General features: G+C 67.2%; 42 protein-coding genes and 4 pseudogenes (1 of these 46 running past the window's edge). 27 read left to right on the top strand and 19 right to left on the bottom strand.

What is annotated here, in order from left to right; genetic code table 11:
- The 9 genes from OG966_RS00230 to OG966_RS00190 all read right to left on the bottom strand — a co-directional run.
- A protein-coding gene (locus OG966_RS00230) for a LamG-like jellyroll fold domain-containing protein (RefSeq protein WP_326647230.1) crosses the window boundary here: on the bottom strand, positions 1–1377 show its 5' portion. It extends 8844 nt beyond the left edge of the window; 1377 of the gene's 10221 nt are visible here — the first part of the coding sequence; its start codon is at positions 1375–1377; the stop codon falls past the left edge of the window.
- 708 nt (positions 1378–2085) lie between these two features.
- Positions 2086–2844, bottom strand: coding sequence for a hypothetical protein (locus OG966_RS00225; RefSeq protein WP_326647229.1), 759 nt, complete (start codon positions 2842–2844; stop codon positions 2086–2088).
- Between the two features lie 10 nt (positions 2845–2854).
- Entirely contained in the window at positions 2855–7561 is a 4707-nt protein-coding gene (locus OG966_RS00220; protein WP_326647228.1) for a putative T7SS-secreted protein, read from the bottom strand.
- Positions 7561–8208, bottom strand: coding sequence for a hypothetical protein (locus tag OG966_RS00215; protein WP_326647227.1), 648 nt, complete (start codon positions 8206–8208; stop codon positions 7561–7563). The genes OG966_RS00220 and OG966_RS00215 overlap by 1 nt, the downstream gene beginning before the upstream one ends.
- Positions 8205–8603 carry an SseB family protein gene (locus OG966_RS00210; RefSeq protein WP_442806642.1) on the bottom strand — a complete coding sequence of 133 codons (399 nt, stop codon included), beginning with the start codon at positions 8601–8603 and terminating at the stop codon, positions 8205–8207. The genes OG966_RS00215 and OG966_RS00210 overlap by 4 nt, the downstream gene beginning before the upstream one ends.
- An 852-nt stretch (positions 8604–9455) precedes the next feature.
- On the bottom strand, positions 9456–10115 hold the full coding sequence (locus OG966_RS00205) for a response regulator transcription factor (RefSeq protein ID WP_326647223.1): 660 nt from the start codon (positions 10113–10115) through the stop codon (positions 9456–9458).
- Positions 10115–11068 (bottom strand): sensor histidine kinase, encoded by a 954-nt coding sequence (locus tag OG966_RS00200; RefSeq protein ID WP_326647222.1) that lies wholly within the window; start codon positions 11066–11068, stop codon positions 10115–10117. The genes OG966_RS00205 and OG966_RS00200 overlap by 1 nt, the downstream gene beginning before the upstream one ends.
- Before the next feature lie 108 nt (positions 11069–11176).
- Positions 11177–12220, bottom strand: coding sequence for a hypothetical protein (locus OG966_RS00195; protein WP_326647220.1), 1044 nt, complete (start codon positions 12218–12220; stop codon positions 11177–11179).
- 107 nt (positions 12221–12327) lie between these two features.
- On the bottom strand, positions 12328–13371 hold the full coding sequence (locus OG966_RS00190) for a hypothetical protein (RefSeq protein ID WP_326647219.1): 1044 nt from the start codon (positions 13369–13371) through the stop codon (positions 12328–12330).
- Between the two features lie 200 nt (positions 13372–13571).
- Between OG966_RS00190 and OG966_RS00185 the strand changes: the two genes are divergently transcribed.
- The 3 genes from OG966_RS00185 to OG966_RS00175 all read left to right on the top strand — a co-directional run bounded on the left by OG966_RS00185 (position 13572) and on the right by OG966_RS00175 (position 16920).
- A complete protein-coding gene (locus OG966_RS00185; RefSeq protein WP_326647218.1) occupies positions 13572–13835 on the top strand; it encodes a helix-turn-helix transcriptional regulator in 264 nt (87 codons plus the stop codon).
- A 159-nt stretch (positions 13836–13994) separates the two neighbouring features.
- Positions 13995–14855 (top strand): DUF6083 domain-containing protein, encoded by an 861-nt coding sequence (locus OG966_RS00180; protein ID WP_326647217.1) that lies wholly within the window; start codon positions 13995–13997, stop codon positions 14853–14855.
- A 595-nt stretch (positions 14856–15450) separates the two neighbouring features.
- Complete coding sequence (locus OG966_RS00175) at positions 15451–16920, top strand: UvrD-helicase domain-containing protein (RefSeq protein ID WP_326655026.1); 1470 nt, start codon at positions 15451–15453, stop codon at positions 16918–16920.
- Positions 16921–17248: 328 nt separating this feature from the next.
- On the opposite strand, the gene OG966_RS00170 is transcribed toward OG966_RS00175, so the two are convergent.
- Positions 17249–18988 (bottom strand): AIPR family protein, encoded by a 1740-nt coding sequence (locus OG966_RS00170; protein WP_326647215.1) that lies wholly within the window; start codon positions 18986–18988, stop codon positions 17249–17251.
- A 282-nt stretch (positions 18989–19270) separates the two neighbouring features.
- Here OG966_RS00170 and OG966_RS00165 point away from each other — a divergent pair, with 282 nt between their 5' ends.
- The 4 genes from OG966_RS00165 to OG966_RS00150 all read left to right on the top strand — a co-directional run bounded on the left by OG966_RS00165 (position 19271) and on the right by OG966_RS00150 (position 23843).
- The gene (locus OG966_RS00165) at positions 19271–19615 is read left to right on the top strand and encodes a hypothetical protein (RefSeq protein WP_326647213.1); all 345 of its coding nucleotides are present in this window, start codon (positions 19271–19273) and stop codon (positions 19613–19615) included.
- A gap of 552 nt (positions 19616–20167) precedes the next feature.
- Positions 20168–21538, top strand: coding sequence for a hypothetical protein (locus OG966_RS00160; RefSeq protein WP_326647211.1), 1371 nt, complete (start codon positions 20168–20170; stop codon positions 21536–21538).
- On the top strand, positions 21532–23097 hold the full coding sequence (locus tag OG966_RS00155) for a CHAT domain-containing protein (protein WP_326647210.1): 1566 nt from the start codon (positions 21532–21534) through the stop codon (positions 23095–23097). Before OG966_RS00160 ends, OG966_RS00155 begins: the two co-directional genes overlap by 7 nt.
- A complete protein-coding gene (locus OG966_RS00150; protein ID WP_326647209.1) occupies positions 23094–23843 on the top strand; it encodes a SecDF P1 head subdomain-containing protein in 750 nt (249 codons plus the stop codon). The genes OG966_RS00155 and OG966_RS00150 overlap by 4 nt, the downstream gene beginning before the upstream one ends.
- 3 nt (positions 23844–23846) lie before the next feature.
- Here the strand turns inward: OG966_RS00150 and OG966_RS00145 are convergent.
- Positions 23847–24035: pseudogene (locus OG966_RS00145) on the bottom strand (hypothetical protein); the annotation flags it as partial.
- 113 nt (positions 24036–24148) lie between these two features.
- Here OG966_RS00145 and OG966_RS00140 point away from each other — a divergent pair.
- Positions 24149–25235: pseudogene (locus OG966_RS00140) on the top strand (IS630 family transposase); the annotation flags it as partial.
- A gap of 125 nt (positions 25236–25360) precedes the next feature.
- On the opposite strand, the gene OG966_RS00135 reads toward OG966_RS00140, so the two are convergent.
- The 4 genes from OG966_RS00135 to OG966_RS00120 form a co-directional block, all read right to left on the bottom strand.
- Positions 25361–26482, bottom strand: a complete 1122-nt coding sequence (locus tag OG966_RS00135; RefSeq protein ID WP_326647208.1) for a serine hydrolase domain-containing protein — start codon at positions 26480–26482, stop codon at positions 25361–25363.
- A gap of 20 nt (positions 26483–26502) precedes the next feature.
- Positions 26503–27684 (bottom strand): MAB_1171c family putative transporter, encoded by a 1182-nt coding sequence (locus tag OG966_RS00130; protein ID WP_326647207.1) that lies wholly within the window; start codon positions 27682–27684, stop codon positions 26503–26505.
- Positions 27681–28211, bottom strand: a complete 531-nt coding sequence (locus OG966_RS00125) for a toxin (protein WP_326647206.1) — start codon at positions 28209–28211, stop codon at positions 27681–27683. The genes OG966_RS00130 and OG966_RS00125 overlap by 4 nt, the downstream gene beginning before the upstream one ends.
- Positions 28212–28476: 265 nt before the next feature.
- Entirely contained in the window at positions 28477–28902 is a 426-nt protein-coding gene (locus OG966_RS00120; RefSeq protein WP_326647205.1) for a helix-turn-helix domain-containing protein, read from the bottom strand.
- A gap of 240 nt (positions 28903–29142) precedes the next feature.
- Between OG966_RS00120 and OG966_RS00115 the strand changes: the two genes are divergently transcribed.
- The 3 genes from OG966_RS00115 (at position 29143) to OG966_RS00105 (ending at position 32139) form a co-directional block, all read left to right on the top strand.
- Positions 29143–30231, top strand: a complete 1089-nt coding sequence (locus tag OG966_RS00115) for a ParB/RepB/Spo0J family partition protein (RefSeq protein WP_326647204.1) — start codon at positions 29143–29145, stop codon at positions 30229–30231.
- Positions 30232–30542: 311 nt separating this feature from the next.
- On the top strand, positions 30543–30824 hold the full coding sequence (locus OG966_RS00110; protein WP_326647203.1) for a thioesterase domain-containing protein: 282 nt from the start codon (positions 30543–30545) through the stop codon (positions 30822–30824).
- Between the two features lie 1072 nt (positions 30825–31896).
- Positions 31897–32139 (top strand): hypothetical protein, encoded by a 243-nt coding sequence (locus tag OG966_RS00105; protein ID WP_326647202.1) that lies wholly within the window; start codon positions 31897–31899, stop codon positions 32137–32139.
- Between the two features lie 778 nt (positions 32140–32917).
- Here OG966_RS00105 and OG966_RS00100 read toward each other — a convergent pair.
- A complete protein-coding gene (locus OG966_RS00100; protein WP_326647201.1) occupies positions 32918–33874 on the bottom strand; it encodes an ArsR/SmtB family transcription factor in 957 nt (318 codons plus the stop codon).
- A 164-nt stretch (positions 33875–34038) separates the two neighbouring features.
- On the opposite strand from OG966_RS00100, the gene OG966_RS00095 reads away from it, so the two are divergent.
- The 11 genes and pseudogenes from OG966_RS00095 to OG966_RS00045 all read left to right on the top strand — a co-directional run bounded on the left by OG966_RS00095 (position 34039) and on the right by OG966_RS00045 (position 49407).
- Positions 34039–35286, top strand: coding sequence for an MFS transporter (locus OG966_RS00095; protein ID WP_326647199.1), 1248 nt, complete (start codon positions 34039–34041; stop codon positions 35284–35286).
- Between the two features lie 406 nt (positions 35287–35692).
- On the top strand, positions 35693–36838 hold the full coding sequence (locus tag OG966_RS00090; RefSeq protein WP_326647197.1) for a cytochrome P450: 1146 nt from the start codon (positions 35693–35695) through the stop codon (positions 36836–36838).
- Positions 36839–36877: 39 nt separating this feature from the next.
- On the top strand, positions 36878–37891 hold the full coding sequence (locus OG966_RS00085) for an aspartyl/asparaginyl beta-hydroxylase domain-containing protein (protein WP_326647196.1): 1014 nt from the start codon (positions 36878–36880) through the stop codon (positions 37889–37891).
- A gap of 38 nt (positions 37892–37929) precedes the next feature.
- Positions 37930–38940: an aspartyl/asparaginyl beta-hydroxylase domain-containing protein gene (locus tag OG966_RS00080; protein WP_326647195.1), complete on the top strand. Its 1011-nt coding sequence runs from the start codon at positions 37930–37932 to the stop codon at positions 38938–38940.
- A 182-nt stretch (positions 38941–39122) separates the two neighbouring features.
- Positions 39123–40517 (top strand): hypothetical protein, encoded by a 1395-nt coding sequence (locus tag OG966_RS00075; RefSeq protein ID WP_326647194.1) that lies wholly within the window; start codon positions 39123–39125, stop codon positions 40515–40517.
- 3 nt (positions 40518–40520) lie between these two features.
- Positions 40521–41273: a class I SAM-dependent methyltransferase gene (locus tag OG966_RS00070; RefSeq protein WP_326647193.1), complete on the top strand. Its 753-nt coding sequence runs from the start codon at positions 40521–40523 to the stop codon at positions 41271–41273.
- A 472-nt stretch (positions 41274–41745) separates the two neighbouring features.
- Positions 41746–41908, top strand: a pseudogene (locus tag OG966_RS00065) (transposase); the annotation flags it as partial.
- 54 nt (positions 41909–41962) lie between these two features.
- Positions 41963–42523 carry a hypothetical protein gene (locus OG966_RS00060; RefSeq protein ID WP_326655025.1) on the top strand — a complete coding sequence of 187 codons (561 nt, stop codon included), beginning with the start codon at positions 41963–41965 and terminating at the stop codon, positions 42521–42523.
- A 373-nt stretch (positions 42524–42896) separates the two neighbouring features.
- The gene (locus tag OG966_RS00055) at positions 42897–44060 is read left to right on the top strand and encodes an exonuclease SbcCD subunit D (RefSeq protein WP_326647192.1); all 1164 of its coding nucleotides are present in this window, start codon (positions 42897–42899) and stop codon (positions 44058–44060) included.
- Positions 44061–47069 carry an SMC family ATPase gene (locus OG966_RS00050; RefSeq protein WP_326647191.1) on the top strand — a complete coding sequence of 1003 codons (3009 nt, stop codon included), beginning with the start codon at positions 44061–44063 and terminating at the stop codon, positions 47067–47069.
- 64 nt (positions 47070–47133) lie between these two features.
- Positions 47134–49407 (top strand): DEAD/DEAH box helicase, encoded by a 2274-nt coding sequence (locus tag OG966_RS00045; RefSeq protein ID WP_326647190.1) that lies wholly within the window; start codon positions 47134–47136, stop codon positions 49405–49407.
- A 228-nt stretch (positions 49408–49635) separates the two neighbouring features.
- Here the strand turns inward: OG966_RS00045 and OG966_RS00040 are convergent, their stop codons facing one another.
- Positions 49636–49806, bottom strand: coding sequence for a DUF6087 family protein (locus OG966_RS00040; RefSeq protein WP_326647189.1), 171 nt, complete (start codon positions 49804–49806; stop codon positions 49636–49638).
- A gap of 248 nt (positions 49807–50054) precedes the next feature.
- On the opposite strand from OG966_RS00040, the gene OG966_RS00035 reads away from it, so the two are divergent.
- The 5 genes and pseudogenes from OG966_RS00035 to tgmC all read left to right on the top strand — a co-directional run bounded on the left by OG966_RS00035 (position 50055) and on the right by tgmC (position 54748).
- Entirely contained in the window at positions 50055–50834 is a 780-nt protein-coding gene (locus tag OG966_RS00035; protein WP_326647188.1) for a helix-turn-helix transcriptional regulator, read from the top strand.
- A 45-nt stretch (positions 50835–50879) separates the two neighbouring features.
- The gene (locus OG966_RS00030) at positions 50880–52031 is read left to right on the top strand and encodes a M20 family metallopeptidase (protein ID WP_326655024.1); all 1152 of its coding nucleotides are present in this window, start codon (positions 50880–50882) and stop codon (positions 52029–52031) included.
- 274 nt (positions 52032–52305) lie between these two features.
- The gene (locus OG966_RS00025; RefSeq protein ID WP_326647187.1) at positions 52306–52572 is read left to right on the top strand and encodes a putative ATP-grasp-modified RiPP; all 267 of its coding nucleotides are present in this window, start codon (positions 52306–52308) and stop codon (positions 52570–52572) included.
- Between the two features lie 3 nt (positions 52573–52575).
- A complete protein-coding gene (tgmB, locus tag OG966_RS00020) occupies positions 52576–53556 on the top strand; it encodes an ATP-grasp ribosomal peptide maturase (protein WP_326647186.1) in 981 nt (326 codons plus the stop codon).
- Positions 53553–54748, top strand: a pseudogene (tgmC, locus tag OG966_RS00015) (ATP-grasp peptide maturase system methyltransferase). The gene tgmB and the pseudogene tgmC overlap by 4 nt, the downstream one beginning before the upstream one ends.
- Before the next feature lie 751 nt (positions 54749–55499).
- Here tgmC and OG966_RS00010 read toward each other — a convergent pair.
- Positions 55500–55964: a DUF6907 domain-containing protein gene (locus tag OG966_RS00010; protein ID WP_326647185.1), complete on the bottom strand. Its 465-nt coding sequence runs from the start codon at positions 55962–55964 to the stop codon at positions 55500–55502.
- A gap of 335 nt (positions 55965–56299) precedes the next feature.
- The gene (locus OG966_RS00005; protein WP_326647184.1) at positions 56300–56692 is read right to left on the bottom strand and encodes a DUF6907 domain-containing protein; all 393 of its coding nucleotides are present in this window, start codon (positions 56690–56692) and stop codon (positions 56300–56302) included.
- Between the last annotated feature and the right edge of the window lie 979 nt (positions 56693–57671).

Here is a 57671-nt window from a genome sequence, read left to right as displayed (position 1 = left end):
CGTCACCGGCGTGACGAAGCCGCCGAGCTTGTAGGCAGCGCCGTAGCGCGTCCAGGTCACATCCAGGCTCGGCTTGCCGTTGGGATAGTCGTCGGAGCCGAACTGCTTCCAGCTGTTGGAATCCGAAGTCGAGGCTTTCAGCGCCAAGCCGTAGTTCTTCTTGCGGCCGTGCGTCCAGTCATCGACCAGTTTCCGGCCGGCCGGCCCCAGCTTCATGCCCTCCCAGTCCGGTCCGCACGACCACGTCGTCGTATTCGCGGGGCGCCAGCCATGCGCGAAGCTCTTCGACGCCAACGACGCGCCCGTCGGCGGCCCGGGGTACGTACTCGTAGTCGACTCCGACCAGTTCGACGTGATCGGATGCACCGTCACCGGCCGTGCCGTGCACGACTGCGACCAGGTGTTGTACACGTTCAGGTTCGCGTTGAGCACGTACCCGTTCTTCAGCGTGGTCTCCAGACCGGAGAACCGCAGGAAACCAGCTGCCTTATGGGAGCCGCCGTCGTACGTGCCGACCTTCAGAACCGTGTCGCTGGCGAAGTTCTGGGTGTACGGGTACTCGACATAGGTACCGGACGTCGCACTGACCCGCGTCACGGACGGGTCGACACGCACCGGGAAGACCCTCTCCGGGTCGTTCAGCCATGCCTCGTCCAGGGTGACGACCAGGACCTGCCGCCCTGCCTCCTCGGTCAGGCTATAGCCCACACCGGAGGAGACGGCACCCTCGTTGGCGTTCTCGGCAAGGTGCGAATCCTCCATCCAGCCCGGCGGCATCCACGCCCGCCGATTGCCCTTCAGGTCCACAAATTCCACGCCACCGAGGCCGTCGAGCCGAGCAGTGAGCCCCTCCAGAGCAAGCGGAAAACTCCACTGCGTGGGCGCGCCCTTGCCCTTGAGGACGAGCGTCTCCTTCACCGATTCGCTGCCCGCGATCAGTTCGAGATCGGACGATTCCCGAACCCCGGGATAGCTGATGACGCTGCCATCGACCTTCCCCGCTACCCGACCGGCACCTTGAACCGCATAGGCAACCGACAGCCCGTCCCCCGCCGACAGCCGCACCACGGGATCCGAATCCGCGTACTCCGCCAGCGAAATCGTTTCAGCAGTCTGCCGCGGCGCCCACCCGGCATCCGAGCCGCTCATCGTGCGAGGACCGCCCGGGCGGACGAGCGTGGTGTCGATCGGCTTCCACTGTCCGTTGGCGGCCTTGAAGTTCACCGGCTCGTCATAGAACCGCGTGGTGAAGGTGCGGTCCCGATTGAGGAAGGTCCGCGAACGCGCGTCCCGTTTCCCTGCCGCTTCCTTGCTCGTCTTGACGTCAAAGCCCTGAGGAGCCGCCACCGGCACATCAACCGCTTCGCCCAGCCCCATACGCGGAGGAGTCGGCACCACGCCTACACCGCCGACTGCCACTTGCGGCTCCAGGGGCAACTCCCCTGGAGCCTTCAGAGCCTTGTCGCGCCCGCCCTTGGCCGCCGCGTCCGTGGCAGCCCCCGAGGCACGGTGGCTGCGGCCATCCGCCGACCCCCACCTCTGGTCAGGTGCATCAGCGCCCGTGGCTCCGGGCGCGTCGGACCACCGGCTCACTGCCAGGGCAGCCTGCTCAGTCCCCGAAAGCACGGCCATCAAGAACGCAACAGACACAACAAGTGGACGTGCGGCACGCACGGAAGCCCCCCGAACTAGTAAAGAAGAAGGCCTTCTTACTGCTTGTCACACACCCCACACAAGAAGTTCACAACTCGTAATGATCAACAGTGGTGCACGTCACGGAACCTTTCCGGCCTAAAGGCACGGAGTGTCCACCGCGCACTTTCGGCTGCATCACCACCGAGGAACGTCAACAAGCCATTGGCCGAGGCGCGCGGCGACGCTGCGGAGGACGAGTCCGCCACTTCGTCGGCCCGCGGGCGCGCCGCACGGCGGGGGCACAGGTCGCTGTTTCGCCGCTGATGATCAGGGCGGAGGCGGCCGCCTTGGTGGAAGTGGAGTTACGGGCAACCATGCGCGGGGTCATCCCGCAGTCGCGAGGGTGTCCTCGCTCTTCATGGAAGAGTGTCGCCGGCTGATCTGTGTCCGTCAGGACTCGTAGTCGTCGATCAGACGGCTGACGATCCGGTGCAGGACGTCCGCGCGACGCCGGTCGTCCTGCTGGTTGCGCAGGGCGTGCTCGGTCGCCCGGAGCCTGCGCCAGGCGTCGGTGTCCTGGTCCATCACCTGGTCGACGAGCGGCGAGGAGACCAGGGTCAGGCACTCGGCCAGCCGGAGTCGAGTGGTGTGAGAGGGCGGGGTGGCCTCGGGGTCGGCGAAACCGTCCGTCAGATACCGCGCGGGGTCGGTGAGGCTCCAGCCGGCCACGGCGCCCTTTTGTACGAGGAGGTCCACGTCAGGGGCGATGCCGATCCGCGCGTCCAGTGGCCCGTCGAGAACGCCGAGGTCCCGGAAGCACCGCAGCTCGGCGGCTTCGGAGGTGCAGCAGAAGACCGTCGCCTGGGGGAGGCCGAACTCCTTCGCCGTGTCGGCGCGCAGGCCGCTCGGCAGCGCCGGGGGCCCGTGGGGCGCGCGGTGGCAGACCTCGGCGGGAACGGATTCCGGGGGAACGAAGAATGTGGCGCTGCACAGCTCCCGGGTGCCCTGGTCGAACCGGAGGTGGTCGTTCTCCGACCACAGCCATTGCATGCTGCCGAAGGTGGTGGCCAGCTGCTGCTCGCGCTCTTCCGGGTCCGCGTATCCCGCGACGATCACCTGGAGGTCGCGAAAATCGAAACGTGGAGTGAACCCCAGTGGGTTACCGGTCGTCTCGACACTCGTGGTCTCGCCGACCGAGAACTTCACCATGGCTGCCACCTCATCGGATCTGCTTGGCGGGCGGCATGGTGCCACCGTTAGTGTCTGGAATTTTCCCGTTCACGATATCGTCGTGGGTCACCGGGGGCCCGGGATCGTTGACCGATCCGCCCACTGCCTTGACTCCGGTTTCCCCTTTGATCCCGGACGGGCCGTAGCCGGTGATCACGTCGCCTGCGCCGGCTCCGTGCCCCTTCGTGATCACGATGTCTTCGCCCTGTCGGAAGATGAGGTTTCCGCGGCCTCCTTGGGAGAGATACACCGCGTCCGGATTCTGCAGAATCTCGATCACACGTTCGTCGCCGCCGAAGTGCGGGTGGTAGTTGCTGGCCTTTCTCATCTTGCCTTCTTGGGCACGCTCGATGATCTTTTCCGTGGCGTTCTTGGCCTTCTCCTCCGGGCACTTGGGCGCGAGGCCGAGCGGGTCGCTCCACGTGTGCGGGTTGTGGACGTACGCGCCGGGGTTGGGTGCCGGGGTGAGACCCAGAGGATCCGGTGTGAGATAGCGGGCGGTCTCGGGGTCGTAGTGGCGGAAGTAGTTGTAGTGCAGCCCTGTCTCGGGGTCGTGGTACTGGCCCGGGAAGCGAAGGGGCGTATAGGCCGGGCTGTCCGCGGGCCACGTGGTGGAGCCCCAGAGCGTGGCGCGGGTGTGCCAGGCGATGGTGCTCTGTTCGTCGACGAGTTCGGTCGGGGTGCCGATCAGGTCGGTGATGATCGAGAAGAAGCGGGAGTCGATCTCCTCCTGCGGGGCGTCGGCAGCGGTGATGCGTTCGGTCTGGGCGATGGGGTGCAGGCCCTGGTGGTCCCAGGTCAGGGTGACAGGATGCGGCAACTCCTGTGACACGGAGGTCTGTTCGCACAGCATCGTGCCGTCCCAGGTGAAGGTCACCCTCTCGACGACCGTGTCGCCGTCGGCCGACAGGCGGAGTTTCGCCGTGCGGCGCCCGAGCGGGTCGTAGGTGTAGCGCCAGCGGGTGCCGTCCGGGGTGACTGTGGCGGTCAGGCGGTCCTCGGCGTCCCACTCGTAGCGCCAGGTGTCGGGGCGGCGGGAGAGACGGGTCTTGCGGCGCAGCACGATGCGACCGAGCGCGTCGTGCTCGTAGCGGACGTTGCCCGCGCGGGTGAGTCGGGTGCCGGTGTAGACGCGTTCGCCGGTGGCCTCGTGGCCCGGGTGGACGGCGGGCCAGGACGCCTGGGTCTGGTTGCCGGCGGCGTCGTAGGCGTAGGCCTCCGTCCAGTTCGCAGCGTGTACGGCGGTCACGCGTCCCCTCGCGTCGAGGTCGAACCGGCGCTGCCCGGAGAGCAGGTCCTCGACGCCGGTGAGGTGGCCGTCCGCCCGATAGGTGTAGGCGCGGTGCTGGATCGTGCGCTCGTCGGCCATGGTGGTCTGAGCGGTGAGGCGACCCATCGGGTCGTACCCCTGGTCCAGGCTGAGGGTGTCGGCGACGGTGCGGGTGACCTCGCGTCCGTTCCCGTCGTACGTGAAGGTGATGGGGCGGCCCGAGGCGGTCATCTCCGCCACGTTGCCCACCGGGTCATAGGACCAGGTCGTGGTGGCACCGCCGGGTGTGGTGCGGCTGGTGCGCCGGCCCAGGGAGTCGTGGACGCACGTTATGGAACGGCCGTCGACGGTCTCCGTGCGAAGGTTGCCGTGCTGGTCGCGCAGCAGCGTGAGCGTGCTGCCACCGGGGCCGACGGCCTGGGCGAGACGGTCGGTCACGTCGTAGGCGTACGTCGTGACCTGTCCGTCGGCGTCCTTGCGGACGATCTGCCCGAGTGCGTCGCGCTCGTACGTGGTCGTCTGACCGAGGGCGTTCGTGCGGGAGGCCAGGCGGCCCGCCGGGTCGTGGGTGTAGGTGAGGGTGCCATCGTCGAAGTCCGTCTCGGCGATAAGACGGCCGGCGCGGTCGTACTCGTAACTCCAGTTCAGGCCCTGCGGGTTGGTGACCTGGGTGAGGCGCAGTTCCTCGTCGTGCAGGAACTCGTGGCGGGCACCGTCCGGGTCGGTGCGAGCGGACATCAGGTCGAAGTGCGTGTACTCGTAGCGGGTCGTGCCGCCCAGCGGGTCGGTGTGGCCGGTGCGGTTGCCCTCTCCGTCGTACGTCCACGACTCGGTCGTGCCGTCGGGGGCGATGCGGCGGGCGAGCAACCCCTCGACCGTCCACTGCAGGCGCGTGGTCGCTCCGGCCGGGTCGGTGATGGTCACCGGCCGGCCGAAGGCATCGCGCTCGTAGCGGGTCACCGCGCCGGACGGGTCGGTCATTTGCAGGGGCAGTCCCGCCGGGTCGCAGCGGACGGTGGTCGTGTGACCGAGGGGATCGACGACCGAGGTGAGGCGGCCCGCGTCGTCGTAAGTGAAGGTGGTGCTCTGGGCTGCGGGGTTGGTGAAGCCGGTGCGGTTGCCGAGCTCGTCGTAGTAATAGCGGTGGACGGAGCCATCGGTGCCGATGACTTTAACCGGCAGATCCAGCTCATTGTAGTGTGCACGGATTTCACGGCCGTCGACGCGGACGGCTCGGGTCAGGTTGCCCCTGTCGTCGTACTCGTAGCGGGCCGTGTGGCCGAGCGGATCAGTGCGGGACAGCAGGCGGTTGTGGCGGTCCCGTTCGAAGCGGGTGACGTTGCCGAGCGGGTCGATCTCGGCGACTACTTGGAATGCGCTGTTGATGAGGTAGCGGCGGGTGTGGCCCTCACCGGTCGTGGTCGTGGTGATGCGGTGGCCGGTTCCGGGATCCGTTTCGTCGTAGGACAGGCGCAGGCTCATGTGGCCCTCGGCGCCGCCCTCCGCGACGCAGCGGTCCTGCTCGTCGTACTCGTAGGTGTAGGAGCGGTCGTTGGTGTCGGTCCAGGAGGTGATACGACCGCGTTCGTCATAGGTGAACTGCAGTGGCAGCCCCGAGGAGTTGATGACCTCGGTCAGGTGGCCGTCGTCTGAGTAGACGTAGCGTTTGATCTCCTGATCACTGCCGTCCACCGCCGCGCCGGCCAGGTGCAGGGCGATCACCCGCTCGTCCCGAGTGGTGATCTTCAGGTGGTGGCCGCCGGAGGAGACGATCGCGAGCGGGGCGCCCTCGGCGTCGTACTCGAAGGTGAGCCACTGGCCATTGCGGTCGTCGACCTGCTCCAGGACCGCCAGATGCTCGGCGCGATCGGCGAAGTGCCGGACGCGGCCGGTGGCCGGGTCGGTGATTGTGTAGCCGCCGTCGGCGCGGTCGAGTGGCCAGCGTGGACCGTGACTTGGCAGGGTGGGGGTGCCGGGGGCGGGATGCGGGTAGGCGAGCAGGAGGCCGTCGGCGCTGACGAAGACGACGCCCTCGGCGTCGATCTCGAGTCGTTCGTCGACGGTGGAGGACCAGGACGGGCCGAACCAGCGGCCGAGGCCGTAGCCGGACTCCACCCGCCGTGTGAAGACCAGGGGCAGGACGCCGGGCAGCGTGATGTCGGTCTGCGGCAGGTACATCGCGCCGGTGGTCAGATCGACTGGGTCGGTGGGGTCGCGCTCGACCTTGTTGCGGGGGTTCTCCGCGTGGCTCTCGGGAGTGTCCCGCACGGCACGACGTGCCCCGCTTTCCGCGGCCGCCTCCGCACCATTCTTCACTCCGAGCCGAAACCCCCCTCGAGCGAGGCCTGTGCCTTTGGAACCAACAATCTCCGGAATCAGCCGTCCGATGAACTCGCTCGGGTCGCCCTTCGCCGCGTCCCAGGCGTTCTTCAGTGCCCGGTCCGGGTTGGCGGCGGTCGAGGCGAGGCCGGCGAGCGTCATGTTGACGCCCTTGTAGTACTCGGCCGGGTGCGTCAGGTTGTACGGGTCCATCGGGTCCACCGACCGGACGAAGTTGAGCAGGCCCGCGGTGCCCTTGACGATGCCGCCGCCGACGTGGGCCAGCTCGAAGCTCTGGCCCAGGCTGTAGTCCATGACCTCGAGATTGAGCCTTTCGCGGCCGGTGGGTTCCTTCGGTGCGTGCGCCATCGCTGCCGTGACAGCCGTCTTCGCCGTCTCGGCCGCCTCGTTGCGGTGGCGGCGGGCTTCCTTGAGGACCTCCTGCGCCCGTTCCCGCTTGGCCTGGCCCGGGTCGGACAATTCACCGGGGTCGGGCAACGGGTGGTCGCCGTTGCGGGCGGCGTTGTAGGCGTCGACCTTCTTGTTGTACTCGTCGGTTGCCGTCTTGGAAGACTCGTCGCCTTCCCTGTACAGGGCGATCGCTTCCCTGGCCTTGTCCTGCGCGCTGGTGATCGACTTGGAGTACGTCTCCAGTGCCTTGGCCGCGTCCTCGAACGCGTCCGCCGCGTACAGCCAGTCGGTGGGCAGAGTCTGGAACTCGTCCCGGAAGGTGTCGGCCGCCTCGCCCTTCCAGTGACTGGAGTCGAGCTTCTTCATCCCGCCGCCGACCAGGTCGAACGCCTTCTGGAAGTCCCGCAGGTTCTTCACCGACTCGGCGATCTTCCCGGGATTGCCGTGGATCAGCTCGTTCGCCTGCTCGCTCTCGCCGAGCTGCTGCTCACCGACTTCCGCGCCCAGGGACGAGGCGGTGCGATCACCCCAGTCCTCGACCACGTCCGCCATCTTGTGCTGGCCCATGTGGTCAAGACCGTCGCCGACCTTGTCCGTCGCCCAGTCGACACCTTCGCCGACCTTCTCCTTGGCCTTGTCGATCCCGTCGCCTACGGCGTCGATGCCCTTGTCGGCCAGCTTCCCCCAGTCCGGCATCAGCGGTGCTCCCCCCACCGCGGCTCTTCAGCCTGCGCGATCGTTTCCTTCGACGGATCGAACGTCTCGCGCATCTTCTCGTCCATGGCATCACGGACCTTCGGATCGATCAGACCCGAGCGCTCCATCGAGTCCATCTCCGCGTCCATCACGTCGTACCCGGTGTTCTTCCAGGTCTGGTTGACCTTTTTCTGGGCCTCGGAGATGGACTCGGGGCTCCAGTCCGCACCGTCGAACGCCGACTGGGTTCTGATCTTGTCCCAGCTCATGCCCTTGACCTCGTCCTCGCTCAAGTGCGGGTTCCCGTTCACCGAGTTCACGCCGACCTTGATCGAGTCCTTGATGTACCGCTCCTGCTCGGCGAACGAGCCGGCCGACAGACCCACCCCATGCGCAAAGGCATTCCCGCGCAGGGTCAGCGTCCGTACACCCCACTCCCAGCGATCACAGAAGGTCTGGAACTCCGCGGTCAGCCCGCTGTGCCCCAACTCCAGTCCCGACAACGCAACATCTGAGAACCCCCGACCGGTCGACGCCTCACCGATCATCCCGAGGTCCTTCAATTCGGCATGCGCCAAGTTGATGCCGTTCGCGATCTCGGCGAGCGCCGCTGCCGGCGCCGCGAGATCGGGATCGCTTCCGCTCATTCCATCCCCCCGAGGTCTACCGCCGCGGCCTCGGGCACGATGCCCTGGACCGGCGGGAACAACATGCCTTCGTCACTGCCCGCGTCGAGCGCCACCCCTGCCGGACCCGGCACCATCGGCACCATCACATCCAGCAGCCGCGCGCCCAGGATCGTCTGGTACGTCCACTCCCGCTCGGCGTCCCCCTGCGCACCTGCAAACCGTGCCAGCGCTTCTTCGTCCGAGAACGCGCAGATCCAGCGAACCCCGCCCTGGTCCGCGGTCCACAGGCTTCCGTACGGGTCGTGGGGCACGAGGACTGCCGTACGCCGGAATTCACCCAGCACCACCGCGAACCGTCGACGAACTGCGTCCAGTTGACCATCAGACGTGGTGCTCGAAGCCGTCGGAGTCAAGTCCGCAGCAGCGGAGCACGCCTCCAGTTGACCTACCTCTTGCAGTGCCAATGCTTTCCCTGGCGCTGGCCCACCGGCCAGTTGGCTCAGTCTCAAGGCGCGCTTTGGCCTCGTTGTGTCGTCCCCGTTATCCCTCACGGCGAAATGTTGTCATGAGTGCCTTTCCACGAGCAACGCGCGCGGTGCGCGTCCATGGAGGCGTGCAGTTCGGGCAACACCGACGCGCCCGTTGAACGCTGACTCGCCACCCACGCCCGGCCAGCGCTCGAAATGCCCACGTGCGGCCGCGAGGACCATCCGATTCCGGACCGGCGTCAGCCGCGGCTTCGGCCGGTCACGCCCGTGGGCTCTATAACCACTGCTGCGCGGCGGAGAGCCTGCCCCAGCCAACCACTGCGCCCGGACCCGCTTCTGAGGACGCTTCCCCGGACCACTCATCTGGTGTGGATGGCCGATACCGCAATGGGTCTCCTGGACGTCCCGATCGTCGGCTCACCGCCGAGTTCGTGCAAGCGCGAAGGCCCCGCTGGGGCTTGTCGATCAGGTCCCAGTGAGGCCTTGCCTTGAGTCTCGAGGTGTGGGCTAGCCGGATGGTTGGCCGTGCCAGGCTTGGTAGATCGCGAGCGCTGTGGTGATGACGTTGCCGATCACGGGCGTCCATAGCCGCGTGGTCCTGCCCCAACGCCGCCTGCGTACTGTGCGGGTCCCATCGCTGGGCTGCGGCTGCTCCTGGTGCATGTCCCTCCCCTTTCCGCCGCGGGACCCGCATGTGCGGGAGCCGTTGACTCAACCGTGCGGCTGGAGGATTCCCGCTGTCACGGGAGCGGCTTACCGACGCGGCGGGGTGGCGGCTCAGGGCTGTGTTCCGAGGCCTGCTGCGCGGGCGAGGGCGATGAGGTGGGCACGGTCGGTGGCGCCGAGTTTGGTTTTGATGTCGGTCAGGGCGTTCTCGACCCGTTTGTGGCTGATGCCGAGGCGGCCTGCTGCGGTGCGGGTGGCCTGCTTGGGGATGGCGAGGACGTTGAGGATTTCCCTTTCCCGGGCGGTGAGTTGGGGGAAGGCGTTGTCGCGGCGGACGGTGCCGAGTTGGTCGAACCAGGGGCGCATGCGGGCGGTGTCGGAGAGGTGGAAGATGAAGGCGCCGGCTGCAACGTCGCGTACGGCGCGGGTGATCTGGGTGACCTCGCCGGCTTTGAGGAGGAAGCCGCAGGCGCCGGCGCGCATGGCGGCCATGACGTTGGGGTCATCTTCGTGCTGGGAGTGGACGAGGACTTTGGTACCGGGCCGGGCGCGCTGGATTTCCCGGGTGGCCCACAGGCCGTCGCTGCCCGGCATCCGGACGTCCATGACGACGACGTCGGGATGGAACTCGAGGACCCGGGCAACTGCTTCGCGGCCGTCGGCTGCTTCGGCGACCACGGTGATGCCGGGATCGGACTCGAGCAGGACACGCAGTCCGTAGCGGGTGAAGGGGTGGTCGTCGGCGATCACGACGCGAATACCCTGTTCCATCACACGGCCCCCTGATCTGCGAGATCGGCATCCTGGACGCCGGGCAAGCTGACCGGCAGGCGCGCGATGAGCTCGGTTCCGCCAGTGCTTCGGGGCCGGATCTCGCAGCTGCCGCCGATCTCGGCGGCGCGCTCGCGCATGCTGCTTACCCCGACACCGGGCCGCATCCGTGGAGGAAGACCGCGCCCGTCGTCCGCCACGCTCACCTCGAGCACGTCTCCCATCTCGAGGCGTACCCAGCAGTTGGTGGCTTCGGCGTGACGCAGCACGTTCGCCACAGCCTCGACCAGGATCCAGTACGCGGCTTCCTCGACAGCCGCGGCCAGGCGGGGAATCTGCTCGGGCAGTTCGGTGTGCACGGCCAGGGATACGCGGTCGGTGTAGGCCAGGACGGCCTCGCGCAGGCCCAGCTGATCTACCGGCGACCGTAGACCCATGGAGATTCGGCGCAGGTCCTCGGCGCCTTGCCCGATGTGGACCAGTGCGGTGTTCAGCAGGTCATGCGTGGCGTCGGGGTTAGTACGCAGTGTGGTGGTGGCCGCTTGAAGGGTCCAGGTGGCGCCGGTGAGGACCGGCCCGACGCCATCGTGGAGGTCGCGGGCCAGGCGTCGGCGCTCTTCCGCCCGCACAGCGACGGCGTGCTCTTGGGAGCGCAGCAGTGCCAGGGACAGCCGAACCCCTGCCGCTGCCTGCGCAATGTGCCGGGCAACATCCCGTAACAGCCGCAGATCCGCAGCAGACAAAGTCTCGTCGGGCGCCCGTGCCGCCACCACCAGAGCGCCGATCTCCTCGCCCTGGTGCACCAGCGTCAGCCGCAGCGCGACCGGGGATTCGGTGCCGTGGGTGGCGACGCGCGCTGTGCCTGCGTCAGGCGCGGTGGCGTCGTCGAGTTCGATGGCCACGTACGGCAGCCGCAGCGCCTGCGCCACCGCGGCTGCCGCCTCCGGCAGCACCTTTTTCGGATCGGTGGTGCTTCCAACCGGCGGCCGAGCTCGGCCAGTGCCGCATACGGGTCGTCCCGCAGCCCGTACACGAGCCGGCTGACCAGACGCTGCAGCACGTCACGCAGCGGCTGCAGCGCAACGGCGACCACGCCGGTCGCCAGCAGCGCGGCAACCCTGGAGGCTGAGTGCTGCAGCACAAGCCCGAACAGGCTCACGGACCCGATGTAGAGCCCGACCACGATGCCCGTCAGCCCCGCGTAGAGCAGCGACCGGCTCAGGATCCGGTCGATGTCGAACAGGTTGTGGCGCACGATCGCGACAGCGATGGCTGCACTTAGCACCACGGAGACCAAGTCCATCGCGATTGACCCGGCAGGGCCGTCCACCAAGGTGATCTGCACGGTCACCAGAAGGACGGTCATCATCACGGCCCAGGCCACCCACTTCATCTGTTGCCGCACCACGCCGGCAGACCCGCGGAAGCGGAACAGCAAGCGAGAGCGCCGACAGCAGGAAGGGGATCAAATTGAGCAAGATCGCCACGATGCCCGCGTTCTCCAGCGCGACCGACAGCGCCGAAAGGCCGACCGGGTTGGGTGTCGAGGGGAAGTATTCTCCGCCGCCCAGCGGCCCTGGCAAGAACACTCCGATCAGGAGCACCAGCACGCCACACCCGCCGACGTACCAGGCCGGAATACGCCAGCGTACAGATGGCAATTGGCCGTTCGGGAACAGCAGAAACAGGAAGAAGACCGGGAAGATGAAAAGAACGAAGGACCAGTTCGACACCCACGCTGCGAGGACTCCGCCCAGGAGTCCTCGGGGAATCGCGTAGAGCCCATAAGCGTGCGCAAGCTGATCGACAGCCGACCCGAGCCCTGCGACCAGTAGCAGCCAGCCCGCCGGATTACGCGGTCGACGTGTCGCCACCACCAGCCCCGGCAGCGCGAACATCACGCCGGTCACGGTCTCGACGACCATCAGCCGCCACAGATTCCATTCCGGACGAGGTTCCGCCCGGGACAGGACCGCGAAGACCACTGTCACCGCCGCCACGACCACGATGGCGATCCACAGGCTCCAGGCGGTTCGTTTCTGCGTCGCCAGGGACGTCGTGTACGGGATCGTATGTCCCTCTTGGTTTCCCGCGAGTTCGTTCATGGCTCACCTCCAGTACGGGCACTTTCGGCGGGCGGTGATCCCGGCAACAAGGGAGCCGTATCCCGGGCATCCGGGACTGGCCACGACAGCATCGCGGTGAGCCAGCCTCACAGGGCAGGGCGCGCCGCGGGGCGCGAGGGGGCCCAGTGGAGCTCTTGGGTGTGCGGGTCGCAGCCCCATGCCGTGATCGTCCCGGCCGTGACGAGTTGGTCCAGCAGTGAGCCGAGTTCTGCGGGTGTGGTGCCGCATGCGCGGCTGAGACGGTCGGCTTCGACGCCGGTGTGTGCGTGGGCGGGGGAGTGGTGTGCTTCGAGGGCCAGTGCGGTCAGCCGTGTACTGGCCGGCAGCGCCTTGAGCGGCGCCGCGGAGGTGGCGAGTAGTGCCCAGTCGGCGGCCCGATGCCGGTCGGGGCGGCCGGGTGCTTGGGTCAGGGGGTCGAGGAGCTGGGCGGTGGGGGTTTCGTCGTGCGGGCAGCTGGTGGTCTTCTGCTGGACAGGGTGGAGCCAGCGGTGGTGTTCCAATTCGCGCCAGGGCGTGGGGTCGTGTGCCAGGCGCATGCTGCGCAGGAGGCCGACGGGGAGGCATACCTGCCCATGAGTGTCGGCCCGCAAGGCGCACTGGAGTGCGAGCAGCCGGGCTTCGGGGCTGGTCCCTTCGGGGAGTGCGGCGGCGAGGTAGCTGAGCATGTCCTGGACGCGGACCTGCTCGGACGGTCCGCGCGGCCTCCTCGCCTGCTTCCGTTGGCCCAAGCCCGCACTGATCCCAGGCAGATGCCGTGCTGGCGGATCCGTCAGTGCGGTGTCGGGGACGGCGGCTGCGTGGGGGGTGGCTGTGGCGCAGGAGGCGCATGTGTCGGCGAGGCGCCAGGTGCGGCCGCCGTGTTCGCGGGTGAGGACGAGCAGGACGGGTCCGGCGCAGCCGCGGTGGCGGGGGTGCCAGCGGCAGCCGCGTTCGTGGCACTGGCAGGTGCGGAGGTGGGCGGGGAGGGCGTCGCTGCGGGCGTGCCGGGCCAGGTGTGCCAGGGCTGCGGGCCGGGCGGAGGTTGCCTGCAGGGCCTGGCCGTGCGGTGAGCAGCGTGGGCAGTAGAGGGCCGGTCCGCCGTGTTGGGGGCGTAGTTCCACGGTCCAGGTGCGGGGCACCGGTGGGTGCATGGTGCACAGCCTCATGGGGCGCGCGTTCCTCCTGCCGTCGGCGCGGGGCCGGTCCGCTTCCAGTCCCCTCACCGATGGGGGAGTGGGGTGTTGGCCGCAACGTAGTGCAGACCTCTGCCCTGCCGCTGGCGCGGCCACCTGCGGAAATAGGGCAGAGGTCTGCACTGACAGGGCAGGGTTCTGCACCGTCGGATGGTAGAGTGACGATCTTCCCGCCCGACCCGAACCTCACCGCGCTGCGTCTGGAGCTGGCGCGGCTGAGGAGCGAGCGCGGCTGGACCTATGACGAACTGGCTAGCCGCAGCGGCCTGGCCAGGCGCACTCTCATCGAGATCGAGCAGGGCCGAACGATCGGATCCCTCAGGACCTGGCACGCCCTCGCCCATGCCCTGAACGTGCCCGTCGACCACCTCTTCGGCACCCTCTGCGACGGGCACGCGCCGCCCGCCGAAGCTGCCGATTAGCCCCGGCCCCACGGCTCTCGACGGATCACCCGATCCGGTCACCGGCATGGCGCACACGTGCGATGGATCGCGCACCAGTTCCCGAAGTCTGAGCCGATCGTGGGACGCTGGCGGCCCGGCCACCGTGTTGGCGGCGCGCCGCCTGTCACCTTCGCGGCCATGTGTTCCCTCACCATCCCGTCCGCCCGCCGCTGGGACGGCACCCCCACGACGCCCTGGCGCCTGCGTTCCCTGCGGGTTGCCGCGGACGGCCCCAGACGCCTGCTGCACACGGCCCAGCCCGGCTTGTGCCGGGACTGCGGCAATCGCATCGACTGGTACACCCAGACCCATGGGCGACCCGTCGGCCTGCACCCGCGCGAGCTCGACGCGGCGGTCGTCCCAGCCTCCTGCCGCTGGCACGTCGACTCCGGCATCGCTCACCCCGCGGGCGACGGCACCCGGTGGTGCCGTATCCCGCACCCCGTCCTGTGCCCCGCACGCGAGCCCACCGAGCCGCTGACGCCGCAACTGGCCGAACTGCGCCGTCGCCTCGCGCTGCACACCCGCCGCCTGCTCGACACCGGCGCCTACGCCCTGGCCCCGCCCACTGACTCGCCCGCATCAGAGCCGGTGTGCCGGCCGGCCCGGCCCGTGGTGCAGATCCTGTATGGCCGCTATCTCGCCGCCCGCCCAGTCGATGACATCCAGTGCGTCGCGCAGACCCGTCTGCGCCACCGCTGCCCCCACCGAATCCTTGCTCCGGACGCACCCGCAGGGGTCTGGAGGCTCATGCCCGCCACCGCCGCCCGCGGACAACTGGCCCTGTCCGCAGCCGACATGGCCGTCTACGACCTCACCCACGTGCCCTATGCGGAACAGCTGCGCTGGCGCACCCAGCGCTGCCCCTCCCACGCTGGCACCTCTGCCGCGCCCGACCTGACGCTCGCAGACTGGGAGGTCTTCGACCCGCTGTTCCACCACCAGCACATCCACGCCCGCCTCCCCGCCACCGCCCAAGGCCGCCGGGAACGGCCGTGAACGCAGCCTCCAGCCAGGGCACCTGGCCGGGTGAGGCGCTCTCCACCGGCAGGACAGCGCCCGTCCGACGCCGCCGTCCGCCACCGGCAGACGGAGTAGTCCTTGCATACGCCACGGAGGCGTGACCATGCCGCACCACGCTCTTGAGATCACCCTGACCCGGCCCGCCACGCAAGCTGAACTCGCCCGTGCCGTACGCATCATGCCGCTCGCCGCCAACTGTGACCGCACCCGTCTGATGACCGTGGCGAAGGCGAAGAACCCCGACCGGGCCCTGAGCCGCGCCCACCACCGCCTCAAGGAACTGCTGCCCCTCGACGTCCTCGCGACCCACTATCCGGCCCCCGATGGACACGTCCTTCTCACCATTGCCTTCAGCCCCGCGGCCGATGTCTTCAGGCCGCGCCGCCGACCAGATAGGCCAATCACCCCGCGTCTTCCTCCAGCAGAGCATCCACCGTGCCCTCACCCGTCACGCCGGCCAGGAAGCCAAGCGCCTCGACGACGCCCTGAAAGCCCTGCTGGCCCACACCACCCCAGCCCAGCTCCTAACGGCAGTTGGCCGTACCCTCACCCTCTCTGGAAAGCGACAGTGCTGAATCCGACCGATGAACAGGCCGCAGCCGTCGACGTCTTCCGCGCCGGCGAGCACCTGGCGCTCCAGGCAGGCGCCGGAACGGGCAAGACCAGCACCCTCGTCCTGCTCGCTTCTGCCACCCGGCGCCGCGGGCGTTACATCGCCTTCAACAAGGCCATCGCCAACGATGCCGCCGCCCGCTTCCCCGCCACCGTGACGTGCAAGACCGCCCACGCTCTCGCGTTCGCGGCGGTCGGTCACCGTTACGCCCGCCGCCTCAACGGCCCACGCCAGGCCGGCTGGAAGACCGGCATGGCCCTTGGCATCACCAAGACCGTCCGCATCGGCGAACGCGAGGTCACGCCCAAGGCCCTGTCCCACGCCGTCCTGCGCACGGTGACCCGCTTCTGCCACTCCGCCGACCGCACGCTCACCCGCCATCACGTCCCGCGCCTGCGCGGACTCGACGACAAAGACCTGCACACCCAACTAGCCCAGGTGGTCCTGCCGTTCGCCCAGAAGGCCTGGGTCGACCTCCAGCACCCCGACGACGGCGTCGTGCGCTTCGGCCACGACCACTACCTGAAGATCTGGGCCCTGGCGGACCCGAAGATCGACGCCGACTTCCTCCTCCTGGATGAAGCACAGGACACCAACCCCGTCCTCGAACACGTCTTCAACGCCCAACGCGCCCACGCCCAGCTCGTGATGGTCGGCGACTCGGCCCAGGCCATCTACGGATGGCGCGGCGCCCGCGACATCATGACCGGCTTCGACGGCCACGCCCTGTCCCTGTCGCAGTCCTTCCGCTTCGGTCCCCGTCTCGCCGACGAGGCCAACCGGTGGCTCACGATCGCCGATGCACCGATCCGTCTGACGGGCACCGACGCGATTTCCACCGAACTCGCCCCGGTTGATTGTCCCGATGCGGTGCTGTGCCGGACCAACATCGGAGCCATGACCGAAGTGATGGCACACCTCGGTGCGGGTTATCGCGTCGGGCTGGCCGGGGGAGGGGAGAGCCTGCGTTCCCTGGCCACCGCTGCCCGCGACCTCAAGGCAGGGCGCCGCACCTGGCACCCCGAGCTCCTCCTCTTCCCTTCCTGGGGTGAACTGCAGGACTACGCCGAACACGACCCCGCCGGACGTGACTTGAAGCCGCTCGTCGACCTCATCGACCAGCACGGCCCGGACGCCATCCTCGCCGCGGTCGACCAACTCACCCCCGAAGCGGACGCCGACATCACCGTCTCCACCGCCCACCGCGCCAAAGGCCGTGAATGGGTAACCGTCAAAATCGCCGACGACTTCACCCCGCCCAAGGACACCGACCAACAGGACGAGAACGGCAATGCCGTCCCTGGTCCGATTGATGAGGGTGAAGCGCGCCTCGCGTATGTCGCCGTCACCCGGACCCGCAGCCGCCTCGACCTCGGCGGCCTGTCCTGGATTCACGACCACCCCGAGGGGAACCCGCTACTGGGCTGAGTAGCCTGCCGGTAGCGGCAGCCTGGACGGTGCCTCCCGGCGGGAAGCCGGTGATGCCGGGCCCCTTGTCCCTCAAGGGGTCAGTCGACCTCCCCTATTGAGGTGTGGCGGCCGGTGCAGCCGTACGGACGACTCGCCGCGGCGGGACGACGGCCGGCAGTTGCGACCGCGTCAGCATGCTGGCCTGCGCCCCGCCGCGGGACCTTGGCGAACGCGATCGGCCGTATCAGCCGTGCTTTGTCGGTGCGTGGAGCCATGCCTGGAGCTTGCCGCCGCGGTATTCACCTCGGCGGCGGGGTCCTGCCGCCGTGGGCGCATCGACCTGGAGTTAGCGTTCGACGTGGTAACGGCTTTGAGCTATGACGGCTTGGCGGAGTTTGGTGGTGAAATCGGGGGTGCGTGCGATGCGGTCGACGCCGCCGGCTTTGCTGTGGCGCAGGGCGGTTTTGAAATTCTGCTCGAGGGTGCCGGTCATGCGGGTCATCAGGTCGCTGCTGAGGTGCTCGAGGTCGATGTTGAGCAGGTCCCGTGGGGTGGGCTGTCGCAGTCGTGTGAGCGTGTAGGCGGACATGGCTGCCAGGGGGTAGAGCCAGTTCTCCAGGGTTTCTCCCAGCAGCGGCCGGTCTTCGGCGTACTGGGTCAGGAAGGTACGCAGCCGGGTGTGGACGTCGAGGCAGAGACGGTAGACGTCCAGGTTGTGGCGGGGGGAGAAGATCTGGCTGTAGTGCTGGTCGTCGAGCAGGAGTGCCTCTGAGTGCCGCAGCGCGGTGTGTGACTCGCGCAGGACGAAGGCGGTGAACTCCCGTGCCAGGCGGGCCATGCTGACGACCCGGTCGAGGGGGAAGCCGAGGTTGCGGTAGTAGCTGGCGCGCCGCTCGTAGTAGTAGCCGCTGGAGTGGGTGAGGCTTTCCTCGATGTCCTTCTGGATGGACTCGGTCGCCCGCAGGGCGCCGGCCGGCAGCTGGGTCTGGCTATTGGTGGCCCGGATGATCCTGTCGCGTGCGGTGCCGGACTCGGGCGCTACGACGATCTTGACCAGGACTGACCGGTCACGGTGCTGGCCGCCTGCCTGGAAGTAGCTGTAGACCTCGTGGCTGGTCTGCAGCCCGTTGACGATCTGCGGGTCCTTGACGACGATCTTTTTGCCCGCGATCTGAGCCGCGTCGGCGACGACGGTTACCCCGTTGTTGAACCACCAGAAGTCCTCGCCCGTGCCCGACTTGAGGGTCTCGCCGATGGCGTTGTTCACCGCGGTGGAGCCTGCGTAGTCCCGCACATTCGACTCGAACAGCTCCAGCCGCAACGCCTCGTTGTCGGAGGTGATGAAGCGGTAGTACTCATCCAGACGCGCCAGGCAGACATACCCCTCGCCCAGCGAGGTGCTCGTCGGGGTCTCGGAGAACACCAGTTGCGCGACCGCCTTGGCGCCCCGGGCGGTCCGCTCGCGCAGGTCCGCAGCGTTGAGGTACTCGAGATCTGCCTTGGTGTCGGAAGTGATCTTCGCTAGTTCGCGTCGCAGCCGGTCGCCTTTGGACTTCACGTTCGGGTGGGGGCTCTCAGCAGCCTTGCTGGCATAGATCACCTTGACGCGGACCTGCGGGAACGAGGATGCCAGCTCCTCAAGGATATGCAGGAAGCGTCGTGTGCGGTCGAGGAGCTTGGCATTGGTGTGGGCCACCAACTCCTCCTCATCACGGCTCATGTCGAGGAGTGTCGGCAGATGGAAATGCAGCTTTTCGATCACCGTTTCCTGGTAGCCCGGGGAGGTCTTCGCCTGCAGGATGACCAATTCGATGGTGTTGGCCCGCGACGGCAGATACTGGTGGGCGTCCGCGGTGACATAACGATCGTCCACGAACGTCCATATACCGTCGATGCCGCAGTCGTGCGCCCCGTCCACGACGCCGTCCATGATCTCGTCGTTGTCGAGATCCCAGTCCTGCAGTGCCTTGTCGGCCGCGAAGAAGGTGAAGAAGTCATCCCGGCCCTTCTCGGGCGCCAGCCGCCGGTGCTGGTCATCGAGGATGCGATCGAGCAGCCGCTGGTCGTTGTTTTGCACGGACGTCATGCAACACCCCCACCTGGACGTCAGGAACCCCGACAAAATGCTGGCAGGCTGACGCGCAGGCGGCTACCCCCGTGCCCCGACGCGAACCGAACGTAGCAGAGCCTCTGGGTAGAGATTGACTGCGCGCATCGAGTGGCATCTCAACGTCACCTTCGCACTGGGACAGCTTCGCCCCAGGGCCAGAGGGGGTCTCGTCAGCAGTTCGCGGGTCAGAAACTGCGCTGAGCAGATTAGACCGGCCAGTTGGGCGTTCCCCACACCCCAAACGTCCAAGTCAGTCGCATGCTGGACCCGCGTGATCTCGCGGTCCACCCGAGCGAAAAGCCTCTCGAGCACCGGGCCGACGACGGCAGGCTGCGCAGCCTCCGTCCGCAGCCAGCTGAGGTTCAGGTCGTGGTCCTGCCGCCCGCGAGGGCCCTCGGCATCGCGGCCCATCAGGCGATCAACCAGGGTCTCGTCCGAATCGACGGCGCCACGTCCCAGCAGCGGGATGAACAGCGCGAAATCCAACTCCTCGACGCCTGCGACCCCAGCAAGGAACAGGTCCACGAGATAGTCAACGCCCGCCTGGAATCCAGATGTCCGCATCACCCACAGAGCGCTGTGCAGGAGGCGCTTCTCCAGTAGGTCCGCGTTAGTCACATACAGAAACCAGTTAGACACCATCGTGTCGGCGACGGTGCTCGGCGCAATCGACTCCGTGCTGGTGTATCCGGCTGGCACTGTGGCTTCGGTCCGCTCCTCAGGGTCGCAGCAAAAGGGGAGACGGGACCGGGCCGAGAAGGAGCCCCACTCGGTGTTCCAGCAGCTCCAGAAAGTTGACGCTGAGACCAACCCGCTGCGTGATGTACGCATGCAGGACGGCGGATTCCCGTGTCCTCGTTTTGCCCGGGGGTGCTGAGCAGAGCAGGGCGCCGAACCTCATCAGGTCTAGGTGTGTTGTACGGTCCATGGCGGGCGCAGCGGGCGGGGTGATCGACGGGGACCGGTCGGCCGCGTGGGCGGTGACCCCGGAGGTCATGGCTGCGCCGGAGAACCGCCGCTGGGTTCGGTCCTTCTTCCCGGGCTCTGCTGGGGCTACACCCCTACATCGCGCTGCGGAACGTCATCACCGCCTACCCGGAGCTCAAGCTCTTCTCGACCAACCTCGCTGAGACCCAGGCGCAGGAATCCGCGGCGGTGTTCAGGGACCGAGGCGACGCCGCCTCGGAGGCGTTCTGCTGGGCCCTCGGCATCGACTACATGATCGTGCGGAACAAACTGCCGTACGCCGAGCGGCTGGTGCGCGCGATGCGCGGTTCTCCGGAGGCCGCCCGACAGCCCGCCGCGCTCGCGGCGGAAGCCGCGCTGCTGCGTGCGGTGGGCGAGTCCGAGCGGGCACTGGCCAAGTTGCGGCGGGCGGCCACCGCCGCGGAGCGCGTGCCTGCGGCGCTGCGCGGGCTGATCGCCGAAGTGGCCCTGGAAGCGGCGGCGGACCCGGTCGCTCCGGACGGAGCGGGGCAGCGTACGGCCCTGGTGTGGCGGCAGGAGTACGGGGCGGTCTTCCTCGGTCTCGTCGTCGAGGCCCGCGCTCTGGCCGCGACCGACCCGGATCGGGCGCTGGCGCTGGTCTACCGGGTGTGCCGACTGCCGGACCGCGTCGCGCCGTTCGCCCGTGACGGCGACTCGGACGCCCACGCCCGTTCATACCAACAGGGTCGGACGGCCACGGGACTGGCGCTGATGCTGGCCGCCGAGATCCACGAGTCGCGCGGGCACCACGGCGCGGCGACCGGCGCGTACCTCGACGCACTGAGCGCGTTCAAGGCGGCCGTGGAGCGGACCTGGGCGGCCCGGTGCGTCGTGCTCGGCTTCCTCAACGCCGTCGAGGCCGGCTACGACGATCCGGATCAGGAGGAGATGGCCCTCGACATGATCCGGGTGAGCCTGCAGATGCTGGAGTCCGACCGCGGCGCTCTGCGCGGCGAGGAGCACCGCGCCGCCTGGCTGGCCGCACAACAGGAGCTCTACGCAAGGGTGTTTGCCTATGTGTCGACGGGGCCGCATACCCACCGCGGCAAGGCCGCCGAACTGGGCCTGTGGCTGCTGGAGTCCCTGCACCGCACGTTGACCGAGGCGCTGATCGGTGCGGAAGGCGGTCCGTGGCATCCGGTGGGGGACGCACAACTCCAGCGTCTGGCCCATCTGGAGGCGACCGCACGAGCACGTACGGCCGAGGACTTCGCCGCTGTCCAGGAGCGCATCGGCGCGTTCGGTGCCCGCACGCATCTCCTCGACCGTCTCGCTGCCGCCCGCCGGGGCGACGACACACCGCCGTCGCCGTCGACCGAGGCACCAGCCGCCACGGTCGAGGGCGCTGCCTGTACGGCCCGGGGGCCCGCCGCCACGGTCACGGACGGCCCGCACATCGGCTCGGACCATGCCGCCGCGGCCCAGGACGAGTCCGCGATCTCCGCCACCACCGACGTACAGGATCTGCTCGACCGGCTCGGCGACCGCGTCGCCCTGCTCTACCACTGCGACGTGACACGCGCGGTTGGTCCGTGCTGAGCGCGATCGTCTCCGCAGCACACGGAACCCGGCTCCACCGGACCCGGCTGGACGCCGTGGCGGGCGAGGAGATCTCGGACACGCTCACCTCGGCGGGCGCCCTCGATGCGCTGGCGGCGGCGGACGAGGCGCAGACGACGATGCTGTACTACACGCCGCTGGACGACCCGGTCTGGGCGGAGTTGAGCCAGGCACTGGTCCCCGCCGCGTGGTGGGACCTGCTGTGCCCCGAGGGCGAGGGGACCGCGCGCGAGGTGGTCGTCGTACCCGACGGACCGCTCTCCGCGCTGCCCTTCGCCGCACTGCCCGTCCGCGATCGGCGGCCCCTGTTGGAGTACGCGCTGATCACGCTCACCCCGGCACTCTCGATGCTCCGGCCGCCCTCCGCCCGCCCGACGGGCCAGCGCACAGCAGCCGGTCCGACGGTGGTCAGCCACATCGGCGTCGGCCTCCGGCCCGAAAGCACGGAGGCCGAGGCCGTGGCACTGGAGCGGATCGCCGCCTCGGCGACCGTACGGCGCACGGCGGATCGCGCGCAGTTGGACGCCGCCCTGTGCGCGGAGCCCGCACCGGATCTGGCGATCATCTCGGCACACGGCTCCTCCGGCGCGGCGGTGGACCGGTCGCTGTGGCTCGCCGACGGATCGACCCTCTCGGCTGCGAGCGCGGCGACGCTGCCCTGGCCGTCGACGGTCGTCCTGGGCTCCTGCTGGGTCAGCGGCATGATCGTCGACACGGGCAAGGAGCCATTCGGGTTCCCGCTCGCCTGCTTCCTCGGCGGAGCGGACACAGTGGTCGGCGGCGCGGCACCCGTACAGGACGAGATCGCCGGCTCAGACGTCCGCCGGCTCATTGCGTCGGTTCCGTACGGCCCCGCACCCCTGTCCGTACTCCGTGAGGTGGCCCTCGAACGCATTCGGGACGTGCCCCTCTCCGACCTCGACGCCGCCACGGCCACCGGGCTCATCACCTGGTCCACGGCCGGCCCTTCCTTGCGGACGAGATCCCGCCCGGCGTACGTGGAGTTCTGGGACGGAGACGGGCTCTCCATCGAACACGTCACCTCTCAGGGGCAGTTGTCGCTGGCGCTGCCCTCATCGGTACGGGCCCTGCTGGAATCGGCGACGGACACGTCCGCGGGACGACCGGTCGGCACGATGGACTTCGCCGTCTCGGCGTTCACCTCGGACCCCGCGAACTGGCAACCACTGCCCGGCCACCCGACAGCGGACGTACGCGACGAACCCCCCGAGGGGAGAAGCGACCGCCTGCTGCTCCTTGCCTCACCGGGACATCGGTCCCACGTGATCACTGCCGCGCTGGCCCGGGCTCTGCGCCGCGCCGCGCGACTCGCCGAGGGAACCCACCGGACGACCCCGCTTCACGTGATCACCGCAGCCCTGCTCGACGACGAGAGTACGACAGCGTGGTGGACACGTACAACTGGCCCGTCGCCCTCTTGGTCGGACTGCTCATCGTCGGCGTGCCCGCACTTCTCGGGGCACCTTACGCACCCGTGTCACCGGCCACGCGCGTGGATCCAACCACGGTCACCGTGACCTTCGCGCCAACCGACGACACACGCTCGGTCGATCTCGACCAGGCGACAGCCCAACTTCGCCACCGCGCTGCCCAGTCCGGCATCACGGGAGCCGAGTTCACCGGCAGGGCCGGCACGATCACGGCCACCGCGCCTGTCACATACCGCGAACGTCTCGTGGCGCTCGCCGAGGGCGAGTCCGGCGTGGAGATCCGACCGGTCCTTGAGCTGCGAGCCGCTATGCCAGACACCCGGCCCCAATTCGGAAACGAGAGCATGGCCTCGCCGCAGGTGGTACCCGACCCCGTTGCCGCAGAGCTGGAACGACGGTTCGAGGCAACCGAGTGCCCCTCGGACACCGCCCAGACCGAGGAAGCCGTCCCCTCCGACCCTGTGGTCCTGTGCGATGCCCGCGACCCGATCACGTATCTGCTGGGCACCGTGGCCCTCACAGGCGACGACGTGACAGAAGCCGCACCTTCCTACGCCACCGACCAAGGCTGGCGCGTCCTCGTGTCTTTCAACACCGGTGGCCGCAAGAAGTTCGCCCAGCTGACGGCCCAACTCGCCACGTCCGCGCCACCGCAGAACCAGCTGGCGATCACGGCGGGAGGCCGAGTGGTGTGGGCGCCTTCGGTGAACCAGACCCTGACCGATGGAACGATAGAGATCCACGGCGCCTTCGACGAGCGGCAAGCCCCCGATCTCGCCAAGGAGTTGGCTGGCCGGCCGCTGTACCGGGTGGTGGAGGTGACCAGCCGCTGACCGTTATCCTTTTCCATCCTCAGTCTGAGCTGTTCGATGGAGGGTGAGGACAGCTTGGACGAGGGTCGTGATCCGGGTCGTCGAGCAGCGGAGCTTGCGCAGGTGCCGCCAGGACTTGAGGGTGGCGATGGCTTGTTCGACCAGTGCCCGGACGTGTGCGTGCCCGTTGACGGCCTGCTGACCGGCGGCGAGGCAGTGCGCCGGCTCGCGCTGAGTGAGAACGTCCGCAGCAAGGGACTGCGTGAGCTCGTGGCCGCCGGTCGCGTGACCATCCGAAATGGCGTCGGGCTTTCGGCGCGGAGCGGATGGCTGGGCTTGAGGACGCCGGCTGGATTGGCCGGCCGAAGGCCGACCTGGTCGTGGACGAGGCCGAGCGGCGGCAGCTGATGCAGTGGGCACGGCGGGCCAAGACCGCTCAGTTCCTCGCGTTGCGAGCCAAGATCGTGCTGCGCTGCGCGGAGGGCGGGACGAACCAGTAGGCTGCCGCCGACCTCGGCATCGACAGGTCGACCGTGGACCGCTGGCGCGCCCGGTTCATCGCGAAACGCCTCGACGGTCTGCATGACGCCCCGCTCGGGCCGGCCGCCCTCGATCCTCCTCGACCAGGTCGAGGAGGTCATCGTGGCCACCCTGGAGTCGTCCGCGGGCAGGGACACGCACTGGTCACGGGCCTCGATGGCTCAGCGCACCGGCCTGTCGAAGTCGACTATCGGCCGGATCTGGAAGAAATTCGACCTCAAGCCCCATCTGCAGGACTCCTTCAAGCTGTCCACCGATCCGCAGTTCGTCGCGAAGGTCGTCGATGTGGTGGGTCTGTACCACCACCCGCCCGAGAAGGCGGTCGTGCTCTGCGTGGACGAGAAGTCCCAGATCCAGGCGCGGGACCGCTCACAGCCGGTCTTGCCGATGATGCCGGGCATGCCCGAACGCCGGACCCACGACTACTACCGGCACGGCATCACCAGCCTGTTCGCCGCCTTCAACATCGCTGACGGCACCGTCATATCTCAACTCCACCGCCGCCACCGTGCGATTGAGTTCAAGTAGTTCCTGGTCCGAATCGACAAGGCGGTGCCCGCCGGGCTCGACGTCCACCTCGTCTGCGACAACTACGCCACCCACAACACCGCCGAGGTCAAGACGTGGCTAAGCAAGCACCCGCGCTTCCACGTCCACTTCGCCCCGACCGGCTCCTCCTGGATGAACCAGGTCGAGCGGTGGTTCGGCCTGCTGACCGACAAGCTCATCCGCCGCGGCGTCCACAGGTCCGTGAAGGCCCTGGAACACGACATCACCGCGTGGATCGACACATGGAGCGAGAACCCGCGGCCCTTCAGCTGGACCAAGACCTCAGACGAGATCCTCAACTCCCTCGCCGACTACCTCACCAAGGTCGGAACCGCCAGCCAGAAAACCGAGCCGGGCGCCTCGAGCCCCGCGGGCGGCGGCCCTGTGACAGCGGGCCCCGCGCCGTGCTTTCTATCAGCGGTGCGCGAATGGACCGACAGGGCTTTCGCTCAGCGTGTCAGTGCCTCGTAGGCGGTTTGGAGGAGCTTGTGGCTGCGCGGGTCGGTGAGGCCGAGATGGGTCATCTGGTTCATCACGTAGGCGATGGTCATGCGCGTGTCGAGGTCATTGACGACCAATGATCCGCCCCTTCCGCCCCAGTAGCAGGTGTGGAGGTTGGGTGTGCCGACCGGTGCGTCGTCGGCGTTCAGGGCGTAGCCCATGCCGAAGCGCAGAGGGATGCCGAGTACGAGATCGATGCCGTGGGACTGCTCGTCGAACACCATGCGGCAGGTAGCTTCGGACAGAAGGCGCGCTGAGGGCGTTTGGCCTCCGGATGCCAGTACCGATTGGATGGCGGCCACAGATCGCGCGTTTCCGTAGCCCGCCGCGGCAGGGATCTCGGCGCGGCGCCACTGGGCGCTCCAGGTATCCTGAGCGGTCACGTAGGCGCCGACCGGAATGGTCACCCGTGGGTTGGCTGCGGGTGCGGGGCCGGGTGCGGGGATGACATCGGAGACACGGAGGTCGTGTTCGGCTGGGAGGCCGATGTGGAAGTCGGCGTCGAGTGGGGCAGCAATGTGGTCGGCGAAGAACCTGCCGATTGACTGCTGGCATATGCGGCGGATGACCTCGCCGATCAGAAAGCCGTGGGTGAACCTGTGGTAGCCAGAAGCCGCGCCAGGTTCCCAGCGGGGCGACTGGCGGGCCAGTAGGGTGGTGGCCTTCTCCCAATCGCACAGGTCGTCGAGGTTCATTGGCTGGTCCCAGTCGGGGAGACCAGCGGTGTGGCCGAGCAGGTGCCGGATCTCGATGCGGTCTTTTCCTGCGGTACCGAACTCCGGCCAGTATTTTGCGACCGGTGCGGTCAGGTCGAGTTCGTCGCGGTCGGCGAGGACGAGAGCACACAGCGCGGTCATCGTCTTCGTAGTGGACCACACGTTGGTGATGGTGTCGCGCTGCCATGGTTGGGTACATTCCTGGTCGGTGTGGCCTCCCCACAGGTCGACGACGGGTTCGCCGTCTAGGTAGATCGCCACCGAGGCACCGACATCCGCTCCGCTGCGCAGGGAGTCGGCGAACGCCTCCCGTACTGCGCTGAACTGGTGGCTACAGTTGCCTTGAATTTCCATGTCGAACGATGTCTCCGATCTCAGTGCGTCGCTATCAGGCGGTTAAGGCGGGCGGCGAGTTCGCGGATCTGAGGTGAAGTGTCTGCCTTGGCGACTTTGCGTAGGAATTCGATCTCGCCAGGCAGGTCTGCACCTCCGAGGACCGGGACGGTCAGATCACCGCGCAGCAGGGGCGCTCCGCCTGCCTTTGCGTGTCGCGCTATGCGCAACCAGCAGGCGGTCACGCGGGGATCGACCTCGGCGGGTGGGGGTGAGTCTTCGTGTTCAAGCTGTGCCCGAACGTCATCCAGTACTGCCTGGGGGACATAGGCACGCAGATCGAGGACGGCGTCACGGATCTCGATCACTGTCCGGTAGAGGAGCAAGTCCAGCGGGTCAGAGCACCGCAGGAAACCAAGGCTGCGTTGTTGAGTCTGCGCCAGGCGGACGTCGGGCACCGCGTCGACCAGGTCACGCCACAGCGGCCAGAGCTGCCACAAGATCCGCATGCGTCTGAGCGCCAGCGCCGCCGCAGTCCCGAGAGGGACGCAGATCGCGCTCGCTCTTGAGAAGGCATAACAACCCAGCAGAAGTGGAGTGATAGATGGGAACCACGAGTATCGCATCCCGATATATGTGGCGCTGAGTAGCCAGTACGCCCCGGCGAAGACAGCACCGAGGCCGAAGAGCCGCAGTCCGACACGTAGGGCGAGGTCTAAACTCGCACGGCTGTACCACCAGCAGGCGGTTGCGCACACCAAGTTCGTGCTGAGGTTGACCGTGATAAGGACCACCCAGTATGTCGTGGAAGGGGTGGGATCACCAACGGAGGGAACCGTGTGTGACAGGTGCGGTTCTGCGGCTAGATCTAGCCAGGCGAGCGCGGTCATCACGAGCCCGGCTAAACCGTACAGCAGGTATGTGTGACGGCCGCGAACCGCCAGGAACACGAAGTCCAGTACGGCGGCAGAGGTGAGAACGCCGAACAGGTTTCGTGCCAACGCGGTCAGATGGGTGGGCCCGGTGGCTTGGTACACGAGGTCGTTGACCCATTGCAGATGGAGAGTCAACGCAGCTGCGGCGCCCAGGACCGCTAGCCACAGGGGCCGTTGCTCGCTTGAACGCATGACGGTCGGAGCACGTAGCACCACTGCCAACCACAGAGAGGCGACGCCAGCCGTCTCCAAGCCAATCCCGAAACTCAGTAATTCGCTGATCGTCACAGTCGACGTCCCCTTTGGGTGATTCCCAGTGCCTCGCTGAGTGCCCCCAGCGCGGGAGTTGGGGGCACAGCGATGCCGTCATTCTGTGTGGCGAGGATCAGACTTGCCATCATCTCCGCTTCTTGTTCCTGGGCATCAGAATAGTTTGAACGCTGCAGCATATTTCGGACTAGCTCTGGATTCAGATCCGGAAACACCAATCGGGCGGTCGCGTCGTCCAGGGATGAGCTGCTGCGATGTTCGCAGACTATGTGAGCCAGCTCGTGCACGATGATGTGGTCCTGGTGAGGTCGCGTAGTCTTGGCTTCGAATATGACGAGGTCGGCCGCGTCCGAGGCGATCCAAAGACCGCACGGCTGGGCGGCCCGCATGGCAATGGGAATCAGATGGAGAGGTCGGCCGCGCCGCTCGCTTAGACGAGCGCACAACCCGGCGATGTCGCACGACATGGGGAGCATCAACGCAGCCAGACGGGCCTCACAACTGCGGCGTAGGTGTGCAAGGCTGCGGCGCTGGCTGTATCTCATTTCCGGCGGCACTGGACGCGACCTCTCAGCGAAGAAGACCACCGACCGTACGAGTGTGGAGACGTTAAGTCTTCTACCTCAGCCTTGGTGTCTACACTCGGACGATTTCGACTCCGGCAACACCAGCCGTGGTGGTTCCTGCCGCCGGGCACAGCAGGCCCGGCAGGGTTAAGTCGGCGAGGAACTCTTCTGCTGTGCACCGTAAGAGCCTGAGAACCACTTGCGGCGGTGCGGGCCGGATGCGGCTCGGAAAAGGCACGCATCGTCACTCCTCGACAGGGGGGAGTCCATGCAGCTTCCTCACCTGATCAAGCATGGCTGTAATGGCCTCAAGGCTGTCCTGCTGCAAGCCCACAGCTCGTAGGGCGACCCCGCGGACGCCTGCCTGGCTCAGCACCTCCAGCCCCGCGAGCTGAGCGTTGACTCGCTCTGCATGGTCGGGGTCCACGAAATAGGCCGGCGAGACGCCGAAGAACTCTGCAAGTGCTGCCAGTAGTTCTTGAGAGGGGTGTGCACGAGAGCCGTTCCGCAGTGCTGACAGGTAGGCGCCACTAACGCGTATGTGAGGAAACTTCTCCTTGATCTTGTCAGCAACCTCGTTGTTAGTCCACCGCCGTCCCTCAGGGCGGCTCCTGGAGAACAGGCCGTCCAGTCGCTCGGCAAGCGTCGACTCCTCTGGCGCGCCAGTCATGCGTCCTCCTGTGGCTGAATATGCACCATCTACCCCTGTGCGACGGACAGTTGAAGTCTACTGCGGCGCCTCGTCTACTGGTTGACGAGGCGCCGTGGGCATGGAAGCATCTGCGGATCAACCGGTAGATTATTTGAATCTCAACTTTCATCTAACGGTTGACCGCCGGTTTGTGGCGTGGGTTGAGCAGTTGTTCTTCGGTTGTTGCTGATCTGAGTCAAGTGCTTCGTGGGCCACTCCATGTACGTGTTCGTGTCGATGGCCCGGCAGGAAGGATGCGTGATGATGGAAGGCATACCCCTGGAGCCTTCGCCTAAGAGTGATTTAGCAGAGTCGAGTGTCGAGCGCGTCTCTATCGCTTCACTGGTAACGGCAGATTCTCCCCGTTTGGCGGGTGAGGATATGGAGCATGGTCGCATGCTTGCCCAGTCCGAAGAAGTATTGCCTCCAATTATTGTCCACCGCCCGTCGATGAGAGTCATCGACGGAATGCATCGGCTGCACGCCGCGACTTTGCGGGGCCGGGATGTAATTGAGGTCAAGTTCTTTGATGGAAGCGTACGGGACGCATTTGTTCTTGCTGTGAAGTCCAACATGCAGCATGGTTTGCCGCTGACGCTATCGGATCGCACAGCGGCGGCACTACGCATCGTCAAGACACATCCGGAATGGTCTGATCGTGCGGTGGCCGCAGCGACCGGGTTGGCGGCGAAGACCGTCGCTGCCATTCGTCGGCGGTCGGCAACCGGGGAAGTTCCCCAGTTGCACTCCCGGATCGGGAGGGACAGCAAGGCCCGCCCGGTCAACAGTACGGAGGGCCGCAGGTTGGCGAGCGCTCTGATCGCGAAGAACCCTGATGCCTCACTGCGGGAGATCGCCACCGCGGCCGGCGTGTCACCGGGCACCGTGCGGGATGTGCGTCAGCGCCTGCAGCGCAACGAGGACCCGGTCCCTCCCCGTCAGCGCAGGGCCGAGCTGAATGCCGCGCAGGGAAGCCACATCGCGATGGACAGCGGTGCCGGAGCTGCCGTCGGGATGCTGAACCGGGAGACGGCCAGGCAAGCGCTCATGCGGGATCCGCAGCTTCGTATGTCTGCCGAGGGCCGGCTCTTGCTGCGCCTGTTCGGCATGCACATCGCCGACACCGGGCAGCGGCAGCGGCTCATCAACTGGCTTCCCAGCCGTTGGCGGTGCGCTGTCGCGGAGCTGGCCTATTCCTGTTCGCGGGACTGGTACCAACTCGCAAAACAGTTGGAGGCGTGCGACGAGCAGGCGACGGCGAGCATGTCTTGGGCCAGCCGGCTGGCTCGACCACATCCACCAGAGTGACCGGCAGCGCTGCGGCTGACGGCCTGTTCTAGCCCTACACAAGGAGGTGTACGCGTGAGTGAACGCTGGGTGCTGGAGCACACCGCGTCGGAGGGACCGGTTCAGGCTGTCGTTTACACCATCCCCAGCTCGGGTTCAGGGGCAGCTTCCCACCGTGACCTGGCACGTGGCTCGCCGCCGAGTCTCAGTCTGCTCACTGTGCGACTGCCAGGCCGGGAGAGCAGGTTCTCGGAGCCGCTGCGGCGCGACATGTCGTCTGTGGTCGCCGAGTGCACGGAGAATATCCGCGCCACGCGCGAGGGCATGGCGAGTTGTTCATTCTGCTGGGGGACTGTTCCGGAGCATTCGTCGCCTACGAGGTGGCGCGGAGACTGGAGCAGGAGGGACTCGCATTATGCGGGCTCGCCGTTCTCAGGCAGGTGGCCCCCAGTGCATGGGGCACGTCGTCGCCCATGGCCCATTTGCCGAGCGATCATTTCCTGAAGGCGCTGCTCAAGGCCGGGATCGTCTCCTCCGAAGTCGCAGCCGACAACAACAAGTTCTCGTTCTTCGAGCCCGTGCTACGGGCCGACCTGAGGTTTGGCGGGGTCTGAGGAGAGGAACCTCCAGGCGATGGCGATCAGGAAACATTTGCGCCCCAACGGATTTTGCGGCCATGAGTCGCCATACCCTCCGACTCGTCGCATCGCCTGTGAGGGCATACGACATGTTGTCGCCCGGCAGAGATGCTCGAGTCAGCCCGCTCGGCAGATTAGACAGGCGTGCAAGAAGCCCTCCTGGGTCGACTGCCACGGCCTGCTGACGCCGGCACCAACAAGTCGGCAGGCCCGTCGTCTCAGTCCCGGGCAGTGTCAGCCCCCACCTGGCTGCTGGGTACGCCAGTTCATCAAACCGGGGGCTGCGTCTGCCTTTTGCCAGCCTCCTGGCCCTAGCGCCTGATCTCACAAGGGGGAAGTTGAAATGCTTTACTCTGACGTCCATTGGTTACAGATCGCTTCGCATGAGCAAGTCGATGGGGAAACTGTTCCCCTCACCTCGCTCGTCGCGGGTGACACGCTTCGGATAAAGGGCACGAACGAGGGCCATGTCCGTGTTCTGGTGGAGATTGAGGGCCCGTTACCGCCTATCCTCGTGCACCGTCACACGCTCCGCGTAATCGACGGTAGGCACCGGCTGTTGGCAGCCAAGTTGCAGGGGCGAGAGACGATCGCCGTTCGGTTCTTCGAGGGGGACGAGGAGGAAGCGTTCGTCGCAGCAGTACAAGCCAACGCCACGCACGGTCTGCCACTGACCTTGGCAGACCGCAGAACCGCAGCCGCCCGCATCGTGCGGACGCACGCAGATTGGTCAGACCGCATGATCGCCGGGCTGGTCGGTCTCTCGCCCAAGACAGTCGGGGTCGTACGGCGGCGCCTAGCTGCTGAGGAATTTCCTCAGTCGACGGCTCGAGTCGGGAGGGACGGCAGAATCCGCCAGCTCCCCACACGGAAAGCGAAGGACGAGACCGTTCCCACGTCCGACCGCGGCGGAACTAAGGACGTTCCGTCCGGTGCGATGGCCAGGTCAGGTCGGGTCTCCCATGCCATGTACTGTCCACGCGAATCGTCGCGTGAGGCGCCTCCGGACCGTGCGAGCCACCAGCGCTCCAGCGCCGAACGGTGGAGGATGGCGTACCAGATTCTGCGCCAGGACCCGTCCGTGCGGATGACGGAGACGGGTCGCTTCCTGCTGCGGCTGCTGGATATGAATCTGATCCAGGCTGATGAATGGGAACGGCTTACGGACAACGTGCCGCCACACCGAGCAGAGTCCGTGGCCGCTCTGGCCGTGGAGTGCGCCAAGACATGGCACGACTTCGCAGCGAGGGTCATGTCGCAGAGTGTAGGCAGTTGCCACGACGAGAAATGACCGGCACCACCGACACGGGTGCATGCATCCGACCCGCTGACCGGTCTCTTCTCAGTCCGTCATCCCACGGCTGTCGGCGACGCATTAGTGGTCCCGGATCACTTTCCGTGCCAGAGCCTCGGAGGTCACCGAAGCCGCGACCATCAACGGCCGTGGGTGATGTCTTCCCTACTCGAGGTACTGCCGGTGCTTGACGCCCTCGGGCGGGAGCGAGCGTGATGCTGCGCCGGCGGCAGACCTTGGGCGGGCCCGTGGGTTCGGCTCGAGGGCGACGAGCGGGAGGTGGATGCCCCGGCTCATCGATCTCGGTTTGATGGGGCACCGGGCCTTGTCGGCTTCGGCCGGGCGCATCGCGCGCTGATGCCCGACCTTGCGGGTCCTTGTTCTCCTTGGGCATCAGGCGTTACGGCGTTCGAGCGGCGATGCGCCGGGTCGGAGGTGGGTCCGCACTGGCCGGTCCAGTACGACTTCACGGCCGGGATGGAGGAGAAGGTCTCCGTTACACAGACCGGCGGCCGCAATAGGTAGACCGGGACCGATGAGGCTGCCTGTCGCTCGTCGCGGTCACGGCCCGGCAGAACCGTCAAAGTCCGGTCAAAACCCCACCGCGTGGCTGCCGCTCAGCTGCGACTTGTACTGCCAGTACGCGGCCGAGTGGACCGACACGAAGCTGCGCTCGTACGTCGACACCGGCCCGGCGGAGCGGGATGCGCTGTTCCGACGGGAAGATGGCGATCCTGCCGGCGCCGGCATCCATGGCTGCTGAACCACGACCGATTCACGCGTGTGATGCGGCGCTGGTATCCCGTGAGGCTCTGGCGGTGCGTGCAGTGGGCGTCTTGCTGACCGCGACGGCGGCCAGCGCGTCGCCCAGCGGTGTGCGGCGGTAGAGCACCGATCGCCCCATGCGGGCGCGGTTGACCATCCCGGCCTCGCGAAGTACGGCTAGGTGTCTGCCCGCCGCGCCGAGCGTCATCCCCAGCATCGCGACGAGTTGGGTTGTGGTGGCCGGTTGCTCAAGAGCCGTCAACAGCCGTGCTCGCGCTGCGCCGATCAGCGCGTGCAGGGCTTCAGGGTCGGCATCGAACGACGTTTCCCATATGGCGGCCACACCGCGGGCTGGGTATATCAATGCCTTCGGCCACGGTTGGTCGACGTGCACGACGAGGCCGGGCCAGACGAACACGGACGGCACCAGGAGCAAGCCGTCCCCGTCGAGCGACACTGGATCCCGGGTCGGGTCGCCCTTCAGTTCAATGGCGCCGTCGTGCCAACGCACTCCATCGTGCAGGCCGTCCAGCGCGGCCGCCCATCCGAATTGCGACAGTCGCCCGGCGCGGTGCACGACGTCGTAGTCACAAATGGCCCGGAGCTGGTGCCAGAGCGGGGCGAGCAGCGCGTGCCAGGCCTGGTCGAGAGCGTGGGCGATGCGGTCCACAGGGTCGGTGCCGCGCAGGACGCGCAGCGAGCGCTGATCACGTACGGGATGCCCAGCCAGCCACTGGTCGATTTCCTGTCGTGCCTGGCGCGGGGGCGTGGCCTGGATCGCGGCGAGGTCGTCGGGCCAGGTCTGGGCCATGCCGGCCGGAGGCTGGTTGATGAAACCGACACCGCTGTGGGCTGACTCCAGGGCAAGTACGGCATGCAGGTCCGTTTCGCGCAGCAGGCAGCGGTATGCCGGCTCCAGCCGGTTGACCCATCTCGCCGACAGAGCTGAACGCGAGCCTCCGCTCAAGAGTCGGAGCAGACGCGTCAACTCCGTCAGCGGTGACAGCGCGAACCGGGTTCGAAGCAGGTCTTCGGCGCACACTTCCAGTCGGAACACCTGTCTCCCCCTCTGCTTTTCGCGTCCGTGCGAAACATTAGCCATGCAATCGGCTCGGCGGCACGCTTCTCGCCATGGCATCGAGCGACACCGCAACGGCATCAGCGACGTACCGGGAAGTCTTCGACAATCCCGTATTCCGCCTTCTCTTCGGTGCCAACCTGGCTGCGGTCCTCGGCACGACGCTTCGCATGGTTGCGCTGTCGCTGCTGGTGTACGACGTGACGGGTTCCGCTTTTCTCACCGCACTCACCTACGGAATCGCCTTCGCACCGCAGGCGATCGGCGGTGTTCTGCTGGGAGCGTTGCCCGACCGGATATGCCCACGAGCCCTGATCGCGGCCGGTCACGGGCTCGAATGCGCGGTCGGCGCAGTGGTGGCGCTGGCCCCCCTGCCGATCGGCGCCGGCTTGCTTCTCGTGGCGGTGCTCGGCGCGCTCACCCCCGCGTTCCGGGGGGCCACGAGCAAGGTCATCGCCCAGTCGCTCCACGGTGACGCGTACGTCCTGGGCCGCTCGCTGGTCGGCCTGACCATGTCCGGCGGCCAACTGGTCGCACTCGCGGCCGGAGGGCTGCTCGTCGCGTGGCTCGGCGTACCGGGCGCGCTGCTGACCGGGGCGCTCTGCCATCTAGCTGCGGCGATCGTTGTCCGCATCGGTCTGCCGAATCTTCCCGTCGAGGGCAGGGCGGCCGGCACGGTCGTCCGGCAAAGCTGGTCCGGTACAAGACAATTGATGAAGGAGCGCGCCATGCGCTCTTTGTTCTTGGCGCAGTGGCTACCGCCGGCGTTCATCGCGGGGGTGGAGAGCCTGATCCTTCCGTACGCCCGCGTCCGCGGTTTCTCCGTCACCGCGGCGAGTCTGCTCCTGGCCTGCCTGCCGGTGGGCATGATCGTTGGAGACCTCCTGATGGGCCGTCTGGTCCGGCCTGCGACCCGCGTCCGACTGGTCATGCCGCTCATGACTCTCGTCGGAATCGCCTTTGTGCCCTTGCTGTTCGAGCCGCCGACGCTGGTCTGCGCTGCGCTCCTGGCAGTGTCCGGCGTGGGCAACGCTTACATGCTGGGCGTGCAAGGACGGTTCCGCGACGTCGCGCCGACCGCACTGCTGGGACAGGCTTTCGCGCTGTTGGGCACGGGTCTGATGGCCTTGCAGGGGGTTGGCCCGATGGTCCTCGGAGCGCTTGCGGAGTGGACGGGTTATGGCGCTGCCGTCGGTGCAGCCGGCGTGGCCACCGTCGCCACAGCCGCTGCGCTCTGGCCGGGATGGAGCCGGTCGACCGCCCCTCTAATGAACGGCGCCGCACAGACGCCAGACAAGTAACGGGCCGGAGGTCGGCTGCGAGCCCGTCTCGGGTCTTGCACGCCCGGTGATGACGACGTGCCCGTTCACCGGGCACACGCGGAACCGGCCATCCTCAGGACGGCAACGGCGGCTTCTCACGCAGAGTGAAGCTTTGATTCCCCCGTCCGACCCCCGCTCGGCGAGGGTCACTCACGGGCGAGACTCCCAGGTCACAGGGGCATCTTCCCGTCCCTTCGTACTTTCGACGCCCCAGCCTGAGATATGGCACGGGAACGGGTGAAAGATTTTGGCCAGGGAGGGCAAATAGATTGCCTTTTGCTGTGGCGACCCTGAAATATGCATCGGGAAGCGAACACGGCAGCTCAGAACAATGTCTGGGCCGGATGACCATTCCGCCACGATGCCTAGTGAACCTGGATTCGGCATGCAAACCTTAGATCCATTGTCCACCGAGGTACTTGAGAATCCCTACCCGGCGTATGAGATGCTGCGACGTGAGGATCCCATCCATTGGCACGAGAAGCTCAATGCCTGGATGGTCACCCGGTATGCTGACTGCTCGCAGATCCTGCAGGACCATGAGACATTCGTGTCAGACTTCCGGGTGACAGGGGAGGAGACTCCCGACGAATTTCTCAGTCTGCAGACTCTTGACCTTCCCGATCATGCCGCCGTTCGCAAGGCCATCCTTCCTGCGCTTCGCAAAGTCGACCTGAAAGGCTGGCTTCGCGAGACGAAGGCGCACGCCGAGAAGTTGTTGAGTGTCGTAGACGTCAGTGACTTCGACTTCATAACGGAGTTCGCGGAGCCTCTGGCGGCCCATAGTATGTGTGTCCTGTTCGGGATTCCGCTGCTGGAAGACGAGACGGCCTTTCGTTCGGCGCAGCGCGATCTCGTGCTCAGCATGGACTCGGGGCTGGAACCTTCCCGCCGTGAGGCTGGGATGCAGGCCAGACGTCACCTCAGTGGCCTGGTCGAGCCGTGGATCGAGCACGCACCTCCGGCCGGCCTCCTGAGCGACGTGGATTACTCTGCGGTTTCCGGTGAGCAGCTCAACTTTCTCGTGAACTCTCTGCGGGCAATTTTTGTAGCTGGATACTCTTCCACGAGTAGCGCATTCGGGAACGCTATTCGCGCTCTGGCAGAGCAAGGAATTTTCGATGCTGGTACGGTGCCTGAGATCGATCAAACGGCCTTCCATGAGCTGGTGAGATTCGATGGAGCTGTTCAAGCTGAGAGCAGGGCTGTGAGCCGGGAATCACAGGTCGGCGGAAAGCGCCTGCGGGCCGGTGAAGTGGTCGTGGTAATGGTTGGGTCTGCCAATCGGGACGGAACGATATTCTCCGACCCCGATAAGTTGGCATTTGACCGCTCGCAGAACCCCCATCTCGGCTTCGGTAAGGGTATTCATTCCTGCTTGGGAACCAGGCTTGCCTTGCTGCTGGGCGTCGAAATACTCGGCGACTTCGTACGCCGCTACAGCATTCAACTCAGGGAAGTACCGGTCCAGCGTCCCACCGCAACTCTGCGTGGTCTCGACCGACTGCAACTTTCCATCGTTAACCGGTAGCTGAGCGACCGTCATCGCACTTGCAAGGGGGACCATCACATGAGCCAGATCGACAACTGGCCCCAGGCGCCGATTCTCACGAAACTCCCTGCCGTCGCCCGACTCCGGCAGGAGTACGACGCCGACCGCCTGCGTAAGGACCTCGCGCAGCTCAACGGACTGACGTGGAACCAGCCTCGCATCGTCTCGGGCGAGGGGGTCGGCAAGTACGTCACCGATTTGGACTGGCGTTCCATAGCGCTGCGCAGCCTGCGTGGTGAGGCCACCAGGAGCGACGCCGGCGGGCCCGGGCTGGCGGAATTCGCCGACACCCGGTGGCTAGCCGACACGCCCTACTTCAAGGAGGTCTTGGCCGGCATCCCAGCACCGTTGCGCGCCGTACGCCTCATGTTGTTGGGCCCAGGAGCCGAGAGTCCGCTCCATCACGATACGAAGTATGGCTTGCCGTGGGGCGCCCTGCGCCTTCACGTGCCGGTTCTGACAACGCCGGGTGCGGTGCTGGAGATCGATGACACGACACAGCGCTGGCAGCCGGGCCAACTGTGGTACGCCGACTTCACTCGGATGCACGTCGTGCGGAACACCGACCGCGAGCCGCGCGTGCACATGGTGATCGACTGCCAGCCGACGGAAGAGCTGCTGGAACTGTTTCCAAGAGAGTTCCACACCGCCGATGTGCGAAGGAACATCCTTTTTGCCTCGGAACAGCCGACTTTGTCGATAGAGGAACTCGCTGCGCTGCGCTGCACATTTCGGCTTCCTCGGTCCTTCAAGTCGTTTGAAGAGGAGGACGGGGTGTTCACCGTGGCTCAGGAATGTGAGATCGCGACGATCGACCTCTTCGAGGACTCTCTGGGCCTCCACATTGACGGCCAAGCCGCCTTCAAGCTCGTTCATGTGGGAGACCGGGAGTTCCGTCTCGCCGGCTGGAGTCGCGAGCGGACGATCCAGCTGATCCCCAGTGAAAAGAACGGCGGTGACAAGGTGATCCTCCGCAGCCGCTGCGGCAATGTGGTGCGGTCTCTGGAGATTCCTTCCTCTCGTCCGCTGTAGGGAAGTCGCAGATCGCCTCGATTCAATGGGAGAACATCGTGGACACAAGGCCCTGGCCGCCCTCTCCGATTCTCGCCAAGCTCCCTGGTAGCGCACGCCTTGCCCGCACCTACGATGCCGCATCGCTCCGCGCTGAGCTTGAGGACTTGGCAGAAGCTCCCTGGGCGGCAATCGAAGTGCATGCGCCAGACGGAACAACACGTGAGAGTGACTCCATCGGCTGGCAGAGCCTCAGGTTGCGACACATGGCCGCCGCCCCTCGCCCCAGCGCTGGCGACTTCCCGTATCTGAGAGATTACGCGGGATCGACATTGCTTGAGAATATGCCTTATCTCGCCCGGCTCCTGGGAGACTTCCCCGCTCCTCTCCGCGGAGCGAGGCTGATGGCCACTCGGCCCGACACGCATGGTCCTACCCACAGTGACGAAAAGTGTGGTCTCCCGTGGGGCACCGTCCGCCTGCACGTACCCATCTCGACCACCCCGCAAGCGACGCTGACCGTTGACGGCGAGGCACATTGCTGGAACGCAGGAGACCTCTGGTACGGGGACTTCTCTCGCCCGCACGCCGTGGCGAACACCGATGAGGCTGTGACGCGGGTTCACCTCGTCGTCGACGCGGATGTCACCAAGGAGCTGATGGCACTCTTTCCGGAGGAGTTCAGGACGCCAAGCGTGCTCGACAACACGCTCTACGTCCGTCCGGAGGTGCCGCTGGGCCCGGTTGACGTCCGGTCGTTCAGATGCGAGTTCGACATGCCCGCATTGTTCACGTCCTTCCTGGAGACGGATGCCGGCATTTTCCGGCGGCAAGGGCTGGTGCCAGCTGCAGTGGACTGCCCGGATGGGACCCCTGTGCTGTTCATCGAGGGGATCCCCCGCGCCGATCTAATACATCTAGGCGAAGGCGAATTCCGGCTCGGCGGGTGGACCATGGAGCGGACCATCCTGATTCGTCCAAACGGGACGGGCGGGGCCGAAATCACATTCCGCATACGGAACGGCGATGAGTGTCACACGCTATCTCTTCATGGAGATCGGCTGTCGTAATCCCGCCGTCCAATGACTGATGCGAGCACTGCCGATAATGACGGCTCGTGTCTGAAATGACCGCAACAACAAGGAGGTGGGCCATGCGTTACGTGCACTGATAATTCCCAGGGGTGCGGTCCGGCCTTCTTAGAGGCTGGACCGCACCGGCACACCAGCCTCTCCACCCCATACCGCTATTCATGAAGGAGCTTGTCATTCTTGAGTATGAGATAGCTAAACTTAACATGGCTTTTCATGAATACGTGGCTCCGCACGCTGAACTACTGGGATCGTATTTCGACGCGGATGGGGAAGCACTTAGAGAGGTTCGAGATGCTTGCATGTATTCCATCGGCGAGCGTCTCCCGGTCCCCCCACCGCTGGTGCCCACTGCGCTGACAAAGCGACTGAAGGGTCTACACCAGGCCTTCCGGAGCGGTTTGAATCACGTCTACGAAAACCGCATGGATGCATCCTGGGAGCGACTCGCCGACGAGCTTCGCCTGGACGGCCCTTCCAATCGGTATATCCGGGCCTCGCGCCGTCCCCGGTGGGCGCATGTCGGTCGCCCTGATGTAGTGATCCACGGAGACGTCGTCACCATGGTCGAGCCCAACGTGGGCACTTCTTGCGGCGGCATGCCGGACGCGGACCTGCTGGCGCGTATCTTCATGGAGGCTCCGGTCATCGGGGACTTCCTGCGTGGAATTGGCGCGACCCCAGGCGACGCCATCGGACCAATCGCCAGCCTGATCCGGGCAGAGATGAAGGGCCAAGCAACCGAGCCTGACGGCCTGGTTGTCGTGATTGAACGACAAGAAGAATTGGCCAATCCCGGCTTCTATCACTGCACCATGCTCGCCAGAGAACTCCGTAGACACGGGATCAAGGCCGAGGCGGCTGCTGTCGAAGACCTGGAGGTGGCAGAAGATGCGGTGACCTTCCAGCGGCAGAAGGTCGCCGTCGTCTATCGCATGTGCGGCGAACAGCCGGATCCCGTGGGACTTTATCCCAAACTGGCGCCCTTGATTGACTCCGCAGCTGACGGAAACGTCTCGCTGCTCGATGATCTGGGAGACCAGATCGCCGGAAACAAGACGATACTCGCCGTCCTGTCCGAAGAAGTTGATGCGGGTCGGGTGCCCGAGCCCACCGCCACACTGTTGCGCAGCTTTATTCCTTGGAGTCGGATTCTAAGCGATACCAAATCCCTGATTGATGGAAGCAGTGTTGATCTGCTCGCGTGGTGCGAGGCGCAGCAACAAGATTTAGTACTGAAACCCGGTACCGGGTTTCAAGGTCGCGGAGTGACGATCGGCTGCGAAGTGGATCCGGCGCAGTGGCGAGAGGTGATCGAGTCTGCTATTTCCTCCTCGGAGGCCTGGCTAGTCCAGCGTCTCGTCCGGACCAAGCCGACGCGCATAGCGATTAGCCGGAGCGGAACGCTCACCCATGAGGAGAACTTTGTTGATTACGGCTATTACGTGGCCGGCGATGCGATCGGTATCGCTGGGATCAGGAAGAGTGCCCCATTCGGAAAAATGACGAGAAAGGTTAAGCCGCCAGTTTTCGCGCCACTATTCTTCGTTCAGTGACGGATGGAAGGCACCCACACCGTGGCTCATCAGGGCAATTTCGGCACGCACCCGGGCGGTCAGGAGCGAAGGCGTCAATCCGGTCGGGGGGACGGGCCCATCGCGCGGGACGGAAGTCCTGTCGCGTTGTACACCCGTCTTGCCCCCCAGGGGGAAGCAGAGATCGTCAGCTCCGCAGTGCTCGTACCTTCCCGCATCCTGGAGCTCGGCTGCGGAGCCGGACGCGTCACTCGCGCCCTGGCCAGCCTTGGCCACGAGGTCGTCGCGGTCGACGAGTCCCGTGACATGCTCGACGGGTTCCCGGCGCTCAACGTTCTTTCCCCCGTCGAGAAGATCCATTCTTCGATCGAGGGCCTGCGATTGGCGGCTTCCTCGTTTGATGGAGTCGTGCTTGCCTCGCAGCTCATCAATACCATCAACGTCGTGGCGCGTAAAAGTATGCTGGATACCTGCCGCCATCATGTACGCCCGGGTGGTTCGATCGTTATACAGAGGCACGACCCGTCCTTCCTGAGAGACCCGATCGACCGCAGAGCCGGTAAGAACCGTTTTATCGTGCGGGACATTGAGCAGTGCCCTGACAACGTGGTGGGAGGCGTTCTCGAATACCACGTCGACGGCCATATATGGACCCAGCAGATATGGGTGCAGAAGCTCAGCGATGACGACCTGGCTGAATGTCTGCGCGATTCCTCGCTTCGCCTTGAGGAGTTCCTAACGAGCGACAGGACCTGGCTGCGGGCGACGCCCATCTAGAAGAGACCGGTGTACGTGGCGCTACGAGACCAGCCACGGCGACCTGGGGTAGGTGCCCCTTCGAGGATGGCGACGTTACCTGGCATGCTCCTCCGGCGGGAGGGACAGTCGCCAGTGATCGGCGTGAATGACACCACTCAGAACTCCGGCAGCGCTTCACGATCGCTCGCGAGCTCGGGCCCAGCGGTAGGTGGCGTCGCCGCGGATCGGTACTTTCGGTGCCGCCTTCACGTAGAAAGCGCCCTGGACGTACCGAACTCGGGCCGCCGCGCCTGGGCCTTGCCCTTGTCCCGATCTCTGCTGGTCAGTGGGCCGCACGCTTCGCAGACGGCCGTAGCCCGAGTCGAAATGAACTGCCGTGTAGGGGAGCCAGGGCTCCTCGCTGGGTCTACTGCATGACCTGCAGATGAGGGTGGTCGAAGGATTCAGCGCACAGGTAGACCTGCATCGTGTAGCCGCAGCCGATGGAGATCAGGGCACCGATGCCGGCAAAGGAATCGTCGGCCGCAAACGCCACCTCGGTATCGACACCCTCGGCCTGCTCCTGCGCGGTCACCGCAGCCAGCGTCTCCGACAACGCCGGCGGAATCCACCTGCTTTCCCAGATCAGCGCCACCCACCCGCGCATCATCAAGCCTGGGCTGGGACTGCGCAACTCAGTCCTCCTCCATGAACGCTGCTTCCTCGCCGTGGAGGGAGAAACTGAGCAACAGAGCATTCCCCTGCTGTTCCGGCTCTCACAAGGCCTGTCACTGCAGGCCGCCGGTATTGCCCTCTGGGCCTGCGAGAACAACGAAGGCGCCCTGCACCTCGCCCGTTACCTCGTCAAGCACCAGCGCACCGTCATGCTCATGATCGACGCCGACAGCCGCAACAACAAACTCCTCAAAGACGAGAGGCTGCGCCGCGCCGGCCTCGACCTTGCAACCCAGGTGTCCTACGTCGGTGAAGCCCAGGGGCGCAACGAACTCGAAGAGCTCTCCACCGACGAACAGTGGACCGTGGCGGCGAACCAGCACTGGCCCCGCCCTGCTCCGCAAACCTGGAGCCCCGACGACTTCGCCGCACACCGCGACGGCAAGAGGTTCAGTGAAGGCGTCTTCCGCATGATCAGGGACCAGGCACAGGAGCGGAGCCCCAGCGGCAAACCCGACATGCTCTACAGCCTCACCACCACTCTCCAAGGCGCAGAGGACGTGCCGCAGCAACTACGTGAGGTCTTCGCCCAGTTGCAGCAGTTGGCTCACTGACCCGTCTGCCGGTGGCTCCGCCGCCCGCGCATTCGTTCTTTACGCTGCTCGGCCGTGGGCGCCGTCCAGGCATGCCAGCCTGCCTCCGCAACCCATTGCCGGGCATGTCCGCGCGCCTCGATGCCGCACCACCGGCAGCCGCCAGGCGCCAGCACACGCTGAGCAGAATGCGGTGAGGACATGTCCTTCTCCCTTCCCCCACTGCTCATCTTCCCTCCTGCCACTGACAATCGCCTGGCACCCGCCCGCGTTGCGGAGGGCTGCCGCCCAAGAGGAGAAACCTTCCCTCAACTGCTGGCATACCCGCATATGGGAATCCGTTTATCCGGAAAACCATCCGTAACGTCTGCGCAGATGGTTACGGTCTGTGCTCATGAGGTTCCTGCACACTTCGGACTGGCACCTGGGCCGCCGGTTCCACGAAGCAGACTTGACCGACGCCCAGCGCACCTTCCTCACTCACGTGCACGACACCGCACGCGAGCAGCAGGTCGACGCGATCCTGGTAGCAGGAGACATCTACGACCGCGCGATCCCCAGCCTGGACGCCGTACGGCTGTTCAACGACGCCCTGAACCAGCTGGCCGATCTCCGCCTGCCGATCATCATGATCAGCGGCAACCACGACTCCGCCCACCGGCTCGGAGTCGGCTCACGGCTCCTCGCCCGCGCCGGTGTCCACCTGCGCACCGACCCGGCCACCGCCTGCACCACTCCCGTTCTGCTGGACGACGAGCACGGCACCGTCGCCATCTACGGCATTCCCTACCTGGAGCCCTCGCTGACCCGCGACGAACTCGAGGCCGACAAGACCCACCAGGCAGTGCTCACAGCGGCACTGGACCGCATCCGAGCCGACCTCGCCACCTACCCGACCGGGACGCGCTCAGTCGCCTTGGCACACGCCTTCGTAGCCGACGCCAAGCCCTGCACCAGCGAGCGCGACATCACCGTCGGCGGCCTCGACTACGTCTCCACGAGCGCCTTCGACGGACTCGACTACGTCGCACTCGGCCACCTCCACGGAGCCCAGACCATCAGCGACCGCATCCACTACAGCGGATCACCCCTCGCGTACTCCTTCTCCGAGTCCGACCACACCAAGACCCTCACCGTGGTCGACCTGCACGGCGACTCCACCGTCACCCTCACCCCCGTGCCCACCCCCGTGCCACGCCCCCTCGCCTGCCTGAAGGGCACCTTCCAAGACCTGCTCACCAACCCCGCCCACGAGCACCTGACCGAATCCTGGCTGCAGGTCACCCTCACGGACCCCGCCCTTCCCTACGAGCCCATGGCCAAGCTGCGGCGCCGTTTCCCGCACACCATGCAGCTCCTGCACAAACGCCCGGACACAGCCCAACCGGGGGACAGGCCCACCTACACCCAACGCCTCGAGGGACGCACCGACTTCGAGGTTGCCTGCGACTTCGTCAAAAAGGTCCGTGGCACCGACCCCACCCCCGCCGAGCACGACCTGCTGCGCCAGGCCGTCGAGGCATCCCGCATCCACGCCGCGCAAGAGGTGACTGTCTAAATGCGCCTGCACAGCCTCACCCTGCAGGCCTTCGGCCCCTTCGCAGGAACCCACACCATCGACTTCGACTCCCTGTGCACCGACGGCCTCTTCCTCCTCCACGGCGACACCGGCGCTGGCAAGAGCACAGTCTTCGCCGCCATCTGCTACGCCCTGTACGGCAAACCCCCAGGCGACCTGGACCTGCTGCTGCGCAGTCACCACGCCCCGGAGCACCTGCTCACCGAAGTGACGCTCGAGGTCACACTCTCCGGCCGCCGCCTGGAGATCACCCGAACCCCGCAGCAGACCAGGCCCAAGACCCGGGGAACGGGAACCACCACCCAGAGCGCGCAAACCACGCTGCGCGAGTGGAAGCACGACGACGTCTCGGGACAAGGCAAGTGGGAGGCGTCCAGCAAATCCCACCAAGAGGCCGGCGACGCGATCCTCACGCTGCTGGGCATGAGCCGCGACCAGTTCTGCCAAGTCGTTCTCCTGCCGCAGAACCAGTTCACTCAATTCCTGCGCGCCAAGGCCCCCGAGCGCAGAGAACTCCTCGGAAAGCTCTTCCGCACCGGCCGCTTCGCCTACATCGACCGCTGGCTCCTCGAGCGCAGCCGGGAGGCGGGGAAGACCCTCACAGCAGCCCGCAGCGAAGTGACCAGCCTGATCGAGCGCATCCACCAAGCCGCAGGCGACCTCGACCACGAACACCCAGACCCCACCAGCGACGATGCGCACACCCTGACCGGGCCTGTCCGCAGCTGGGCCACCGCCCTGGCACAGGCTGCAGCAGCGGACCTGGAGGGAAAGACCGAGCAAACAGCGAAGACAGCCACCGACCTGAGCATCCAGCAGGATCTCGAACTCACCGTCCGCACACTCCACCAGCAGCAGAGCGAGCACCGCAGTGCCCAAGAGCAGCTCGAGCTGCTCCAGCAGAAGGCACCCCGACAGCAGGAACTGAACGACCAGCTCGCCCAGGGCCGCCGGGCGGGCAAACTTGCTGCTGTCGTCCACGCGGCGAACACAGCGATTGCCGAGCACGACCGCGCCGCCCGCGACGAAGCCGGCGCCCGCAGCCCTCTGACCTCCGGCCACGCCGCGGCCACGGCCGATCAACTCACTGCTGCCGAACGGCAACTGCGCGCCCAGGCCGCCGTCGCCGAGGAACTCCTTCCCGAGGAAGCAACTGTTCAGCAGCTCGCTGCCGACCTCGAACATCTCGACGCCGAGCGTGTGGAATCCGCCACCGAGCAGCGCGAGGCCCGCACATGGCTCGAGCAGGCGCCCGCCCGCCGCACAGCCCTCACCGGCCGCATGGACGCCGCCCGCAGCGCCGAGGGCGACAGCCGCCACCACGCAACCACCCTCGAAGACGTACGCCGGCGCGTGAAAGCAGCCGAACAGCGCGACACCCATCTCGCCGCCGTGACCGAGGCCGAGCAGCACCTGGCCACCGCCCGCACCGTCACCGCTGAGGCCGCCACGGCTCACATCGACATCCGGCGCCAGCGTACCGAAGGCATGGCGGCCGAGCTCGCCGCGAGCCTCGAAGACGAGGCCCCCTGCCCGGTCTGCGGATCCTGCACGCACCCCGCACCGGCTGCCCCGCACCCGGGCCAGCCGACCCGCGCCGATGAACAGGCTGCCGAAGCCCGACACCTCAAGGCCCAGCAGGACGAGCAGGCCGTCACCACCACGCTGCAGCAGGCCCGGGAACAAGCAGCATCAGCAGCCGGAGAGGCCGGCGACGCCCCCCTGGCAGACATCCAAGCCCAGTGCCGCGCCCTTGAGGAGGAACTGACACAGGCCCTCAAGCAAGCGGCCGACTTCGGCCCAGCGTCCGAAGAACTCGCAGCCCTGGAACGCGAACAGGCCGAGATGACCCGCAAGGACACCACAGCCGGCGAACAGCTCTCAGCGCGCAACGCTGACTACGACCACGCCGCTGCACGGCTGAAGGACCTCACCACCAAGCTCGACGCCGTACGCGAAGGCGCTCCCACGGTAGCCGCGCGCGTCACCGAGCTCACCCACAGCGCTGACCAGCTCAAGACCGCAAGCGAAGCCGCCGCCACCACCACCCGCACCGTCCTGGAACGGGACGAACGCATCACTCACGCCACCACCGCTGCTCAAGCCCAGGGCTTCGACACCCTCCAGGCTGTCGAGCAGGCACTGCTCGACGACGATGCGATGCACACCGTCGAAGGAGAGATCAAGCAGTGGAGCCACCAGTGCGCTGCTCACACCGCCGTCCTGGAAAGGCCCGAGCTCGTACAGGCCGCAGCCCAGCCCCCCGCTGACCTTCAGGCCGCTGTCAGCCTGCGCGAAAGGGCCGCCGAGCAGCACACCCAGGCCGTCGCCGCCGCGGCAGGCTCCCGCACCCGCAGTGACAGCCTCACCCACCTCACCACGGAACTCGACACCCGCATCCAGCGCCTGGAACCCCTCCAGGACGACTACGACACCGTGCACCACCTCCAAGAACTCATCCACGGCACCTCACTCAGCAACAACGACCGCATGGAACTCGAGGCATACGTTCTGGCCGCACGACTCGAACAAGTCGTCGCCGCTGCCAACACCCGCCTGACCCGTATGTCCGACCACCGCTACACCCTCTCCCACAGTGACCACCGGGCATCCCGCGGCGGACGCTCCGGCCTCGGCCTCAAGATCACCGACGCCTGGACCGGCCGCGACCGCGACACAGACACCCTCTCCGGCGGCGAGTCCTTCTTCGCCTCCCTCTCCCTCGCACTCGGCCTCGCCGACGTCGTCACCCACGAGGCAGGGGGACGCGCCCTGGACACCCTCTTCATCGACGAAGGCTTCGGCACCCTCGACGAAGACACCCTCCATCACGTCCTCGACGTCCTGGACTCCCTGCGCGACCACGACCGCACCGTCGGACTGATCAGCCACGTCCCCGAACTGCGCCGCCGCATCACCCACCGCCTCCACGTCCGCAAGGCCGCCAGCGGCTCTACCCTGGCCCTCATTACCGAAGCAGCCGAATAGCCCTCAGGGTGCGGTGCAACAATGCCACCGCACCCACCAGCCCAGCCCCGGAGCGGCGCATCCCATGGCTACCGCCGACCTCGAACTGCGGCCCCACCAGGCCGAAGCCGTCACCGCGGCCGTCAAGACGCTGCGCATGCATGCCCGGGCAAGCGTGGTGGCCGCCTGCGGTACGGGTAAGACGCTCATTGCTGCGCGGACCGCCGCACGCCTCGCCGCCCGCAGCCGGGTTCTGGTTCTGGTGCCGACGCTGGATCTGTTGTCCCAGACGGTCCGGTCCTGGCACGCAGCCGGCCGCAAGGGCCGTGCGGTGGCGGTCTGTTCGGCACGCCAGGCTGTCGAGCATCCCTCGGCTGGCGACATCCCCATGACCACGGATCCGGGCGAACTCGCCGCCCTGACCCCGGCCGACGCCACCGGGCCGGTGACCGTCTATGCCACCTACGCCTCGCTGCCCACCCTGCTGGCCGCCCATCACAGCCACCGGCTGCCAGCGTGGGACCTTGCGGTCGTTGACGAGGCGCATCGCACCGCGGGCCGGCTCGGGAAAGCCTGGGCCGCCATCCACCACGACGACCAGGTCCCCGCCGCCCGCCGCCTCTACCTCACCGCCACGCCCCGCATCTGGGACCCCGACAGCGACCGAGGCGACGACCCCGTCGCCTCCATGGACGACGAGACCCTGTTCGGCCCTGTCGCCTACCGCCTCACCCTCTCCGACGCCATCGACCTGGGCCTGCTCGCCGACTACCAGATCCTCGTCCCCGTCGTCGACAACACCGACCTGCGGGACTGGCTCGCCACCGGACCCGGCGCAGGAGTCGACGGCCTGCGCCTGGCCGGCCGTCAGGTCGCCGTCCTGCGGGCCATCCGCGACCACCGCCTGCGCCGCGTCCTCACGTTCCACCACCGGGTCGCCGACGCCCGCGCCTTCGCCACCACCCTCCCCGACACCGCCGCAGCCCTCCCCGCCGACCTGCAACCCGAAGGCTTGTGGTCGAACTGGGTCAGCGGCTCCCACCCGCCCCGCGTCCGCCGCCGCATCCTCCTCGACTTCGCCGCCCACACCCACCCCGAACAGCCGGCCGTCCTCGCCAACGCCCGCGTCCTGGGCGAAGGCATCGACGTCCCCTCCATCGACGCCGTCGTCTTCGCCGACCCCAAGAACAGCCCCGTCGACACCGTCCAGGCCGTCGGCCGCGCCCTGCGACAGCCCCCCGGCGCCGGCAAGAAGGCCACCCTGATCGTCCCCGTCTACCTCACCCCCGACGAAGACCCCGACGACCTCCTCGGCGCCGACGCCTACACCCCCCTGTGGCGCACCGTCCAAGCCCTCCGAGCCCACGACGAGCGCCTCACCGCCCGCCTCGCCGACCCCCGCACCAACCGCCCCACCCTCACCTCTGACGAACCCGGCGACTGGCTCCGCTTCGACCGCCCCACCCAAGAGGAAGAAGTCGCCCTCGCCCTCACCCTGCGCGTCCTCGCCCCCAAAAGCGCCGAATGGCGCCGCGGCCTGAAAGCCGCCCGCCGCTACCACCGCACCCACCACCACCTCGACGCCCCCCAGGCCCATGAAGACGACACCGGCTACCCGCTCGGCCGATGGCTGACCTGGCAACGCCACCTGCACACCACCGGCGCCCTCGACACCGCCCGGGCCACCGCCCTGGAACGCCTCGGCATCATCTGGAGCCCACGCCAGCAGGCATGGGAACGAGGCCTCGCCCACGCGGCTGCCTACGCAACGCTCCACGGCCATCTGGCCGCCCCCGTCGACCACCAGCATGACGGATTCGCTCTCGGCCGCTGGCTCGCCACCCAGCGCAAACGAGCCGACCAGCTCACCCCCGCCCGCACCCAAGCCCTGCATGACCTGGACCCTCAGTGGAACCCGCTCTGGTCCCTGACCTGGCAACGCGCGTTCCACACCGCCCGCTGGCACCGCGAAGCCGGCCATGTTCTGACCGACGTGCCCCGCGACTTCGTCACCGACGACGGACACCGCCTGGGGGAGTGGCTGCACACCCAACGCCTCCACCCCGGGCGCCTCCACCCCGGGCAATGGCGACTCCTCGCCGACCTCGGCCTGAACCAGACCGCTGAACAGCCCCCCGGCACAGGCAAATTGGCCGCCCGGAACTGGGACAGGGGCCTGGCCGCTGCGCGCGCTTTTCACCATCGGGAAGGGCACCTCGATGTGCCTCAGCGGCACATCGAAGTCCTCGACGGCGAACCCGTACGCCTCGGGCAGTGGATCAGCAACGCCCGCCGCCGCAAGGAGCGTCTCCCCGCTGACCGCATCCACGCACTCGATGCCCTGAACATGCGCTGGTAGGCGGCACCGATCGGCGGTCGACCTCGAGCGTTGGAGAAGTCAGCGAGCCGGGAGCCAGCCCTCTCTACCGGAGCGATTGCGCTCGCCTGACACCATGGCCCTGCATCGTCGCCGGCTGTACCTGTCGGCGCGGCTGTGACGGCACCCGTACCAGGAATCCACCCTCTCGGAACGCCGACAACGCCACTGAAGAGGGCTGGCAGATCAACAGACGCGTCACCATCGGCCTCACGTGCCAGGGATGAGCTCGTTGACCCACGCCTGCGCCGCTGTGAGGTCGGGTGCCGTTCCGGCGGGGGTGTAGGCGAAGCCGTCCCATTCCTCAAGGACTCGCGGCTCGGTGGGGCGGAAATGGCCACCGCCGCCATGGAGCGGGCGGTGGCGTCGGTAGACGTCCATCGGCGGACACCGACGTCTTTCGTACGGCCCGAGCGGGTCGCCTTCGTCGAGGCACGGGGCCGCGCGGGACGGCTGATTCGGCGGTCCGGGACGGCGGTGCTTACCCATGTGGTCGATGGTCCCAGGCCGCGATCGGGGTCGCACGGGTGTCGGCGAGACCGCGCGCACATGCCGTGGGCGGTCTGCTGAGCGAACTGCCGCCGCGCAGGGAAGGCTTGGGTGCGCATGCCGGTGAGGGATGGGAGGGGGTGTCCGTGGCCGTGGGCAGCGGTGGGGATTCGGCGCTCAAGCGGGCCAGGCTGGTGCGGAACATGACGCTGGAGGAGGCTGCCGATGCGTTGAACGTGATCACCGGGGGTGCGGCGGACGCGAGCCTGATGAGCGCGTGGGAGTCCGGGCGACGGCGTACGGGCAAGCGGAACCGGGCTGGGCTGTGCCAGCTGTACCGGGAGCGGCCGGAGGTGTTGTTCGCGCACCAGGACGGGGCGGCCACCAGTGTGCTGGAGACCTCTGGCACCGCGGTGGTGGTCAAGGTGCTCACTCGCTGGACGGACCTTGTCGAGCCGATGGCCGACGTAGTGGCGCAGGCGCGCGAGCAGCTGGTTGTCACCGGCAGCCGGAGCCGGGAGAAGGCGTATTTGGCGGCGATTGAGACGGCCGTGGCCCAGCGGCCGGACCTGGTCCACTACCGGGTGCTGTACGGCCCGCCGCGGCACCAGGCGCTCGTCGACCACCTGGAGCGGCTGCTGGAGCTGCGCGACCCGTCCGCTCGCTTCAACGGCGTCAAGACCCTCCACATCGGGCTCGTGGAGGCCGATGTGGCGCTGGAACGCTTCTTCGTCGCCTCCGAGACCGCCGCGGTGGTGCCGCTGCCGTCGTTCCACGGGGCGAACGGGTTCGACTGCGGGGTCTTACTCAGCCGTGAGGCGGCGGTGGGCCTGGTCCACCATGGTCGTGAGGCGTGTGCCTCGGCGCGGCCGGTGGAGACGATCGCGGCCGTCCGCATGCTGCCGGTACGGCACAACTAGGGGAGAAGCGTGAGCGAGAACCTTCACCTGGCTACCGAGGCCCGCATGGCGTCTGTGGCGGAGCTCGCGAGTGGGCTGATCCGTCGGCCGAGCCGGGCCGGGATCGACGACTACGGGCCCGTCCTTACCGTCCTGGAGGACTGGCTTGCCGCCCGCTCCCTGCCCCACAGGCGTCTGCACGGCAGCTCCGGTGAGCTGGTGGGCCTGCTGGTGGAGATCCCCGGAGGCCGGACGGGCACATGGTGGGCGCTGGACGCCTGCGTTGACACCGCCCCCTACGGAGACGAGACCGCCTGGTCCTTCTCCCCGACCTCCGGCGACATCCGTGGGGACTGGTTGCTGGGCCGCGGAGCTGCCGACTCCAAGCTCGCCGCGGCGATGTTCTGCCACATCGCCGCCGACCTGAAGCCCCGGGCCGAGGCCCTGCACGGCGGGCTCGCCGTGCTGCTGGACGTCGACGAGCACACGGGAGGCTTCGGCGGCGCCCGCGCCTACCTCGCCGACCCGCGGGCGGCGCGGCCGGCCGGAGTGATGATCGGATACCCGGGACTGGACGAAGTCGTCGTCGGCGGCCGGGGCCTGTGGCGTTCCACCATCGCCGTGCACGCCCCTTCCGGACACTCCGGGTCCAGCCGGACCGTGGTCGGCGCCATCTCCCGCGCGGCCCACCTTGTACGCCTCCTCGATGCGGCCGAACTGCCCGGCGCAGATGCAGGCTTTCCGCTGCCGCCGAAGCTGTCGGTGACCTCCCTCCACGGTGGCCAAGGCTTCTCGACCACCCCCGATCGGTGCGACCTGAATGTCGACGTCCGTATCACCCCGGCTTTCGATGCCCACGACGCCGAGACCCTCATCCGCAAGGCCGTTGCCGAGCTGGATGCGGAACTACCCGCTCCGAAGCCGACCGAGATCACCCCGGTTGCCACCTGGCCGCCTTTCCGTCTGGCCGACGACGAACAGCCTGCCGCTGCACTCCTTACCGCCGCCGCCGAGGCGGGACTGGCGGTGCGGGCGAAGACGGCGGGGCCGTCGAACATCGGCAACCTGCTGGCTGCGGAAGGTATCCCGGCCACGGCCGGCTTCGGCCTGCCCTACGAGGGGCTGCACGGCATCGACGAGCGCGCCCACCTCGCCGAGCTGCCCCAGGTCTACTCCGTCTACCAGCGGGCCGTCCTCCGCCTCCTCCGAGCGGGCTGACGCGTCCCAAGCACGTCCCAACTCCCTCCCAGATCCACTCCCAGCAAGTCCCCAACTCCGTCTCTAGGAACAGATCTTCGATCGCGGTGACATGGAGGCAGCACCACCTCCACATCCACCGCCGACACGGAAGACCGGTCATGGCCGAGCACGCGAAGCGTGGCGTCATGTGCCACGGCGCGCGGCCACTACGGTCCTGGTCGGGGCATCGCCGATTCCGCTCAGGCGGCAGCCGACCGGGCTGACTGCCTGACTGCACGGGAAGGGACAACGCATGACGACGCTCGCACCCGAGGTTCCTTGGGCGATGCAGCTGGTCACCGACCGGCTGCCGGACAGCCCGCCGTCCTACGCGAGGGTGACGCTCGATGGGGCCACGCAGACCGCCCGCTACACCGACGCCGCCGGCCAGGTGGTGGAGATGGGCAACCACGGCACCAACAGGACCACCGGCACCGCCTCCACTTCCGGGGGCGGCGACGGGCAGAACCCGCAGCCGCAGACCCAGGACGACAACACCACCGACTACGAGTCGGACTGACCGATGGCCTCCACCGTCCTGGTCGTCACCGCGCTGGAAGACGTCACCGCGGACCGGGTCATCGCCGCGCTGAACGAGCGTGAGGTGCCCGTCGCCCGCGTCGACCCCGCCGACATCGGACCCGCCCTGACCTTCGCGGCCCACATCGAGGCGGGGACGCCCACGTGGGGCGGGCGGCTGCGTACGGCAAGCCGGGAGGTGGAGCTGGGGGAGGTGGCGGCGGTCTACTACCGCCGCCCCACCCCCTACGCCGCCCGGTACGGGCATCTGCCCCCACAGCAGCGGGACTTCGCCGCCGCCGAGGCGAGGCACGGGCTCGGCGGCATACTGAACAATCTGCACGGTGCGACGTACGTCAACCACCCCGCCGCCATCACACGCGCCGACTTCAAGCCCGCCCAGCTCCAACGCTTCACCGAGCTCGGACTCACGATCCCGCCGACCCTGGTCACCAACGATGCCGAGGCCGCGCGGAAGTTCGCCGCCGAGCACAGCCGCGTCATTTACAAGACGTTCCGCGGCCTGCCCCGAGACGAGGACGGTCACACCGGCGCGATCTGGGCCCAGCGCGTCGACCTCGACACCTTCGACGACACGCTCGCCGTGACCGCACACCTGTTCCAGGCCGAGATCCCCAAGACCAGCGACGTACGGGTCACCGTGGTCGGCCGCCGCGTCTTCGCCCAGCACGTAGCCGCCCCGGACGGCGCCCTGGACTGGCGCCGCGGCAACTGGGACGACCTGACCCACGCCCCCACCACCGTGCCTGCCCCGGTCGAGGCCGCGCTGCACCGCTACCTGGACTCCTTCGGCCTGGTCTTCGGCTGCTTCGACTTCGCTCTGACCGGCGACGGGGATGCCCCGGAACACTGGACGGCGATCGAGTGCAACAGCAACGGACAGTGGGGCTGGCTGCCCGACGCGCCCGCCATCACCGAGGCGTTCGCCGACATCCTCGAAGGGAAAGGAGGCGGTAGGCCATGACGATGCCCGCCGACCTTGAGACCGACGCCGCGCGGCTGCGCGAGGCGATGGCGAAGGCCCTCGCCGAGAAGGACGTCCTCACCGATCCAGCCTGGCGCCAGGCGGTGGAAACGGTGCCCAGGCACCGGTTCGTGCCCGGCTTCTACCTGCCCGCCGACGAGCGCGACAGGCAGGGCCTGACTGGGAACCGGTCACCGCCGAGCCCGACTATGGCCGGTGGCTGGCCGCCGCGTACTCCGACACCACGCTCATCACACAGTTCGACGGCGACGAACCCGACTGGAAGAACCCGATCGAGCGCCACGGCGGGGCCCCGACCTCATCCTCCACGCTCCCCTCCCTCGTGCTGCGGATGTGGGCCGACGCCGACCTCCAAGAGGGCCACACGGTGCTGGAGATCGGCACGGGGACCGGCTACTCCACCGCGCTGGCCTGCGAGCGTCTCGGCTCCGCCGACGTCACATCGATCGAGGTCGACGGCCGCCGGCTGGAGACAGCGGCGAGGGCGCTGTACGGCTGCGGCTACACCCCGACCCTGGCAGTGGCGGACGGGCTGTACGGGTACTGGCCCGAGGCACGGTTCGACCGGATCGTGGCCGCCTGCTCGTTCCGCGCCGTACCGCCCGCGCTGCTGGCCCAGGCCCGGCCAGGCGGGAAGATCCTGCTCACCCTCTCGGGCTGGCTCTACGGGTACGCCCGCGTCCTGCTCACCGTCGCCGAGGACGGCACCGCCGAGGGCCAACTGCTGCCCGGCACGGTGTCGTTCATGTCGGCGCGTACGCACGCCGCGCCGGCATTCGGCAACCCCGCCCACTGGGCCGCGGGCCTCCCGGACAAACCCAGGGCGGCCCGGCACAGCCCCAAGCGGATCACCGCCGCCACCGAGGAAGCGTTCCACCTGCGGTTCCTCGCCCAGAGCGCGGTGCCGGACGCGCAGATGACGACGGCCGGAGAGGTGGTGCACCTGGTCGACGTGGCGACCAGCTCGGCCGCCACCCTCACCCCCCACAACGGCGGTTGGCAGGTGCGCGAGGGCGGCCCGGTACGGCTGTGGGAGCGCATCGAGCGCGTCCTGGACGCCTACGACGAGGCCGACCGGCCGGGGCCGGAGACCTTCACCCTGCACGTCTACGACGGCGGGCAGCATCTGCGACACCCGCACATGTCCGGCCTGCCGCTGCCCAGGCCCTGACGGACCGCAGGCTCCAGGCGCCGCCCGGGCGAGGAGAGTGACGGCCTTGCACGGGCGCCTGGCACGTTCATCGGACCCCTTCCTGGCCAACGACCTCGGAGATGTCCAAGGCGTTGTGAAAGATGACGCGTTGGTGCGATGTCGAAAGGCGAATTCACGGCGACGAGCCGCCCCCAACCACGGTCGCTAGCCCGTTCGGAAGCCAAGGCGAACACCAGACCCCGGACACTCACTAAGCGCCCGGATGATCACTGCCTAGAATCCGCCCCCCTTCCCTGATCGACGACGCTTGGGAGGGGCCAGCTCGCGAGCGGCCGAGCGCGCATCGTCCAAGAGATGCCGCTCGGGAGAGCTTCCCGACCTATCGACGCCCGACATCTCAAGAGCGTTGGCCAGGTCGGACAAGAGGCGCGCGAGGCGCTCCGGATTGTCGGCCCAGCTCATCACAGTCTCCTTCCTGGAGTGATGACCGAAAGGGTCGCAGCGGTACGAGCACCATGCCTAGGCACGTGTAGATCAGCAGATGACGTGTCTCCAGTGAGCCTTACCTCCCCATTGCACGGCAGCCTGCGCCGACACAACGAAACGCCGCTCCTCGTCCTGAACGTGGGCACAGTGCGGCATTGGCAGCACGCTCACCACAACAGCCGGTACCGGTCGACGAAGCCGTACAGGTCGTCCTCCTCCGGGACGCTGCCACCCTGGAGCTGATGCCTCCCATCCTGACCAAAGACCGTGCGACGCCAGCTGTTCACGTGGCCTTGGTTGCGGCCTCCATACTCCCAGCGACGCTCTCGTCTCTCCAGCCTGTGGTGATCCGGTCGAGCTGCGCGGCGAGATGCTCGATGTGGTCAGCCATACAGCGCAGCTGCAGGGCACAGGCCCGGGCGCCCCGAGCACCGACTTCCGCGTCCACGGAGCCGGCCCACAGAGCGATGACCGGGGGACTGTCCTGCGCCTGAGACTGAAACAACTGCGCTTGCAGGAACTCTCCCGCGCGATCGCCCGGCGCCCCGAGCGCGGTTACGGGACCAACATGGTCGAGACCTTCAGGCGGACCGGGGTGATCCAGGGAGCAGTGACCACCCAGCCCCTCACATCCCCTGCGCGCGCCCGGATTCTGCTGACCGGCGAGCCGTACGGCGAGCGTGCTGAGACCTTGCCCGAACGCGTATGCCGCCGTACGCAGGCGCTCCACGTCCGCAGGAGTCGACACTCGAGAATGGTCCCGTCGACGTCTGGGCACACCTCGACCACCCTGGGAAAGCCCGGCTCGGCGTCCCACTGGACGAGCTCTGCCGAGAGGCCGACCGTATCGCCGCGCCCACTCGCACGCTCACAGCAGCCGACCGTGAGGCCATACGCAGAGTGGGGACCACTCTGGTCCGTCGCATGATCAACCGCGCAGGCACCTGCCAACTCCGGACAGCCAGCCCCCGCTGGCATCGCCGTGGTCATGAGCTCGGTGCCCGGTACGCGAAACGAGCCTGAACCAGCCAGCCCCGCAGCTCCTCGAGCACATCGAGGTGAGCCCGCACCCGGGCAATGACGTCAGCGAGTTCGTTCGGGCCGAGGATCCTCCATGTACTCGTCCTGAAAGACCTCCAGATTGACGTGCGGAACGGTGCGTTCGGGGTTCTGCGAGTAGGGGTAGACGGCGATCTGCCCACCGAGCACCACGGTGTCGACCGTGCCCTGCTCGGCGTCCCAGATGGAGAGCGTCATCTCCGCCGGCTCGCCGATGTAGTGCGCGAGATCCTCAAGCGCGGCGCCCTCCGTTACGTCCCTGGTGTGGTCCACGACGCAGCCCCTCGGGCACCAGGTGGCAAAGCTGCCCTTCTCCTGACGCTGAATCACCAGGGGCCGCTCGCTGTCGATGTCCAGCGCCTGGGCGAAGAGCCAGGCAAGGACACGCTCACGGGTCTCCGGACTGAGCGAGCCCAACTACCCACTCGCGCTGTACGTCCGTTACGTTCCGGAGGAGAACGCCGGGGATGGTTCCGTAGCCGGGCGTGCTGTCACCGATCCGGACACCCAGGGCGGAGAGCCGGGGGAGTAGAGGCTGGCCATCTTCGTACGCGGCACGGCGCGCGTCAGCAATGTCCGGGGGAGGGACGGCTGCAGGCGCCTTGCTTGCCTCTGGGAGTGCAATGGACATGGAGGTGCTCCTTTTCTGTTTCTGTGCAATGACGAGACCGAACTGCCAATGGACCGCAGTCGTCCGAGCCCCCAAGTGCCCAGGCAGACAAGCCCCTTACACGGGGAATGCCGCCGGCGACCTATTGGCAGAAGGTGAGCGGCAGGCCATCAGGCCGACGACGCGTATGAAAGACGACTGATAGAAGAACCGCGGCAAGGCGCACGTAGGTGCCAACTCAGCGATGACTCAACCCGCACCCCAGGACGCGCGCCGCAGGAGCTACCAGGGACCAACAAGGCTGAACGAACTGCCGTATCCCCAGACTGACTTCAAAACCCGTCAGCGAGGGATCCCCGCAAGACAGGAGCACTCGATAGACGGAACCCCCAACAGATCACGTTTACCCAGCGCAGAACCGTTCCTGGAGCCGAAGGGCGCCAGCCCGAACGCCTCCGGCCCCCCAACCAGGCGTCAGCCTGGCAAGCCCCGCTCTCAACGCTCTCTCCGCTTGGCATCGCCAAGCGGCACAACACATTGAGCAACCCTCCCCGCCAGGGGAGGGGCCAACTCAAATAACCATGTAGAAAACCACTTTGACATCAACCCGGCGCCGCCAGGCGCCGGTCCCAACTCACACACCCAACGATTCCCCCGTCAGGGGGAATCCATCAGCCTCATCGGCCGACATCGTCGGCCGCACCAACCCACGCTCACGCCGCCAGGCGTGATGCACCGTCACCTTACGGGCCGTCAGGCCCGAGTTAGCCCGTCAGGGCCAACTTA

It is taken from the genome of Streptomyces sp. NBC_01750, from assembly GCF_035918095.1.
Lineage (GTDB): Bacteria > Actinomycetota > Actinomycetes > Streptomycetales > Streptomycetaceae > Streptomyces.
The sequence above is the reverse complement of the archived record's forward strand: the minus strand, read 5'-3'. Positions and strand labels throughout refer to the sequence as shown.

Excerpts from the sequence above, each read along its gene's own strand:
- OG966_RS00225 (WP_326647229.1), bottom strand. The coding sequence starts at position 2,844 with ATGGTGAAGTTCTCGGTCGGCGAGACCACGAGTGTCGAGACGACCGGT.
- OG966_RS00220 (WP_326647228.1), bottom strand. The coding sequence starts at position 7,561 with ATGCCGGACTGGGGGAAGCTGGCCGACAAGGGCATCGACGCCGTAGGC.
- OG966_RS00215 (WP_326647227.1), bottom strand. The coding sequence starts at position 8,208 with ATGAGCGGAAGCGATCCCGATCTCGCGGCGCCGGCAGCGGCGCTCGCC.
- OG966_RS00205 (WP_326647223.1), bottom strand. The coding sequence starts at position 10,115 with ATGGAACAGGGTATTCGCGTCGTGATCGCCGACGACCACCCCTTCACC.
- OG966_RS00195 (WP_326647220.1), bottom strand. The coding sequence starts at position 12,220 with ATGAACGAACTCGCGGGAAACCAAGAGGGACATACGATCCCGTACACG.
- OG966_RS00190 (WP_326647219.1), bottom strand. The coding sequence starts at position 13,371 with ATGCACCCACCGGTGCCCCGCACCTGGACCGTGGAACTACGCCCCCAA.
- OG966_RS00180 (WP_326647217.1), top strand. The coding sequence starts at position 13,995 with ATGTGTTCCCTCACCATCCCGTCCGCCCGCCGCTGGGACGGCACCCCC.
- OG966_RS00170 (WP_326647215.1), bottom strand. The coding sequence starts at position 18,988 with ATGACGTCCGTGCAAAACAACGACCAGCGGCTGCTCGATCGCATCCTC.
- OG966_RS00165 (WP_326647213.1), top strand. The coding sequence starts at position 19,271 with ATGCTGGACCCGCGTGATCTCGCGGTCCACCCGAGCGAAAAGCCTCTC.
- OG966_RS00135 (WP_326647208.1), bottom strand. The coding sequence starts at position 26,482 with ATGGAAATTCAAGGCAACTGTAGCCACCAGTTCAGCGCAGTACGGGAG.
- OG966_RS00125 (WP_326647206.1), bottom strand. The coding sequence starts at position 28,211 with ATGAGATACAGCCAGCGCCGCAGCCTTGCACACCTACGCCGCAGTTGT.
- OG966_RS00120 (WP_326647205.1), bottom strand. The coding sequence starts at position 28,902 with ATGACTGGCGCGCCAGAGGAGTCGACGCTTGCCGAGCGACTGGACGGC.
- OG966_RS00115 (WP_326647204.1), top strand. The coding sequence starts at position 29,143 with ATGTACGTGTTCGTGTCGATGGCCCGGCAGGAAGGATGCGTGATGATG.
- OG966_RS00105 (WP_326647202.1), top strand. The coding sequence starts at position 31,897 with ATGGCGTACCAGATTCTGCGCCAGGACCCGTCCGTGCGGATGACGGAG.
- OG966_RS00095 (WP_326647199.1), top strand. The coding sequence starts at position 34,039 with ATGGCATCGAGCGACACCGCAACGGCATCAGCGACGTACCGGGAAGTC.
- OG966_RS00090 (WP_326647197.1), top strand. The coding sequence starts at position 35,693 with ATGCAAACCTTAGATCCATTGTCCACCGAGGTACTTGAGAATCCCTAC.
- OG966_RS00085 (WP_326647196.1), top strand. The coding sequence starts at position 36,878 with ATGAGCCAGATCGACAACTGGCCCCAGGCGCCGATTCTCACGAAACTC.
- OG966_RS00075 (WP_326647194.1), top strand. The coding sequence starts at position 39,123 with ATGAAGGAGCTTGTCATTCTTGAGTATGAGATAGCTAAACTTAACATG.
- OG966_RS00070 (WP_326647193.1), top strand. The coding sequence starts at position 40,521 with ATGGAAGGCACCCACACCGTGGCTCATCAGGGCAATTTCGGCACGCAC.
- OG966_RS00055 (WP_326647192.1), top strand. The coding sequence starts at position 42,897 with ATGAGGTTCCTGCACACTTCGGACTGGCACCTGGGCCGCCGGTTCCAC.
- OG966_RS00050 (WP_326647191.1), top strand. The coding sequence starts at position 44,061 with ATGCGCCTGCACAGCCTCACCCTGCAGGCCTTCGGCCCCTTCGCAGGA.
- OG966_RS00045 (WP_326647190.1), top strand. The coding sequence starts at position 47,134 with ATGGCTACCGCCGACCTCGAACTGCGGCCCCACCAGGCCGAAGCCGTC.
- OG966_RS00040 (WP_326647189.1), bottom strand. The coding sequence starts at position 49,806 with ATGGACGTCTACCGACGCCACCGCCCGCTCCATGGCGGCGGTGGCCAT.
- OG966_RS00030 (WP_326655024.1), top strand. The coding sequence starts at position 50,880 with ATGGCGTCTGTGGCGGAGCTCGCGAGTGGGCTGATCCGTCGGCCGAGC.
- OG966_RS00025 (WP_326647187.1), top strand. The coding sequence starts at position 52,306 with ATGACGACGCTCGCACCCGAGGTTCCTTGGGCGATGCAGCTGGTCACC.
- tgmB (WP_326647186.1), top strand. The coding sequence starts at position 52,576 with ATGGCCTCCACCGTCCTGGTCGTCACCGCGCTGGAAGACGTCACCGCG.